Here is a 48,962-nt window from a genome sequence, read left to right as displayed (position 1 = left end):
GAGGTTGCAGCGGCGCTCGAACATGCCGTCTTCGTCCAGCACATAGGCGATACCGCCCGACATGCCGGCCGCGAAGTTGCGGCCCGTCTCGCCGAGCACGACGACAACGCCGCCCGTCATGTATTCGCAGCCATGATCGCCCGTGCCTTCGACAACGGCGACGGCGCCGGAGTTGCGGACGGCGAAACGCTCGCCGGCCACGCCGCGGAAATAGCATTCGCCGCCGATGGCGCCGTAAAGCACGGTATTGCCGACGATGATGCTCTTCTCCGGCACGATGCCGCTGACGGCAGGCGGATAGACGATCAGGCGACCGCCCGAAAGGCCCTTGCCGACATAGTCGTTGGCTTCGCCTTCAAGCTCCAGCGTGACGCCGGTGGCGACCCAGGCGCCGAAGCTCTGCCCCGCCGTGCCCTTGAACTTCACATGGATCGTTTCGTCGGGCAGGCCGATATGGCCGTAGTGCCGGGCGATCTCGCCCGACAGCATGGCGCCGGTGGTGCGGTCGGTATTGTGGATCGGAAGCTCGATCTGTACCGGCTTCTTCTCTTCGATCGCGCCCTTGGAGGCTTCGATGAGCTTGCGGTCGAGGATGTCGTGGATCTTGTGATCCTGCTCCTCGCATTTGAAGATGCTCACGCCCGCCGGTGCATCCGGCTTGTGGAAGAGCTTGCCGAAATCGAGGCCCTTCGCCTTCCAGTGGTCGACGACCTTGCGCTTGTCGAGCATCTGCATCTGCCCGATCATTTCGTTCACCGTGCGGAAGCCCATTTCGGCCATCAGCTCGCGAACTTCCTCGGCGACGAAGAAGAAGTAGTTGATGACGTGCTCGGGCGCACCGACGAAGCGCTTGCGCAGTTCCGGGTCCTGGGTGGCGACGCCGACAGGGCAGGTGTTCAGATGGCACTTGCGCATCATGATGCAGCCCGCCGCGATGAGCGGCGCGGTGGCGAAGCCGAACTCGTCCGCGCCCAGCAGCGCGCCGATGACGACATCGCGGCCGGTACGCAGGCCGCCATCGACCTGAACGGTGATGCGGCCGCGCAGGCGGTTCAGCACCAGCGTCTGATGGGTTTCGGCCAGGCCGATTTCCCAGGGGCTGCCCGCATGCTTGATGGAGGTGAGCGGTGAGGCGCCCGTGCCGCCGTCATAGCCGGAGATCGTCACATGGTCGGCACGCGCCTTGGAGACGCCCGCGGCCACCGTGCCGACACCGACCTCGGAGACGAGCTTCACGGAGATGAGCGCCTTGGAGTTGGTGTTCTTCAGGTCGTAGATCAGCTGGGCCAGATCTTCGATCGAATAGATGTCATGGTGCGGGGGCGGAGAGATGAGGCCCACGCCCGGCGTCGAATGGCGCACCTTGGCGATGACCGCGTCGACCTTGTGGCCGGGCAGCTGGCCGCCTTCGCCGGGCTTTGCGCCCTGCGCCATTTTGATCTGGATCATGTCGGAGTTGACGAGATATTCCGTCGTCACGCCGAAGCGGCCCGATGCGACCTGCTTGATCGAGGAGCGCATGCTGTCGCCATTGGCCATCGGCTTGAAGCGATCCGGCTCCTCGCCGCCTTCGCCCGTGTTGGACCGGCCGCCAAGCCGGTTCATGGCAATCGCCAGCGTCGTATGTGCCTCGCGGCTGATGGAGCCGTAGGACATGGCGCCGGTGGCGAAACGCTTCACGATCTCGGAAGCGGGCTCGACTTCTTCCAGCGGAACAGGCTTGCGGCCCACGTCCTCGGCCGTCTTGATGTCGAAGAGGCCGCGCATGGTGAGCAGGCGTTCGTTCTGCTCGTTGATGCTCTTGGCAAAGGCCTTGTACTGGTCCTGGCTGTTGCCGCGCACCGCATGCTGCAGGTCGCGCACGGATTCAGCCGTCCAGGCATGGTCTTCGCCGCGAATGCGCTGGGCATATTCGCCGCCGACATCGAGTGCGCTCTTCAGCACAGGCGCATCGGAATAGGCGAGGCGGTGCCGCGTGAACGTCTCACGGGCAATCTCGTCGATGCTGACGCCTTCGATCATGGAGACGGTGCCGGTGAAGTATTTGTCGCAGAACGAGGTGGCGAGGCCGACCGCGTCGAAAATCTGCGCGCCGCAATAGGACTGGTAGGTCGAGATGCCCATCTTGGACATGACCTTCAGAATGCCCTTGTCGATCGCCTTGATGTAGCGCTTCTCGGCTTCCTTCTGCGAGAGGCCCTCATCGAGGTTCGGCAGCAATTCATGCAGCGTCTCGAAGGCGAGATAGGGGTTGATCGCCTCGGCGCCGTAGCCGGCCAGGCAGCAGAAGTGATGCACTTCGCGCGCCTCGCCCGTTTCGACGACGATGCCGACCTTGGTGCGCAGGCCCTTGCGGATCAAATGGTGATGCACGGCGGATGTGGCGAGCAGCGCCGGAATGGCGATGCGCTCCGCCGAGATCAGGCGATCCGACAGGATGATGATGTTGTAGCCCTGATCGACGGCTTCTTCTGCGCGCTGGCAGAGCCGGTCGACCATTTCGGCCATGGCTTCCTCGTTGCGATCGACGGCGAAAGTCATGTCGAGCGTCTGGGTGCGGAAATGATTGTCCGCGACCTCGCCGATCATGCGGATCTTTTCCAGATCCTCATTGGTGAGGATGGGCTGGCGCACTTCCAGGCGCTTCACCGAGGACATGCCTTCCAGATCGAGCAGGTTCGGGCGCGGGCCGATGAAGGAGACCAGCGACATGACCAGTTCCTCGCGGATCGGGTCGATGGGCGGGTTCGTCACCTGCGCGAAGTTCTGCTTGAAATAGGTGTAGAGCAGCTTCGACTTGGAAGAGAGCGCGGAGATGGGCGTGTCCGTGCCCATCGAGCCGATCGCTTCCTGTCCGTCGGTCGCCATGGGCGACATCAGGAACTTCAGGTCTTCCTGCGTGTAGCCGAAGGCCTGCTGCGTATCGAGCACCGAGCCGTAGCGCGGCGTCTGCATGCGTGTGGACGGGGCGTGCATATCCTCAAGCTGGATCTGCGTTTCGTTCAGCCACTTCTGATAGGGATGAAGCGTCGCGAGGTCCGCCTTGATCTCGGTATCGGAACTGATGCGGCCCTGTTCAAGGTCGATCAGCAGCATCTTGCCGGGCTGCAGCCGCCACTTTTCGACAATCTTGTCTTCCGGTGCGGGGAGCACGCCCATTTCGGAGGCCATCATCACATCGCCATCGTCGGTGACGTAATAGCGGGCCGGACGCAGGCCGTTACGGTCCAGCGTCGCGCCGATCTGGCGGCCATCGGTGAAGGCGACCGCGGCGGGGCCGTCCCAGGGCTCCATGAGGGCTGCGTGATATTCGTAGAAGGCGCGGCGCTCTTCATCCATGAGCGGGTTGCCCGCCCAGGCTTCCGGGATGAGCATCATCATCGCATGGGCCAGCGAGTAGCCGCCCATGATGAGAAGTTCGAGCGCATTGTCGAAGCAGGCCGTATCCGACTGTTCCTGAACGGCAATCGGCCAGATCTTCTTGATGTCGTCGCCCAGAAGCTCCGATTCCATGGTGGCGTAGCGTGCCGCCATCCAGTTCACATTGCCGCGCTTCGTGTTGATCTCGCCATTGTGGCAGACCATGCGGAAGGGATGGGCAAGGCTCCAGGTCGGGAAGGTGTTGGTGGAGAAGCGCTGATGCACGAGGGCGAGCGCCGTCACCATGTCCGGATCGGTCAGGTCCTTGTAGTACTGGCCGACCTGGGCCGCGAGCAGCATGCCCTTGTAGACGATGGTCTGAGAGGAGAAGGAGGGAATATAGAGTTCCTCCGGCACATGGCCTTCCTGCTCCAGCAGCGTGTTGAAAATGCGCTTGCGGATGACGAAAAGCTTGCGCTCGAACGCGGCCTGATCGGCACAGTCGTCGGCGCGCTTCACGAAAACCTGCATGTGGCGGGGTTCGGTCGGGATGACCGACTCGCCAAGGTCGGAATTGTCCACCGGCACGTCGCGCCAGCCGAGAAGGGTCTGGCCTTCCTCGGCGACGATCCTGTTCACCAGTTCGACGATCTTCGCGCGTGCGTCGTCCGCCTTGGGCATGAAGAGCATGCCGACGCCGTAATGGCCTTCTTCCGGCAGCTCGATACCAAGCTTGCCGGCTTCCTTGCGGAAAAAGGCATCCGGCATCTGAATGAGAATGCCCGCGCCGTCGCCCGCCTTGGGGTCGGCGCCGACCGCGCCGCGATGCTCGAGATTTTCGAGGATACGCAGACCGTCTTCGATGATTTTGTGCGATTTCCGGTTGTGGATGTTCGCGATGAAGCCGATGCCGCAGGCATCATGCTCGTTCCGGGGGTCATAGAGGCCCTGCGCCGCCGGAAGGCCCGCAGCGTAAGCCATGGGCGCAGTGGCGGCGGAAGCTTTCAGCTTCGCCATGCTGGTCCGCGTCTGGCCGATGTCTGCCCGCATTTCCGTCATTTCTTTCCATCCCTAACCTAGGCCCGGGCCGTGCCGATCCGGACGGAATGTCTTTCCGTTGCCGGACCCCGAACCGGGTCGTCACCTACGCCACTTTCGTCTCTCGCCTCGTCCTTCCGGTTCTGACCGGAGGGCCGGGCATTCCGGCATGCCGGAACCCCGAGGGCGGGGGACGTCAGCGGATTACGCCTGATCGCAAGATCCCCGCGCGGTGGGCCCGCAAGCCCGTCATCTAGCACGCTCCACGACCCGGGCCAGCAGCCCGGGGGACAAATCTTAGGTCCCGTTATCCTGGCGCGTGCCCCGGCTGCAGTGCCGCGTAGCCGCTCAGCTTTCTGCAGGGTGCTCCTTTTGCCCGGAGCGGGGCCACCTGACAAGTCTCCCGGCGGCCCAAATTACGCTTGACCGGCCATCCGAAAGGACCCCGGGAAGCGGGGCTTCTCCGGGAGCGCGATACTGCCAGAACGGGGGCTTTTTAGCAAGAAAATATGACAGGATTACTGACCTATAAAATGACTTTTTGAATCAGGCGCTTAGCGGCTCCGGGCTTCATGTCCGGCAATCACGACCGTGTGAAAATGCGTGTCCGCGCGCGCCCTTCTTCGTGACAGCAGTTGATTTCACGGCCCGCGTTCCGGCGGGCATGCTCGATCCCGTTCCGGCAAGACAGCACATGCATGCCGCCGGGACGGATGGACAACATCCATTTGACCCAATCAGCGGAGATCCAACATGTCGAAGACCCTTTCCCGTTCCACGCTCGCCCGTTCCTCGCTGGCCATTGCCGGTGCGCTCACCGCCGCCATCAGCCTGTCCGCCGCCGCCCATGCCGACGATATGGGCAAGGGCGCGATGGAAAAATGCTACGGCGTCGCCATGGCCGGCCATAACGACTGCAAGGCCGGAGCGGGCACGACCTGCGCGGGCACGTCGACACTCGACTATCAGGGCAATGCCTGGAAGCTCGTGCCGGCCGGCACCTGCGCCAGCATCGAAACGCCCTATGGCAATGGCAGCCTCGACCCGAAGGACACACAGCTTCCCTCGTAAGTGTGTGTTTCAAGGGACCGGACGGAGATCATCATGACCATCCCCCCATCTCATGATGCACCGGCAAGTAGCGCCGGAAGCGGCCGGTCCCGTCTCGGCCGCCCGACCCCCGCCGCCTGCCCCCGGGCGGCCGGGGTCGGGCTCAAGGCCGATCACTATCGCGAAATCCTCGACACGCGGCCCGCCATCGGCTGGTTCGAGGTGCATGCCGAAAACTTCATGGGCGCGGGCGGGGCGCCGCATCGCTATCTGACCGCTATTCGAGAACATTATCCGCTGTCGCTGCACGGGGTCGGGCTGTCGCTCGGCTCGGCCGGGCCGCTCGACCGGGCGCATGCAAAGCGGTTGCGCGCGCTAGTGGACCGGTACGAGACCGGCCTTGTCTCCGAACATCTCGCCTGGTCGCGGCACGATGGCATCCATTTCAACGACCTTCTGCCTGTGCCACTGACAGAGGAAGCGCTCGACATCGTCGCGGAGCATGTCGAGGAGACCCAGGACATTCTCGGGCGGCGCATGCTGATCGAAAACCCGTCCACCTATGTCGCCACGCGTGACGAGATGAGCGAGACGGAATTTCTCGTCGCGCTGGCGCGGCGCACGGGATGCGGATTGCTGGTCGACGTCAACAATGTCTATGTCTCTTCGATGAACCACGGCCGGGACGCCGCCGCCTGGCTCGACGCCATTACCGCCGATCTGGTGGGCGAAATTCACCTGGCGGGCCATGCGGTGGAGATGGTGGAGGGCGAAGCGCTCCGGATCGACGATCATGGCAGCCGGGTATCGCCGGAAGTCTTCGAGCTCTGCGGCCGTTTCCTCGACCGGGTCGGGCCCGTCCCTACACTGATCGAATGGGACAGTGACGTGCCGCCGCTTAGCGTGCTGCTTGAGGAAGCATCGAAGGCGGACAAGCTGTTGCTTCGGGCTCAGGCACAAGCCGCCATGATGGGGCGTGCGCATGACTGACGCGCGCCCCTCACTGGCAGATTTTCAGGCGCGCTTTGCCGCATCACTGCGCAAGCCCGAAGACGGCTCGGCGCTTTCCCTGTTCTCGCCTTCCGAGCGCATACCGCTCGCGCGCCGTTTCGATGTTTACCGAAATAATGTGCATGCCAGTCTTGTCGATGCGCTTGCCGATATTTTCCCTGCCGTGGAACGTCTTGTTGGGCGTGACTTCTTCCGGGCGTCGGCGCGGCTCTTCCTTGCCGACAGCATGCCGTCGCTCGGCACGCTGATGGGTTTCGGCGACGGTTTTCCGGAATTTCTCGACCGGTTCGAGCCGGCCGCCAGGCTGCCTTATCTTGGCGATGTTGCGCGGCTGGAGCTTCTTTGGCTTGCTGCCTATCACGCGGGCGAGGCGCCGCCGGTCGATCCCGGCGCGTTGCAGGCCGGCGATGATCCGTCCGGGCTTTGCCTCCGTTTCCATCCTTCGGCGGCGTTGCTTTCTTCCAGCTGGCCCGTGTTTCAGATCTGGCGAAGCAATCGCGAGGATGCCGAGGTCATGCCCATCGACCTCGATACCGGCCCCGATTTTCTGATGGTGTTCCGGAGCGGGGGAGAGGTGCGCATCGCATCGCTCGATTTGGGCATGCATGCGTTTTGCGAAAAGTTCGCCGCGGGCGCGGCGCTGGGCGATGCCGCTGAGGCGGCGGCTGCCGTCGACACGGATTTCGATCTCGTCGCGGCGTTTCGTTTCATCCTGTCATCGGGCGCCTTCGCTGCGCCCTTATCCGAGCGAGGAGATACCTGCCATGTCCAACATCTCTGAGAGTGCCGCGTCGCGCGCCGCGATACCACGAGCGGCTGCGTTTGCCGGGCGGGCGAATGCGCTTTTGGCTAGCATCCCCGTTTCGCTCTACACGCTGATGATGAGGGTGGCGATCTTTCTGGTCTTTTTCCAGTCCGCCCGCACCAAGGTGGAGGGACTACTCACGATCAAGGAGAGCACTTTCTTCCTCTTTCAATATGAATATGCGCTGCCGCTTCTGCCGCCGCATCTCGCAGCCTATATGGCGACCTATTCGGAACATTTCTTTTCGCTTCTCATTCTGCTCGGGCTCGCCACGCGCTTTGCCGCACTACCTCTTCTCGGCATGACGCTCGTCATCCAGATCTTCGTCTACCCGGAAGCCTATACGGTGCATCTTTCCTGGGCGGTCATGCTCGTTGCCCTGGCGGCGCTGGGGGGCGGCAGGTTTTCGCTCGATCACCTTCTCTTTCGCCGGTGAGCCCGTTACGATCCGCCCGTTCAGGTGAAGAAGATGGCGGGATCGGAAATGGCGGCGATGGATTTTACCAGTGACAATGCGTCGGGCGTGGCGCCCGAAATCATGGCGGCGCTGACGGAAGCCAATCATGGCAGTGCCGCTTCCTATGGCGCCGACGATGTGACCGCGCGGCTTCAGATCGTCATGGCGGATCTGTTCGAACATGAGGTCGAGGTTTTTCCCGTCGCGACCGGCACGGCGGCGAATTCTCTGGCGCTGGCCTGCCTCACGCCGCCATGGGGCGCGGTTTTCGGTCACGAACACGCGCATGCCCATGTCGACGAATGCGGTGCGCCTGAATTCTTTTCCGACGGTGCCAAGTTCGTGCCGATTGCAGGCGAGAACGGAAAGCTCGAACCGGATGCCTTCAAGGCCGCATTTCGTCTTCTGCCGCTTGGCAATGTCCACAATGTACAGCCTTCGACGCTGACGCTGACGCAATCCACCGAATGCGGGACGCTCTATTCCGTCGATGAAATCCGGGCGCTTACGGATATTGCGCATTCGCGCGATATCGCGGTTCACATGGACGGCGCGCGCTTTGCCAATGCGGTTGCGGCGCTCGATGCGTCGCCGGCGGAGATCACATGGAAATCCGGGATCGATGTGATGTCGTTCGGCGCGACCAAGAACGGCGCCATGGGGGCCGAGGCCGTGATCTTTTTCGACAAGCATCTGGCACGCGATTTTGCGTTCCGGCGAAAGCGCGGCGGGCATCTCTTTTCGAAGATGCGTTTTCTTTCGGCCCAGCTCGAAGCCTATCTGAAAGACGGATTGTGGCTGCGCCTGGCCGCTCATGCCAATGCGATGGCGGGCGAGCTTGCCGAAGGGCTCGGTGCAATACCCGGCGTTGGCATTCATTTCCCCGTAGAGGCGAACGAGATTTTCGTCCGCATGCCGGTTTCCATGTCGAAAGGCCTCAAAGAGGCGGGCGCGCGCTTCCATCCCTGGCCGATGGTGGGGGACAATGACCGGGCGCGGACGGTAAGACTTGTCGCGTCATTCCAGACGGAAGCCGCCGCTGTCGCGGAATTCCTTGCTTATGCGCGCGCGACGGCGGGATGATTGTCAATCCGACACATGCGTTTTTAGGCTTTCTTAATGCTGACCCGCATATCGTCTTGGATCTCCGTATTGCATGCCTCTTTTCACTCAGATGCTCGAAAACGGAACCATGGCCTCATTCGACGAAAACGATTCGAGCGAATATGCGCGCCTGATCGCGAAAGCGGAGGCTGCCGTGGAAGCATTGCGCGACAGTTACAAGGACCAGTTCCGCAAGGATGTCGATCAGATGTTCCTGCTCTGGGCAAAGCTGGAAGACGGGGCGGACCGCCGGCAGGTCATGGATGAGATCTACGCCATTGCCCACAATGTGAAGGGGCAGGGCGGGTCCTTCGGCTATGATTTTGTGACGGCGCTCGGAGCGTCGCTATGCCGCTTCCTGCGGGCTACATCCGCCTATTCCGATGACGATCTGAAAATCGTTCGCGCGCATCTGGACGCGCTCTTGCTTGCCGCTTCGGACGATATGTCGGGCGATGGCGGGGGGAAAGGACGCGATATCCTGCGCGACCTCTCCCTGATGACGGGCTATCCGGTCGGCAGCGGTGCGACCGACGGCTGAGCTTTCCATAGCCTCTCTTCTTTGCGTTAGATCAAACCCATGCGGTTTTCCACAGATTGGGCGTGGCGCGGCCACTTGTCCGCTCGCGATATACGCCGTTCTGTGTTTCCATTCCCCTTGCGTTCGAGCATCTCTTCCCGGCTTGAATTCTGCCCCCCATATTCGTCGAGGTTCCCATGAGCATCCGAAACCTCCATCAAATGTTCGCGCCGAAATCCGTCGCGCTGATCGGAGCGAGCAATCGCGACGGCAGTATCGGCAAGGTCGTGCTGCGGAACCTGAGAAGCGCCGATTTCAAAGGGCCCATATGGGCGGTCAATCCGCAGGGCGGTGAGATCGGCGGGGAGGAGGCCTATAGGGATGTTGCCTCGCTGCCGGAGGCGCCCGACCTCGCCGTGATCGCGACGCCGCCTCACACCGTGCCGGGCATTATCGGCGAACTCGGAAAGAAGGGAACGCGCGCCGCCGTGGTCATCACGGCGGGCTTTGGCGAACTCGGCGAAGAAGGACGGGCGCTACAGCGCGAGATGCTGGATGCGGCTAAGCCCTATCTTCTGCGTATCGTCGGGCCGAACTGTCTTGGCATCCTGGCACCGGGAAACCAGCTCAACGCCTCCTTCACCCATCTGCCGCCGCTCGATGGCAATGTTGCCTTCGTCTCGCAATCGGGTGCCGTCGTCACCGCCGTCCTCGACTGGGCGACGAGCCGCAATATCGGATTTTCCCATATCGTTTCGCTGGGCGGCATGTCGGATGTGGATTTCGGCGACATGCTGGATTTTCTCGCGCATGACCCGAAGACGAAAAGCATTCTGCTTTATGTCGAGTCGGTGACCGATGCGCGCAAGTTCATGTCCGCAGGCCGGCAGGCCGCGCGCCTGAAGCCGGTCATGGTCATCAAGGCGGGCCGCCATGAAGAAGGCGCCAAGGCGGCGCGGTCGCATACCGGTGCGCTGGCCGGGTCCGACGCGGTCTATCACGCCGCTTTCCGCCGCGCGGGCATGTTGCGCGTGCAGGGCGTGGAAGACCTCTTCGATGCGGTGGAGACCCTTGCCATGCGTTCGGAGCGCAAGCCGCTCCTCGGCGACAGGCTTGCCATCCTTACCAATGGCGGCGGTGTCGGGGTGCTGGCGACCGATGATCTGATCGACGAGAGCGGGCATCTCGCTTCGCTGGCGCCGGAGACGATCGAGAGCCTCAACAAGGTGTTGCCGCCCACCTGGAGCCGGGGCAATCCGGTGGACATTATCGGCGATGCCGGTGCGCAGCGTTATGCGGATGCGATCGAAGGCCTGATGGGAGACCCGAATACCGATGCGCTTCTGGTGCTCAACTGTCCGACCGCCGTGGTGGACAATGTCGAAGCCGCGCGGGCGGTTGTCGATGCCGCTGCGAAGAGCCGCAAGCCGCTTTATACGAGCTGGCTTGGCGATCAGGGCGCGCGGGAGGCGCGACAGGTTTTTCTCAACAACAAGGTCGCGACCTATGACACGCCCGGTCAGGCGGTTCATTCCTTCATGCTGCAGGTTCGCTATGACCGTAACCAGCGGCTGCTGATGGAAATTCCGCCGGCGGGGCCTGCATGGCCGCAGCGCGATCTCGATGCGGCGCGTGCCATTATCGACAAGGCCGCCGGCGAGAAGCGCGAATGGCTGACGGAACCGGAAGCAAAGGCGCTTCTGAAGGCCTATGGCATTCCGGTCGTGGAAACGCTCACGGTGAGTTCCGTCGATGAAGCGGCGGCGTGCGCGGAGGAAATCGGCTATCCGGTGGCGCTGAAAATTCTTTCCCCCGAAATTACCCACAAGACCGATGTCGGCGGCGTCGCGCTCGATCTCGAAGACAAGGAAGCGGTGCTGCGGGCGGCGCGGCGCATGCTCGACCGCGTGGCGGAAGCCAGGCCAGATGCGAAGATCGACGGGTTTACCGTTCAGCGCATGGCGAGCCGTCCCAGTGCCTTCGAGCTCATCCTCGGCATGATCGACGCCGCGACCTTTGGCCCGGTGCTTCTTTTCGGGCAGGGCGGTACGGCGGTGGAAGTCGTGCGAGACCAGGCGATGGCGTTGCCGCCTCTCAATCGGGTGCTGGCAGAAGATCTGATCCGGCGCACGCGGGTCTCAAGGCTTCTCGATGGCTATCGCGGACGTCCCGGTGCCGATTTCGATGCGATTGCGGGCACTCTGATGGCGATCGGAGATCTCTCGGCGGATAATCCCGACATCGCGGAACTCGACATCAACCCTCTCTGGGCGGATGAGGAAGGCGTGCTGGCGCTGGATGCGCGTGTGCGCATCAAGGCGCCGCATGGCAAGGGCTCGTCGCGGTTTGCGATAAGGCCCTATCCCGGTGCGCTGGAAGGGGCGATTTCCGGGCGAGACGGCAGGATTTATCCGATGCGGCCTATCCGGCCCGAAGACGCGCCGCTGACGGACGACCTTCTGGCGCATACCGATCCGGAAGACATACGGCTGCGTTTCCTGTCGCCACTCAGAAAGCTTCCGCGCCAGTTGGCCGCGCGTCTGACGCAGATCGACTATGACCGGGAAATGGCCTTTGTGGTCTTTACCGACGAGACGCGCCAGCATCTTGCCGCGGTAGGCCGGCTTTCCGACGATCCCGACAGGGAGCGGACGGAATATGCGATCCTGGTGCGGACCGATCTTCACGGACATGGTCTCGGCTACGGGCTGATGCACAAGCTCATCGACTATGCGCGGGCTCGCGGTGTGAAGCAGATCTTCGGCCATGTGTTGCGCGAGAACAAGCCGATGCTCGATCTGTGTACCGAACTCGGCTTTACGCGCCATCAGCTGCCGGGCGAACCGAGCGTGTTCGAAATGCAGCTCGATCTCTGAGCATATGAAAAAAGGCGGGCCGTTTCCGGCCCGCCCCGTTTCATTCTCATTATGCGCGTTATGGCATCCGATCAGTCGGCGGCCGTCGCGTAGCTGCCTTCCAGCGATTTCGACCCCGCCGAGGCATTGGTGATCGCAATGCGGCGCGGCTTCATCTCTTCGGGAACCTGACGCTGCAATTCGACATGGAGGAGGCCGTTTTCGAGCTTCGCGCCCGTGACCTCCACATGATCGGCCAGCTGGAAGCGGCGCTCGAAGCTGCGCGCGGCGATACCCTGATGGAGGTAGTTCGTCTCGCCGTCCTGCTCGCTCTTCTGACCGTTGATGGTGAGCACGTTCTGCTTCACCTCGATCTCCAGATCGTCTTCGGCGAAGCCCGCCACCGCCATGCTGATGCGGTAATTATGCTCGTCCACCCGTTCGATATTGTAGGGCGGATAGGTAGAGGTCTGGGCCTCGCGGGTCGCATTGTCGAGAAGCGACTGAAGCTGGTCGAAGCCGACGCTGGCACGATAGAGAGGGGAAAAGTCGAAGTTTCTCATTTGAACACCCTTGGTTGAAGCGATGCATCCTTCGGGCCGCCCATCCGCCTTACGGCCGGCTGGGACCTCGGCCCGTTCCGGACCCGTTTTGGCGTCCGGTCCCTAATAGATGGGTGGTGTTTCAGGCTCTTCAAGTGAGGATATCCGCCGCTTTTGTCGCGGCCTGCGCGGGTGAACCCCGGCTGAACGGAAGGTCCACGATAGGTTCAGCGAGGTCCCGTCATTCTGTGTCTCAGCATTTGGTTTCCCCAGCTGACACAGGAGGCAGACATGACGAACATTCTTCTCAAGACCGCGGCGGCAGCCGGCATTCTGGGCGCGATGGCAATGGCCGCTCCGGCACAGGCCGGCAATGCGAATTTCGTGCTGACATTCGGCAGCCATCATGCCGGGCCGCAGATGACGGCCCAGACCATCGACTATCGCCGCGGATCCCCGGGATGGCGGGCACATAACGGGCGGGTGATGCCGCTCAACCGCGTGGTCCGCCTCGTCGAAAACCGCTCGGGCGGCACGGTGACCGATATTCGCCTCGCAAAGAACCAGCGCGTCTATCGTCTGGAAGGCGTCACGCGCCTCGGGATGATCGTGGACGCAAAGGTGGATGCGCGCACGGGCCGGATCCAGTCGATCGACTTCAAGAAGTTCCGCCCGCGCTACGATCCCAAGGGCATGGACATCAACCGTCTGCTCGCCAAGCTCAAGCGCAAGGGCTTTCACGGGTTCGATGTCGTCAGCCTGAAGGAGGAGCGTGGCGTCTATCGTGTGCGGGCGCTCAACAAGCGCGGCCGTCCGGTGGTCGTGCGGACCAGGGCGCATAACGGGCATATTCTCAATGTCCGCAGCGCCACCAACTACAACGGCCCGGCCTATAAGCGCGGCGGCCGCCATGGCTTCAACCATTGGCGAAAGGGCGTGGCCGCTCACGGCTACAGCCATTTCAGCAAGGCGACCGATTACGGCGACTATTACGAGGTGAATGCGCGCAACCGGCACGGCAAGCAGGTGCGTCTCGATATCTGCTCCTATACGGGCAAGGTCCTTCGGGTCCTCTGACAGATGACCGGCCTGCCGGATCGTTCCGGCGGGCCGGCCCCCGCCTTTTCCCGAAATCCCGGAAACCCTCCCCCGAAGCTGAACGCCGGATGAACGGCCATGCCAGCGCCCGTTCAGCGCGGATGGCCGATCATCGTTTCAACACCAGGGGGACGATCGAACGACAGAAGGAGCAGGAAGCATGAGAAAGGCATTCATTGTTGCCGGCCTCGCGGCCGGCATGGCGTTTTCAGTACCCCTGGCGGCGCAGGCTTCGGCAGGTGTGCTGGGCGTGAATATCAAGGCGAATACGGCTGCCAATGTGGAGACGGTCGACTACCGGCATGGCCCCAGAGAGGGTCGCCGCCATGATCGCGACTACCGCAAGCATCGCCGTCACGACAGATATGAGCGGCGTCACTATCGCCGCTATGACCGGTATGAACACCGCGAAAACAGGCGCGGCAGTTATTACCGTCCGGCGCCGAGGCGCGAATACCGGCCTTTCGCCCATTGGCGCCCGCGCTATGAGCGCCGGTACCGCCGTTGGGGCAAGCCGGTCTATTACGCGCATCATCGGCGCTGGGGTTCCGCCTATCGCGTTCGCGCCTATGACGATGCGCGCGACCGCGCCGTGATCCTGTGGATCAGTGCGATCACGGGCGCAATTCTCCTGTCCCAGTACTAACGGACACTCCCCGCTCATTTGAGACGCTGAGGGGCGAGTTGCGTGAGTGGGGACGACTGGGCTCCGGTGCGTATCGCCGGAGCCCTTTTTTACGGGCGCATCGTCGCGAGATAGGGCCCCTTCGCCGTTTCGCGGCGGGGCGCGGCCCAGTCCAGCCATTCGCAAAGCCGCGGGCGTGTCTCGCGCGGATCGATCAGCTCATGGACGGAAAAGCCTTCCGCGCGGGGAAAAGGCGATTGCCCCGCGGCGAGTTTTTCTTCCAGCTCCTGGCGCAAGGCTTCCGGGTCTTCGGCTTCGGCGATCTGGCGGGCGAAGGCGACGGCGACGCCGCCTTCCACGGGAAGGGCGCCGGTTGCTGCGCTCGGCCATGAGAGGACGAAACCCTCCGGCCCGAAATGCGCGGCGCCCGCCACGCCGAACACCTTGTGCACGATGACACTCGCCCAGGGAACGCGGCTCTGCATCACGGCGGCAATCGCCCCCGTGCCGTGGCGGATGGTGGCAGCCTGTTCGGAGGCGGAGCCGATCATGAAGCCCGGTTCGTCCACGAAGGAGAGGATGGGCAGGTTGAAGGTGTTGCACATATCGACGAAGCGGCGGAGCTTCTGCGCCGCCTGCGCGGTCATGGCGCCTGCGTAGAATTTGCAGTCATTGGCGATCACGCCCACGCTTTTGCCGTCGAGGCGCGCAAGCCCGGTGATGAGGGAGGGGCCGTATTTTTTCGTCATTTCGAAAAAGCTGCCCTTGTCCACCACGGCCTTGACGATCTTGCGCATGGCGAAGGGCTTGCGCCGTTCGCGCGGGACGATGTCGATGAGGCTTTCATCCATGCGGTCGGGGGTGTCTTCGGTCTCGATATCGGGGGGCAATTGCCAGACATTGTCCGGCAGGTAGGAAAGGAATTGCGCGATCTGCTTCAGCGCGTCCTCTTCGTCGCTCGCTACATTGTCGATGACGCCCGAGCGCGCATGGACTTCGGCGCCGCCCAACTCTTCCTTGGTCAGGTCTTCGCCAAGCGCGCGCGCGACGACCTTCGGCCCCGCGATCAACACCTGCGCGTTCTCGGTCATCACGGAGAAATGCGAGGCGACGAGGCGTGCGGCGGGCATGCCCGCGACCGGGCCGAGTGCCGCCGTCGCGACGGGCACTTCGCCCAGCACCTGCGTGATCGACCGGAAGCGCGGTGTGGAGAAAACGGGATCGCCCATGGGGCGTACGCCCTTCTTGCCGGATCCGGCGACACTGCCGCCGCCGCCTTCATGCAGGCGGATGAGCGGGACCTTGTAGGTAAGCGCCAGCTCTTCGGCATAGACGCTCTTGCGCAGGCCCGCGGGGTTGGGCGAGCCGCCCTTCATGGTGAAATCCTCGCCGCCGACGGCGACGCGCCGGCCGTTCACCTTGGCAAAGCCCAGAATGTAGTTGCCGGGTTCGAAACCGATGAGGTTCCCCTCCTCGTCGAAATGCGGCACGCCCGCGCCTTCGCCCATCTCCCGGAAGCTCTCATGGTCGGTCAGCTTCTCGATCCGTTCACGGATGGTCAGTCGGCCTTTTTCGTGCTGGCGCTCGATGGCTTCCTTGCCGCCCTGCTCGCGGGCCAGGGTGCGGCGTTTCCTGATTTCCTCGGCTTCCTTTTCCCAGCTCATGGCCTGCTGTATCCTCCGGCATGTTTCTGTTGTCGCCGACCCTAAAGGAATTCAGGGCTTGAGTTGAGTGTTTCCGGCTTCGTTCCAGGGCGTGACGAGGGAGAAGGGGTATTTTCGTGAACAAGCTGGCGGCTGCACCGCTTATCGAGATCGAGGGCTTTCGTGCGCCCGAGGGCGCCGACGCGCGCTGGCTGGAGGCGACGGACGGGGCGCGGCTGCGCGTCGTCACATGGACGCCGGAAGCGGCACATATCGAGAATTGCCGGGGGACGGTCTTTCTCTTTGGCGGGCGCACGGAGTTTGCCGAAAAATATTTCGAAGTGATCGGCGACCTCATCGCGCGCGGCTTTGCCGTCGCCACGATGGATTGGCGCGGGCAGGGGCTTTCAGCGCGCATGCTGGACGATCCGCGAAAAGGGCATATCGACGATTTCTCCACATTCGACTGCGACCTCGGGCTCTTCATGGCGGAAATTGCCCCCGCCTTCCCGAAGCCATGGATCGCGATGTCGCACAGCATGGGCGGCAATATTCTGCTGCGCGCCTGTCACGACCACGCCGACTGGTTCAGCGGGGCGGTTTTCTCCGCGCCCATGCTGGGCCTGCGGCTCGGGAATGCGCTGAATGCCTTTGCCGCGGCGATGCTGGCTTATGGCGGCAGCGCGCTTGGTTTTGCCGGACGTTACATTCCCGGTGGCGGACCGGCTGCGGCGGATGAAGAGGCGTTCGAGGATAATATCGTGACCTCCGATGAGCGGCACCACGCCATTCATCAGGCACTGGTGCGGGCGGACCCCGCGCTTGGGCTCGGCGCGGCGACTTTCGGCTGGGTGCGCGCGGCGATCCGCTCCATCGGGATGACGGAGAGAGCGGACTATCTGCGTGAGGTGCGTATCCCCGTTCTCATCGCCCAGGCGACGAAAGACCGGCTGATCGAGGGGAGCGCGCTTGAGCAGGCGGCGCAGCACATTCCCGATGCGGAGTTCGTCCGGGTGGAAGGCTCCGAGCATGAAATCCTGATGGAACGTGATGCCTTGCGGGCCGTCTTCTGGCAGGCCTTCGACCGGTTTGCCGATAAGGTGGCGCCGCGCGGTTAGCTCAGTCGGCTGCGGCGGGCTTCAATATCTCCAGTGCTGCCGCATGCAGTTCCGGTGTGGCGGCGGCAACCACCTGCCCACCGTTCTGCGGGTCCTTGCCGCTCCATGTCGTGACGATGCCGCCCGCATTCTCGACCACGGGAATGAGCGCCTGAATGTCATAGGGCTGGAGCGAGGATTCGACCACGAGGTCGAGCGTGCCCGCGGCGAGCAGGCAGTAGAAATAGCAGTCTCCGCCGAAACGGCGCAGGCGGACCTTCGAGGAAATTTCGCGGAAGGCGGCTTTCTCGGCATCGACGGTGAACATGCCGGGATCGGTATTGCCGAGCAACGCATTCTCTAGCCTGGTGCAGCCGCTCACCTTGAGAGGGAGCGCCTTTCCGGCGCGGATCAGTTCCGTGCCGCCGGGCCGCCCGATGAAACGTTCGCCGATATAGGGTTGGTCCATCAGGCCGATGACGGGTTTCGTGCCGTCATTGAGGCCGATCAGTGTCCCCCAGAGCGGAACGCCCGAAATGAAGGAGCGGGTGCCGTCCACCGGATCGAGGATCCAGGTGAGGTCGCTTGCGCCTTCATGATTGCCATGCTCTTCGCCGAGAATGGAATGATCCGGATAGCGCTCGAGAATGAGCTTGCGGATCGCCATTTCGGAATCGCGATCCGCCGCTGTCACGGGGTCGAAGTCGAAATTGCCGCGTTTGTTGTCCACGGCAAGGCCGGAGCGGAAATGCGGCAGGGTGACGGTGGCGGCGGTATCGGCAAGCTCCAGTGCGAAGCTTGCGAGTTCATCGATTTTCTGCGGATCGAGCATTCGGACCTCTGGACGGCGTTCGGCGCATATTGGTCGTGAAGGTGTCGCTAGTCCAGCCGGTAAACCCTTTTCGCCGTATCGTGGAAAAGGGCGGTCTTTTCGTCCTCCGAGAAATCCTTCGCGATCTTCTTGAAGGCGTTCCACAGCACGCCATAGGAGCAGGAGAGCTTGTCCACGGGGAAATTGCTCTCGAACATGCAGCGCATGGGGCCGAAGGCGTCGATGGTATAGAGATACCAGTCGCGCGTGGCGTCCACGAGGTCGTCGGAGGTCGGCGGCATCGGGCGCTTGTGCCAGCCGAAGCTGTTCACCGCCATGTTGATGCCGCCGAGCTTCGCCGCGACATTGGGGCAGGAGGCGAGTTCGTGGATGTCCTTTTTCCACTGCTCGAAGATTTCCGCGCGCTTGCCCTCATAGGGGCCGATGCCGAGCGGCCCGCCGAAATGATCGAGAATGATGGTCGTATTGGGAAAGGCGCGTGCGAGGTCCGTCAGTTCCGGAATTTGCGGGTGGAACAGCCAGGCATCGAAGGTCATCTCCTTCTGTTCCAGCCGGGCGAACCCCTTGCGGAAATCGTCATGGCTCAGAAGGCCTTTGGGCGGACGGGTATGCGCTTCACGAATTTCAGGACTGTCATCATGGGCGTTGGCGTGGCGAATGCCGCGAAAGCGTTCCGGTGCGCGCAGCATGTGCCATTCCAGCACCTCGTCCACCGCATCGCCGAGCGTGAGATCGGCAAAACCGACAATGCCCGCCGCGATGCGCGTTTCGCCGAAAACGCCGCTCGCCGATTTCGCAGCGATGCCGTTCACATACTCGGTTTCGCCGAGCGGGGCCATGGCGGGGGTGGCGGAGGCCTCATACATGGAGCCGCATTCGATGAAGACGGTGGCTCGGATGTTGTGGCCGCTCCCCGTGTCGGCAAGCAACTCATCCAGTTCGTAGCGCGAGTCCGGACGATCCCAGAGATGGTGATGGGGGTCGACGATGGGGCGTTCGGGCTCCAGCGCCTCTTCTTTTACCTGCGCGAGCCATTCCGGGTTACCTGCCATCGTTTCCTCCTCCGTTGCGAGCGGAGAAGACTGGCACCCGGAAGGTTGAGAGGCAATGAATCCGTCGCCTGTGTGACAGGGTCACACGGGCCGAAGCCGCGATATCGGACAACCTTGGGCCGGAATCGGTCCTTATCCGGCGCGCGCGTGCTTCTTGCGCTCGTTGGGATCGAGATAGCGCTTGCGCAGGCGGATCGATTCCGGGGTCACCTCCACCAGCTCGTCATCCTCGATATAGGCGATGGCCTGTTCGAGCGTGAGCGGACGGGGCGGGGTGAGGCGCACGGCCTCATCCTTCGAGGTGGTGCGGATATTGGTGAGCTGCTTGGCTTTCAGCGGGTTCACGATCAGGTCGTCGGAACGTGAGTTCTCGCCGATGACCATGCCCTCATAGACCTTTGCGCCCGGGGCGATGAAGAGTACGCCGCGCTCTTCCAGATACCAGAGCGCGTAGGGAACGGCCTCGCCCGTGCCATTGGCGACGAGCACGCCGTTGCGGCGGCCTTCGACTTCGCCACGATAAGGGCCGTATTCCTGGAAGACGCGGTTCATTACGCCGGTACCGCGCGTATCGGTGAGGAATTCGCCGTGATAGCCGATGAGGCCGCGCGAGGGGCAGTGGAAGATGATGCGTGTCTTGCCCGCGCCGGTGGGGCGCATGTCGATCATCTCGCCCTTCCTGAGCGAGACCTTTTCGATCACCGTGCCGGTGAACTCGTCATCTACATCGACGGTCACTTCCTCGATGGGCTCGAGGCGCTTGCCGTTCTCGTCCTCGCGATAGAGCACGCGGGGGCGGGAGATGCCGAGTTCGAATCCTTCGCGGCGCATGTTCTCGATCAGCACGCCGAGCTGCAATTCGCCGCGGCCCGCAACCTCGAAGGAATCCTTCGTTTCGCTGTCCGCCACGCGGATGGCGACATTGCTTTCGGCTTCCTTCATCAGCCGCTCGCGAATGACGCGGGACTGCACCTTCTTGCCTTCGCGACCGGCCAGCGGCGAGTCGTTGATGGAGACGGTGATGGAGAGTGTCGGCGGATCGATGGGAAGGGCGTGGATCGCCTCGGTCATGGCCGGATCGCCGATCGTGTCGGCGACGGTCGCTTCTTCAAGGCCCGCGACGGCGACGATGTCGCCGGCTTTCGCCTCGTCCACAGGGAGACGCTGGATCCCGCGGAAGGCGAGAACGCGCGTCAGGCGGCCCTTTTCGACTTCGGTGACATTGCCTTCCTTGTCGCGGCGCAGCGCATGGACGGGGCTGTTCGGCTTGGCCGTGCCCTTTTCGATGCGGCCCGTCAGGATGCGGCCGAGATAGGGATCGGCCTCGATGGTCGTCACCAGCATGGCGAAAGGCTCGTCCGCGGAGCCGTCCGTCAGCGCGCCGGGCGCGGGGAAATGATCGACGATCTTTTCAAAGAGCGGCTGGAGGCCCAGATCCTTCGCATCGGATGCGGCGAGATCTTCACATGCCCAACCTTCCTTGGCGGAAGCGAAGATGGTGGGGAAGTCGAGCTGCTCGTCATCGGCGCCCAGCGAGGCGAAGAGATCGAAAGCCTCGATATGCACTTCGTCGGGGCGGGCATCGCCACGGTCCACCTTGTTGACGACTACGATGGGCTTGAGGCCCAGCGAAAGCGCCTTGGAGGTCACGAATTTGGTCTGGGGCAGCGGGCCTTCGGCCGCGTCCACCAGCAGCACCACGCCGTCCACCATGGAGAGGATGCGTTCCACCTCGCCGCCGAAATCGGCATGGCCGGGCGTGTCGATGATGTTGATGCGGATTTCCTCGCCGGCATGGGCGCCGGTTTCGGGCTTCCAGGCGACGCTGGTGCATTTCGCGAGAATGGTGATGCCGCGCTCACGCTCGAGGTCGTTGGAATCCATCACCCGTTCCGCAACCTGCTGGTTATCGCGGAAGGTGCCGGACTGGCGGAGCAACTGGTCAACAAGCGTCGTCTTCCCATGGTCGACATGGGCGATGATCGCGATATTCCGGAGCGACATAAGGTCCTGCTGGTCTCTAAGGCATGATCTGGAAAAACCAATAGCGGAATCCGGCGAAGATCATGCGACTAAAAAAAACGGAGAGGCCTTGCCTGCTCCGGGGCGCGCGGGGTCGGGCCCGCCGGCGCGCCATTGGGTTGCCGCCTTATATATCGGGGGGGCGCTCTGCTACAAGCTCATAGGGGCCAAGTGAAGGAGAATCGACCGTGAAAGCGATGATTGCGCGCGAACTGGGCGGGCCGAAGGTGCTGAAAGCGGAGGAAATTGCCTCGCCGGAGCCGGGACCGGGGCAAATTCTCGTCCGGGTCAGGGCCTGCGGGGTCAATTTCGCGGACAGTCTCGTGCTCAAGGGCAAATATCAGGTCCAGCCTGACCTGCCTTTTGCCCCGGGCGCGGAGGTCGCGGGCACCGTGCTCAAGCTCGGCGAGGGCGTGAGCGGGCTCAAGGTCGGCCAGCGGGTGGCCGGCATGTGCGGCAATGGCGGCTATGCGGAAGAGGCCTTGATGCCGGCAAGCGGGGTGGTGCCCCTGCCGGTGGAAATGCCCGATGAGGTGGCAGCCGCCTTTCCCATCGCCTATGGCACCAGCCATCTCGCGCTGAAGCATCGCGGCCGGTTGAAAAAAGGCGAGACGCTGGTCGTCCATGGTGCGGCGGGCGGCGTTGGGCTTACCGCCGTCGAGATCGGCAAGGCGCTGGGCGCGCGGGTGATCGCCACGGCTTCCACGCCGGAAAAGCTCGAGATCGCGCGGAAACATGGCGCGGACGAGCTCGTCGATTCATCGACGGAGGATTTGCGCGAGCGCATCAAGGGGCTGACCGGCGGCAAGGGCGCCGATGTGATCTACGACCCGGTCGGCGGGGATGTGTTCGACGCCTCCCTCAGGGCCATCGCGTTCGAGGGGCGGCTCATCGTGATCGGTTTCGCAGGTGGGCGCGTGCCGCAGATCCCGGCCAATCATCTGATGGTCAAGAATGTCGATGCGATCGGGTTCAATTTCGGCGCCTATCTGGAAAAGGCCCCGGCGGTGACGCGCGAGGCCTTTTCGGAACTGGCGGGCTGGTATGTCGAAGGCCGCATCCGGCCTTACGTCTCCGACCGTTTCACGCTGGAGGAGACGCCCGCCGCGATTGCCCATGTGATGGAACGCAGGGCGCGCGGCAAGGCGGTCGTTCTCGTGCCGTGAGGGCTATTGTTTGCGGGCTTCGGTGGAGATCGTGATGTCGACTTCGTCGCTGATCATGGGCACATAGGCCGTCATGCCGAAATCGGAGCGCTTGATTGTCGCGGTGGCGTTGAAGCCCGCGGCCGTCACGCTCTTGTCCATCGGATAGGGGCCCGCGGCGAGCAGGGTGACATCGAGCGTCACCGGCTTCGTGACGCCGAGCATGGTGAGGTTGCCCGTTACTTTCGCCGTCTTGTCCCCGGTGCGCTCGACCTTCGTCGATTTGAAGGTGATGTCCGGATATTTCCCTACATCGAAAAAGTCGGGCCCGCGCAGGTGTTCGTCGCGCTTTTCATGATTGGTGTCGATGCTGGCGGTCTTGATGTCGATGTCGACGCTGCTCTTCTCGGGATTGTCCTGATCGAGGTCGAAGGTGCCGGCGACATTGTTGAAAGTGCCATAGGTGTCGGAAAAGCCGAGATGGTTCACTTTGAAGCCGACATGGGTATGGCTGGCGTCGATTGTATAGGGATCGGACAGCGCCGGGCTTGCGGTAGCGGCGGCGAGGAGGAAAGCGGCGAAGGCCGGTACGAACCATTTCATGAGGGAGCCTCTTGGTTAGGGGGCGACCCGTAGAAGATAGGGATGCAAGCCTAATTGCGAAAGTGTCGCAGGTGAAACAGTGTGTCCCAGAGAGCGCATTCCAGAGGGTGCGTCCCAATCCTGGTGTTCCAGGCCGGGTTTCTTCGGCGGGGCATCCGGGGCAGGTCTTCAGGCGGTTCCCTCGGAAGCGGCGTCGCAGTCTTCCGCGATCGCCTCTTCCAGCGCCAGATTGGTGATGAACTGGCGGGCGCAGGCCTCCCAGGAGAAGCCGAGCGCATAGTCGCGACAGCGTTCGCGCGGGGTGCCGAGCGCGGCGCGGCAGGCCACGGCAAGATCCTGGTCGAGACAGCCGACAGGGGCGGCGCCGATCACGTCGGCCGGGCCTTGCACCGGATAGGCGGCGACCGGCGTGCCGGAGGCCAGCGCCTCGATCAGTACGAGGCCGAATGTGTCCGTGCGGCTGGGGAAAACGAAACAATCCGCCGCCGCATAGGCCTCGGCGAGGTCGTCGCCGAAAAGCGCGCCGGTGAAGGTCGCTTCCGGATGGCGGCGTTTCAGCGTTTCGAGTAGCGGCCCGTCGCCCACGACCATTTTCGTGCCCGGCAGGTCGAGGGCGAGGAAGGCCTCGATATTCTTTTCCACCGCGACGCGGCCGACGTTGAGCCAGACAGGCCGCTCGATCCCCAGATAGTGCTCGCCATGGAGATCGGGTCTCACCTGATAGCGGTCGAGATCGACGCCGCGCGACCAGATGACAGGCGTGCCGAAGCCGCGCTCTTCCAGTTCGCGCTGAAGCGAGGGGGTCGCAACCATGAGGGCGGTCGCCGGACGGTGGAACCAGCGCAGGAAGCGATAGCCCCATGAAAGCGGCACGCCGGTGCGCGCGGTCAGATATTCGGCAAAGCGGGTGTGAAAAGAGGTCGAAAAGGGGATGCCCCGATTGACGCAGAAGCTGCGGGCCGCAAGGCCCAGCGGCCCTTCGGTCGCGATGTGGATCGCATTGGGGTTCGCCTCCTTGATGAGACGAACCACCTTGCGCCAGGGAAACACTGCCAGCCGGATTTCGGGATAGGTCGGCATCGGGATGGTGATGAAGTCATTGGGCGTGATCATCACCACGTCGTGGCCCATATCGGTCAGGCTTTCGCGCAATTGCTGGAGCGTGCGCACGACGCCGTTCACCTGCGGAGGGGCGGCGTCGCTGACGATGACGACTTTCAGTTTCTCGGAGAAGCGCCCGACGTCTCGGGGCAGGGGGCGCCCGCGAAGCCGGTTCAGAAGTTTGCGCGCGCGGCGCATTCTCTTCGGGCGCTGCGTGAGCGTGTTGACTGAAGCCATCAAGCCGCCGTCAGGACCGGACGCGTGCCGTTTTCGCCGTCGGCTTCGTCGCGTTCCCAGGAAAAATGTGTCCAGGTGATGAGCCGGAGCTGGCCTTCATCGTCCTCTGCGAGCGCGGTGCAGCTTTCCACCCAGTCGCCGTCATTGCAGTAGAGGACGCCGTCCATCTCGCGGATTTCGGCGTGGTGGATATGGCCGCATATCACGCCATCGACACCGCGTTCGCGCGCGGAGCGGGCCACTGCTTCCTCGTAGTTCGAGATGTATTCGACGGCGTTCTTGACCTTGTTCTTCAGATAGGAAGAGAGCGACCAGTAGGGCATGCCGAAGACGCGGCGGACTTCATGCAGCCAGTTGTTGAGCTGCAGTGCGATGTTGTAGGCATAGTCCCCGAGATGGGCGAGCCATTTGGCATAGCGCACCACGCTGTCGAACTGGTCGCCATGCAGGACGAGGAACTGGCGGCCGTCGGCGGTCTCGTGAATGGCTTCGCCGGTTACATCGACGCCGCCTAGATTGACGCCTGCATAGTCGCGCAAGGCCTCGTCATGATTGCCGGGCACATAGACGACATTGGCACCCTTGCGGGCCATGCGCAGGATTTCCTGAACAACGGCGTTGTGGCCCGCCGACCAGTACCAGGAGCGTTTCAGGCGCCATCCGTCGATGATGTCGCCGACGAGGTAAACGGTCTCGGCTTCGTTGTGACGCAGGAAGTCGAGCAAGAGATCCGCCTTGCAGCCCGGTGTGCCGAGATGGGTGTCGGAAATGAAGAGCGTGCGGTGGCGCGTGGGGTTCTTCGGGCGCGGACCGGTCAGCCTTTCGTCGAGATTGTTGCGGCGGGAGCGGGAACGTCCGGACCGTGGCGCCGCGGCGGGCGCGCTTTCTTCCGTGCCAGTGCGGGCATTGGCGACAGGGAGCGGTTCGTTCGACGTGCGGGTGGCCAAAGTGCCGAGGCTGTTGAAAGCCGTGTCCAGCAGGGTCATGTAACCATCTGTCTCACAGTTGCGCGACTTCGGCGGACTGTCGGCCTCGTTTCGGTTTCTGGCCTTGGTTCGCCTACGGATCAATCCGCTCGCTTATCGGGTCGTTACGCGATATAAGCGATTCGCCGGATCCGGTTGGCGGGATAATCCGTGTACGCGGATACGGTTAGATGACGAGTATGTGACGTTTTTACGACTTCGGTTTCGTTTGGGGAGGTCCGGTTTGGCGCTACGCCGTTCGGCTCATATTATCTTCAACCCGATGGCGGGCGCCCGCAAAAGGGACCTTCTGGAACGTGTCATCAAACGCCTCAACCAGGCGGGCGTCGAGATCACGCTGGACGAAACCAAAGGGCCGGGCCATGCGACGGAACTGGCGGCGGCCGCGTCGCGCCACGGTATCGCCGATGTGATCGTGGCCGCGGGCGGCGACGGCACGATCAATGAAGTCGCGCGGGGCCTTCTCGGACAAAGTACGCCGCTCGGTATCATTCCGCTGGGCACGGCAAACGTCCTTGCCATCGAACTGGGCCTCAGGATGCGCGAGGGGGACATCGCGGACATGCTTCTTTCCGGTCCCGCGCAGCTTATCGGCACCGGGCTCGTGGATGACCGCATTTTCCTTCTCATGGTCGGGATCGGCTTCGACGGCGAAGTCGTGCATGACATCGATGCGCGGATGAAGCGTGTCTTCGGCAAGGCCGCTTTCGTCTGGTCGGGGCTGAAGCTCTGGTTTGCCGGGCCGGGCCGCGAAATCGTGCTGCGCGTGGACGGGCAGGAAAAACGCTGCGCCTGGGCGGTGGTCAGCAATGCGCGTCATTTTGCCGGGCCCTTCGTGCTGGCGCCCGATGCGCATATCGAAGATCCCGGGCTCACTTTGACGCTCTTCAAATCCGGCAGCCGAATGGCCTTTGCCCGCTATTTCGCTGCGCTGGGGCTTGGCCGGGTGCACCGGCTCAAGGATGTCGAGATCATGCATCCGCGGCGGATCGAGGCCCTCTCGCCGGAAGGTTTGGCGGTGGAGGTGGACGGCGATGCGCGGGGCGCGCTTCCCCAGACCATTTCGATGGGCGTTCATTTCCTCCGGATGGTCGTGCCGTCGCGCTGAGGATCAGTCGGCGGCGGTTCCCGTGGAGATGCCCGAGCCCTGCAATCCGGCATGCTCGAATTTCGGGCGGTCGATCCCGTTCAGCGCATGGATCGAGTGAGGCGCCGACCAGCGCTCGTAATATTCCGCCAGCGACACGGACACACCGCTCGGCCCCATGATGCGGGCCTGCTCGCGGGTGAGCTTGCGCGGTTCGTCGCAGCCGCAGCTATGCGCGATCATGCAGACCTCATGCGATACGCGCTCGGCATAGCGGCGGACGCGCTCCGATTTGTCGGTCACGTCGAGGCCCCGTTGCAGCTTCTTCTTGTGGGTCGCGATGCCGGTGGGGCAGGTGTTCTTGTTGCACTGAAGGGACTGGATGCATCCCAGCGCGAACATGAAACCGCGCGCGGAAGTAACGAAATCAGCGCCGACGCAAAGCGCCCAGGCGACTTCCGCGGGGTTGATGAGCTTGCCACTGGCAATGACGCGGATGCGTTTCTTCAGGCCGTAGCGGGCGAGGATGTCGCAAAGCATGGGCAGGCTTTCCCAGATGGGCAGGCCCACATAATCGATCAGCGGCATGGGCGCCGCGCCCGTGCCGCCATCGGCGCTGTCCACGGTGATGAAGTCGGGGGCGCGCTCCACGCCGCGCCGCTGGATTTCCTCGCAGAACTCGTCCAGCCAGCCATAGGCGCCGATCACCATCTTGAAGCCGGTCGGCTTGCCGGTCACCTCGCGCACATGTTCCACCATGTCCAGCAGGTCGCCGATGGTGGAGATTTCCGGGTGGCGGTTGGGGCTGATCGAATCCTCGCCCTGGGGAATGCCGCGAATGGCCGAGACTTCGCGGGAGATCTTCTCCTTGGGCAGCATGCCGCCCTTGCCGGGCTTGGCGCCCTGGCTGAGTTTGATCTCGAACATCTTTACCTGATCGTGCGCGGCGATTTCTACGAGCCGGGTATCGCTGATCGCTCCGGCCTCATTGCGGCAACCATATTTGGCGGTGCCGATCTGGAAGACGATGTCGGCCCCGCCCTCCAGATGGTAGGGCGACAGGCCGCCTTCGCCAGTATTCATCCAGATGCCGGCCTTTTTTGCGCCTCGGGAGAGCGCGCGGATGGCGGGCTTGGAGATGGCGCCGAAGCTCATGCCGGAAATGTTGAAGATGGAGGCGGTCCGGTAGGGATGGCGGCAGAAGGGGCCGACCTCGGCAAAGGCGGTGTCGGCGGCGTTCTGGTCGAGCGTGGGGAAAGGCGTGTTGACGAAGTTGATGGTGCCGGCAGGTCTTATGTCGCGGCTTGAACCGAAGGCGACGGTGGTGTCGACGCCCTTCGCGGCACGGTAGACCCAGCTTCTCTGCGCCCGGTTGAAGGGCAGTTCCTCACGGTCCATCGCAAAGAAATATTGCCGGAAATATTCCCCCAGCGCTTCGAAGACATAGCGCAGGCGGCCGATCACCGGATAGTTGCGGCGGATGGCGTGGGTCGTCTGTGTGCGGTCGATGACATAGACCACGATGACGGCCAGAAAGGCGAGACCGACCGCGACGACGAAAAGCGCGGAAAGAAGATCGACCGTCTTCCAGATGAAATTGTCGTTATCGGCGAGCGATAGAAAGCCGCTCGCGAGATCGCCCAGGATGTTTCCCAGAACTTGCATAATCCGTTTCCCCTCCACGCCCCCCGCAATCGGGATGGCGGCCGTTCGTACCGGCGGCGCGCGCCCATGCGCACCGCATCATCCGGATCCGATCAGATCATGCCCGGATCACCGTTTCTTCACGACCGCGACGGAGAAGGCGGATACTGAACCGATTATTGAAGCGTGCCTGCGTCTGCGAGCCGTGTAGGAATTTCCTTGGCCTCGTGGCCCAGGATGGCGGGCGGCGGCGCTTCGGCCATCCTGTCATTCGCAAAGAGGCCTACGGGCAGTGAGAGCCGCAGGACCGTCGATGCGGGTGCGGAGAGTTCGACCCGGTCGTCGATATCCAGCACCGCGGGGGCGGGGTGGGTATCCTCCGCCGCCGTCGCAGCCGTGACGGCAGGTGCCGCTGCCTTCTGGACGGTGGCGACATCATGGGTCGACGAGGTGTAGAGCGCATCGGCAAGGCGCGCGCGCTCCTTTTTCCAGATACCGATCACCCGGCGGAAATAGGGGCGGTGGCGGCTGGGCTCACCGGAATGATAATGCGAAACGGCGTCGGGCCATGTGCCTAGCCTGCGATGCAGGCGAAGCAGGAAATCCGCTGCATAGGCCACATTGGTGGCCGGGTCGAAGGCGGCCTGCAGATTTTCGAAGGCATTGGGGTGATAGCGCAGGTTCACCTGCATGCAGCCCACATCGATGGAGCGGATCCCGTTTTTCAGCAGGTTCCGCGTAAAGCGGACGGCTTCGGCCTTGGTGTCGAAATAATAGGGCCGGCCCTGCGCGTTGATCGTCCAGGGCCAGGCGCGGCGGGTACGGGCCGCGCGGTTGTAGCGGCCGGATTCCGCCATGGCGACGGCGGCGACGATCGCACGGGGCAGGCCGTCGGCCAGTTCCCGGCGGATGGCCTCGCGTTCGCAGATATTCCATGGATCGCTGATGGCGCTGGTGGAAATCGGCACGTCGACGCCGCGCAGGCCCAGCGTCAATGAGCTGTCCGGCCCGGCAACGGCGCGTCCCGGCATGAACAGGGCGACGATCAGGCAGGCGGCGATTGCCGCGCCCGTCTTGCCCCTGTTGCGCCATGCCGTTGCTCTGGCGGCCCCGCTCGTTTTCATGCCTTAACCCTTTTGGCGGCGTGCCGAATACCGGAGATGTCCGGGGGCACGCCATCGTCAGCCCGTCCAGCCGACAGAATGACCGGCCAGGGTTAAGGAAGCTTTGAAGGCGGAATCGCCTGCGCATTCGGGAAATGGGCGAATTTTTTCTTTTTGCACTGCACCTATTTTTCGGCGCTTATAAGAAAGTCCTTTTAAACCAAGATGTTATTTTCTGTTTCCCGTACCCGGCGGGTTGAATTTTCTGCAAATCGGGCTTGCTTTGTGTGCAGTGCAATGTCATATTGTGCATCGCGGCATTGGTAGAGCGTAGCTCCCAAGGTCGCAGCCCTTCCTGGGCGTTTCCTCCCTAGACTTGGGCCCTGCTTCGGCAGGGCCCCTTTTTTTGTGCCGACCGTTTTGGCGGGGGCGGTCGGAGGGGGAGGTTTGGAAGCGATGCTCTCGTAAGGCCGGTCAGATCGGACCGACGCGGAGACGAGGGCCGAGGCCGCTCAGGTCGAGCGTGGCCATTTCGGCGGCAAAGCTCTTCATGTCGCGGCGCAGGCGCTGCAACCCCGCGCGGCGTTCCAGCTTTTCCTCGTTCATATAGAGCGCCCGGTTGATCTCGATCTGGAGCGCATGGAGGCCGTGCTGGGGCTGGCCGTAATGCTCGGTGTTGAAGCCGCCGGCATATGGGTTGTTTCTGGCCACCGAATAGCCGAGCCGGGACAGGGTCTTTTCGGCCTTCATGGCGATTTCGCGGGCGCAGGAGGTGCCATAGCGGTCGCCGAGCACGATGTCGGGCCGGTCGGCGCCTGTGTCGTCGTCGCCGGGCCCGCCCACGGAGGGCATGGAATGGCAGTCGATCAGCACCGCGCAGCCGAAGCGCCGACGCGCATCGTCCAGATGCTGACGTAGGGCGTCGTGGAAGGGCATGTAGAGCGCACGGATCCGCCGCTCTGCTTCCGCATAGCTCAGGGGCGCGCGATAGATCTCCGCTGCGTCGGAGACGACCCGCGCGATGGTGCCGAGCCCGCCAGCGACGCGGATCGAGCGCGTGTTCACATGCGGCGGCAAGGGGCCATCGAACATGGCCGGATCGAGTTCATAGGGCTCGCGATTCGCGTCCAGATAGGCGCGGGGAAAGCGGGCATGGACGAGCGGGGCGCCGAGATCCGGTACGTCGCCGAATATTTCCTCGACGAAACTGTCTTCGGAGCGGCGCAGCGCCAGCGGGTCGAGCTGCGAGGCCGCCACGAATTCGCGCGGATAGAGCCGGCCGCTATGGGGCGAGGAAAAGACGAAGGGCAGTGTCAGGCGCGCAGGCCGCTCCACGGCGAAGGGGCGGGCGTAAAGCTCGTCTCGCAGCTCGTCATCGCTTGCGACCCGGCCTTCGGCCAGCTCTTCCGCCGGATTTTCATCCGGATTTTTCGAGGATTTGTCGGTTGCGAGATCCATGAGCGGGGCGTGCGAGGTCGATTGACTGTGACTGCGAAGCGGGGGTCGGCAGCCTTTCGGCCTGTCGGCTCGCCTTGGCCTGCCCGCGAAAGCCAACCATAGCATGTGCACCGCAGGATGCGACCTCTAGAGAGTGCATGTTCATGAGCTGTTTACCGGCCGCTCCCTATTGTATGCTGATACCGGGTAAGGCTTTCCGTTGGGCAAATGGACAGCCGAAAGTCGGGATGGGGCCCTATGAGCAGATTGGCCCCTTTAATAAGGTGGGTTGGGCTGATGGCACGCATTCTCCTTGCGGAAGACGATGAATCCATGCGCCGCTTTCTTGCGCGGGCGCTGGAAAATGCCGGTCACGAGGTGGCCGCCTATGGCATGGGCGGCGAGGCGCATGATCGGCTCAAGGGCGATATCTTCGATATTCTGCTGACCGATATCGTGATGCCCGAAATGGATGGTATCGAGCTTGCCCGGCATGCCGCCGAGATCGATCCCACGCTCAAGATCATGTTCATCACCGGATTTGCCGCCGTGGCGCTCAGCTCCGACCAGCCGGCGCCGGATGAGGCGAAAGTGCTCTCCAAGCCGTTCCATCTGCGCGAACTCGTGGCGGAAGTCGACCGGATGATGGCCGCGGCCTGAGAGTTCTCGTTCGGAGACTTGTCAGAGCCTCAAATCCTAGATATACGAAGCGCCTCTCGACGGATCGGCGCGGAGATTGCCGAAAATCCGTCCCGCCAATGGCAATGGGCGTGTAGCTCAGCGGGAGAGCACTTCGTTGACATCGAAGGGGTCACAGGTTCAATCCCTGTCACGCCCACCATTGCCGCTCCTTTTCCTTCCCTAAACCACTGATCCGACCGGCGGACCGCGTTACATCATCCGGGCTCCAAGGTCGAACATGACCCAGAGCGAGCCGCCCACCATCAGAAAGAGGATGATGCCGGTGAAGGCCAGCATCACGATTTTCTCGTCGGTGACGGCGCGTAGATCGAGGTGGAGGAAGTAGATCATGTGGACTGCGATCTGAACCACCGCCAGCGCGGCGATTGCGAGCAGGGCGTGGGTCGGCGACAGCCAGCCCCCCGCCGTCAGCGCAAAGGGTACGACCGTCAGCAGCACTGCCAGCCCAAATCCCTTGAAATAGTCGTTCCGCATAGTGCGGGCGTGATCTGACATCGTGCTCATTGCAGGACTCCGGGAAGGTAGACGATGGAAAAGATGCCGATCCAGACGATGTCCAGAAAGTGCCAGAAGAGGCCGAGGCGCTTGAAGCGCGCCGCGAAGGCTTCTGTCGGCCCTGTCCGCATGAGCTGGGCGACGGCTGTGGCAATCCAGACAAGGCCCGCCGTCACGTGAGCGCCATGCGTGCCGACGAGCACGAAGAACGAGGACAGGTAGCCGGAACGCTGCGGCGAGGCGCCTTCGGCGATCAGTCCGATGAATTCGTGGATTTCCATGCCGAGGAAACCCGCGCCGAGCAGGAAGGAGATGCCGAGCCAGACGAGGATCGCATTCCGGCGCTTGTCTTCCAGCGCCACCGCGGCCATGCCGAAGGTGACGCTCGCCAGGAGCAGCAGAGCGGTTTCGATCGCTGCTGTCGGCAATTCCATGATGTCGGCGGCGCCGGGGCCGCCGGCGGTTGCGTGCCGCATCACGGCATAGGTGGCGAAGAGCAGCGAGAAGATGATCGCGTCGCTCATCAGATAGATCCAGAAGCCGAATTCGCGCTCCTCGAAGAGCATGGCTTCGTGACTGTGGGCCGTTTCGGTGTGCATTTTCAGTCTCCGATGGAATTCAGCAGGCCATGCGTCGAATGATCGCCGCGCTCATCTTCCAGGGGGCTCAGAAAGCCCAGCAGGGGGCCGCTGCCGCGGCTTTCAAGGGCGGCGATCTGGTCCGGAGTGATCGTGTATTCCTCCTCCGGTACGCTCCCCTTGACGATGGTGGCGGCGATGACGCCCGCAAAGGCGAGAATGGCGAGCCACCAGATGTTCCAGATCACGGCAAAGCCGAGCACGAAGGCCGCCCCGCCGATCAGAACACCGGTGGAGGTGTTGCACGGCATTTCAATCGGCGTGTAATGCGCCGGAGCGTCGTGCGAAATCCCGCGTTCCTTGCGCCAGGCGAGTTCCTCTCGGTCGTGGATTTCAGGCACGACGGCGAAGTTGTAGAGCGGCGCCGGCGAGGCATTCATCCATTCCAGCGTGCGCGCGTCCCACGGGTCGCCGGTCAGGTCGGCCAGTTCTTCGCGACGGCGGATGCTGACGACGAGCTGGATTGCCAGACACAGAATGCCGATGGCAATCAGCACCGCGCCGATCGCGGCGACGATGAGCCAGGGCTGCCAGGCGGGGTTCTGATAGTAGTCCATACGCCGGGGCATGCCCATGAAGCCAAGCACATAGAGCGGCATGAAGGCGACGTAGAAGCCCACGAACCAGAACCAGAAAGACGTCTTGCCCCACCACTCGTCGAGCCGGAAGCCGAACGCCTTGGGGAACCAGTACTGGTAACCCGCCAGAAGCCCGAACAGCGAGCCGGGGATCAGCATGTTGTGGAAATGCGCAACAAGGAACAGCGTGTTGTGCATCACATAGTCGACTGGCGGAATGGCGAGGAGTACGCCAGTCATGCCGCCGATGACGAAGGCGACCATGAACCCCAGCGTCCAGTGCATATGGGAGGTCAGGCGGATGCGCCCGCGATACATGGTCAGGAGCCAGTCGTAGATTTTTACGCCCGTCGGGACGGCGATCACCATGGTGGCGATGCCAAAAAAGCTGTTCACGTCAGCGCTTGAGCCCATGGTGAAGAAGTGGTGCAGCCAGACGGTGAAGGACAGAATGCCGATCACCATCGTCGCGTAGACAAGCGAGACGTAGCCGAAAAGCCTCTTGCTGGAGAAGGTCGCCACCAGTTCGGAAAAGATGCCGAAGGAGGGAAGGATTACGATGTAGACCTCCGGGTGGCCCCACAACCAGAAGAGGTTGATGTAGTTCATCGCATTGCCGCCGGCGTCCGCGGTGAAGAAATGCATGCCGAGGAACCTGTCGAAGCCGAGCAGGGCGGCCGCGACCGTGACGCCGGGAAACGCGAAGACCATGAGGATGGCGGTGATAAAAGCCGCCCAGGTGAAGAGCGGCATCTGCATCAGCGACATGCCGGGCGCGCGCCGCTTGATGATCGTGACGACGAAGTTCACGCCGGTAAGTGTCGAGCCGACGCCGCTCACGAGAACGGCCCATATCCAGTAGTCGGTTCCGGAACCGGGGCTTGTGGGCAGTTCAGAGAAGGGTGGGTAGGCCGTCCAGCCTGCCGTGGTGAAGCGGCCTATGACCAGCGAGGTGAGAACGAGCGCCGCGCCGGCGGCTGTAAGCCAGAAGCTCACGGAATTCAGGAACGGGAAAGAGACGTCCCGTGCGCCGATCTGCTGCGGCACGACAAAATTGATGATGCCGGTTAAAAACGGCATCGCCATGAAGATGATCATGATCGTGCCGTGAGCCGAGAACACCTGGTTGAAATGTTCCGGCGGCAGATAGCCATGGCCGTTCAAGGCGGTGGCCTGCTGCATGCGCATCATGAAGGCGTCTGAGAAACCGCGGAACAGCATGACGAAGGCGAGAACCACATACATGATTCCGATGCGCTTGTGGTCGACCGTCGTTAGCCATTCGTTCCAGATATAGCGCCATTTGCCGAACCATGTGATGAGCGCGGCAATAAACAAAACGCCAAGCAGCTCCATTGCCGCGCCGCTCATGGCGATCGGGCTGTAGAGTGGAAGGACGTGAAGGGTGAGTTTTCCGAGCATGGGAAATCGGTTCTTTCCTGGAGTTACTTGGATCGGCTGGAGACGATCATGCTTGCCGCCGAGTGTTCGCCCTTGACGATGCGGGCGAAGAGTTCGGGGTCGGCACTGGAAAAGTGCAGCGGATGCGGCATCGCCCCGGACTTGCTCAGCATTTGATATTTATGCGGCGTGAGCTGCAGCGGCGCCTTGCGGACCGTGTCGATCCAGTTCTTGAAGTTTTCGGCCGTCACGATACGGACAGGGAATTTCTGGTCCGGGAAACCCTTGCCGTCGAATAGCGAATTGCGGCCGGTATAGGTCTCGACAGGTCCCGGCTGGAAATTCAATCTCGTGCCCATGCCTGCCATCGCATAGATCTGGCTTGTAAGGCCCGGTACGAAGAAGGACGTCATCACATCCGTCGATGTGAGCCTCAGGCTGACCGGGCGATCGGTCGGCAAAACGAGTTCATTCACCGTCGCAAGGTGCTGTTGCGGATAGATGAAGAGCCATTTCCAGTCGATGGACACGGCCTGGACGACGACCGGCTTTCCTTCCGCCATTTGCGAGCGATAGGGGTCGAGCCTGTGCGTGTAGATCCAGACCAGAGAGCCGATCGCACACACGATAAGCGCCGGAACAAGCCAGATCACGACTTCTGCGCGATGCGAATGGTCCCAGTTCGGATCGTAGTCGGGTGCTTCACGCGATGCGCGGTAGCGCAGAGGAAGCCACACCGCCAGCACGAAAACCGGAATGACAACGATCAGCATGATGGCGACCGCGATGAAGAGCAGATCGCGCTCGGTGATCGCGTCAGGTCCGTGCGGAAAGATGACGGGATAATCCGAACTGCCGGTGCAGCCGGCGAGCGGCAATGCCATCGCCATAAAGGCGGTGAGCGCGCCCGCGCGGGAAAGATTGATGTTCAGGGGGAGGAGGTTTTTGACGACTCGATACAGGGAACGCATGGAAGATACTTCCGATAACTATCCTCCTTCCCTGATCGCTTTCTTGCATGCCATGGCGTGCTGCTTCAATGCGGCCGGCAGTGGAGTCCTCGCGTATGTAATGAAGCGGACATGCGATGCGGGGCAGTTTGCCTAAATCGAATGCAAGCGGCGCCGGGCGTTCGCTTTGTCGTTTCCATATGTCTTGCCAAAAACGATTGTGGCGCAAGGGGATATGGAGAAAGACGCTTTTGCACCGGGCGTGGTGATGCATCTTCTCCGTCGGCACTCTTGCGCGGATTTAATGTTTCGGAGAGGAAATTTTCCGGGCGTTCGGACGGCTTTGCGCGTGATCCCGGTCTCCGATTCCGGGGAATCGGTCAGAAATAGCGTGCAAGGCGGATTTGCAGGAAATCGTCGTCCTTGAGCGTGTAGTAGGGATCGCTCGCGGGCTGACCGGCGAAAAGGCGCGCTTCCACGCTGAGCCGGTAGTTCTGGCCGAGACGCTTTTCGAATTCCGCCGAAAAGAAGGTCGCCTGTGTGTCCATGTCGACCACGGCGCCCGTCAGCAGGCTGGTGTCGGCGATGTCGTTGGCGGTCCAGCGCACACCGGCAAAGATGTCGTTGGCGAAGGGGTTCTGCGGATTGGCGCCGCGTTCGTCCCAGATATATTCCGCGACGATGCCGAGGTCGGAGGGTGTGTCGAATATGCCGTAAAGCGTGTATTCGATGCCGCCGGTGCCCTGCAGGTAGCGGTCGTTCAGCTCCTTGCGCCATAGCCCCTCGAATTTATAGAGCCATGCGCCCTTGGTGGCCTGAATGTCTGTCGAGAGCTGGTCGATCTGAACGTAGTAGGGAATGAGGACGGGCGATCCGCCGCTGGTCAGTCCCGGTATCAGGATCGGGTTGCGGCCCGTGCCCCGGAAATAACCGAGACCCACGTCCCAGATATCGAATGTGTTGGAGTAGCGCGCCGCGAAATCGACATGATGCTGTTTCTGGCCGCTCTCGAATTTCGTCTGGCTTGTGTCGACCGGAATATCCGTCGCGGGGCGTCCGTTGGCGCCGGGGAAAAGGCGCTCGCGGAACCAGGGGAGCACGTAAAGGTCGACGGTGCCCCATTGCTGATAGGTGGACAGTGAGACGAGGGGCTGCCCAAGCTTCTCGCGCCCGCGGGCATCTTCCACCACGTCGGTCTGGTTGATGATGTCCACCAGATGGGCGGCTTCGGTAACGCCCCAGAAGACCTTGTCGACGCCTGCGCGGAATTCCCAGGCCCCGTCGATATAGGCGTATTTGAACGCGCGCAGATCGACATGGGTTCGTTTGTTGTCATGCATGTCGAGGCGCATGAACGGGGTGGCCACGAATGACTGGTCGCCATCGTCCCAGAAATATTTCGCGCTGACCTCGCCTGCGACCGACATGTTGGCGCGGGGCTGTTCGGGTTTCGATGCCTTTTGCAGAAAGAGCTGCAGTTCGGGCTCGACATAGCCGGTGAACTCGAACTCCCCGGCATGTGCCGGTCCGGCCGCGCATGCGAGCGCGATCGACGCCCATCCCACCAAGCTCTTTTTCATCTCACTCCCCCGCCTTGGATGATGGAGACGGCCCGGCGATATGCTGGATCGCCGGGCCGCTCTTTTGCTTGTTTACCGGGCGCGCTTCAGCGCCGCGGTGGAGAAGTCCGCTTCCGTCAGCCCTTCATGGAACTTGTAGTTCTTCCAGGTGAGGCGGGTGGCCTTCTTGTTGTTGTGGTTGACCATATAGAGGTCGTGCGCGCGCCAGAACTTGTCCTCGTAGAGACGATAGTCGGAAAAGGTCAGTGTCTTCAGTAGCGCGTCCTTGCGGTCGTAATAGTCGATCTTGCGCGGCTGATAGTCGGTCGTGTCGGTCCAGACGACCTGGCGCGTATAGCCGGAATGTTCATAGAGCGGCTTGCGCTCCACGACATGGCAGGTGAGATCGCCGCAGGGCTCGTCGCGCAGCCATTTGTAGGAATATTTGCCGACCTCGCTGGAGGAGAAATCCTCGAAGGCGAATTCCGAGCCGACAAAGGGACCGGATTTATTGACCGACGAGATGCGCTTCACGCGCTTTACAGCCGGGAGATAGAGCCACTGATCGTCCGGCTCGAGAATCTTCGCATGCGTGAGCAGCGCCGTGCCGTCCACGTCGCGCGGCTTGTTGAAGACGATCAGGCTCCAGTCGCCTTCCTCCGGGTCCGTCCGCTCCAGCGAATAGGAGCGCAGCTCGCGCGTGCTGGTGTCGCCATGCGCATTGGTCAGGACCATCTCCATATCCGCTTCGGCGTCGCCCCATCCCTTGTCGCGACTATCGGTCTCCTGCGCGATGGCAAGGCCGCGGGCCACGGGCTGGTCCGTGCCAGGCAGGCCGTCCGCCTGCGCGTGGGCGGTGGCGGCAAGCCCCATGAGCGGCAGTACGATAACGAACGCATGCGCGCTCTGGCGCAAGGCGGAACTGACGAATGGCATTTCTCTCTCCCTGATTTGTGTTCGGTGTCGGCGGTCGTTCAGACCCCGGCGGGCGATGCGGCTTCTCCCGGGACCTGAACCGGTACATGGCTTTTCGATTTCCGGTTCCTGTCGAGGGCGATCAGAAGGCCCGGCAGGAGCAGGAAGTCGATGATGAGTGCCACAGCAATGGTAAGTGCCACCATGATGCCCAGCATGGCGTTAATCTTGAACGGCGAGAATGCCAGAATGCCAAATCCCGCGACCAATACAAATCCCGAAACCCATAATGCAGTGCCAACCGTTGCAAAGGCGTAACGCACGCCCTCTTCGGCGGAATAGCCGAACTCGTCCCGGGCGCGTTTGTATTTCGACAGGAAGTGGACGGTGGCATCGACGATGAGACCGAGGGCGGTGGCGATGACGAAGGAGGACCACAAGCCCACTTCCGGACGGAACAGCGCCAGTATGCCGAAGGCGACGACGGGCGGCGCGATGTTGGTGACGAGGCTGATGAGGCCGAGCTTGAGATCCCTCAGCGCGAGCATGAGGCAGGCGGATATGAGGAGGAGGGCGAAAAGCGTGCCCACGGCCATGGCCCGGAAGTTCGACTCGCCGATGAAGGAGAACATGACCGACTGGCCCGCCGACTGGGAAATCATATAGGGCGGCAAATTGGCTTCCTGCCATGCCATGGCGCGTTCACGCAGATCTTCCATCTGGCTGGTGGAAATGTCGTGCAGGGTAAGCGTGAGTTTGCTCGCCGATTTGTCGACATTGAGCTGGTCGTTGAGGTCGAGCCCATAAGGGAGCGACATTTCATAGAGCAGCAGGAATTGCGCCGCGGCCTGGCGGTCGTCGGGGACGCGATACCAGTCTTCATTGTCGGCATGCATGCTCTTGTTCACGCGCTTGATGACATCGCTGAAGGTGGCGACATGCACGACTTCGGGCTGCGCGCGGAACCAGTCGGCAAAGGCTTCCAGATGTTTCAGATAGGCGGGATCGGAGACGCCGCCCGATTCCTGCGCGGGGATCGAATGGCTGATCTGGTAGATGCCGGTGAGATTGTCGGCGGCCCAGTCGGAGGCCACACGGAACTCCATCCGGTCGTCGAAATAGGTCACGAAACGATCGTCGAAGACGAAACGCGGCAGCAGCACCGCAAAGCCCACCGAGGTGAGCACGACGCCGCCCATCAGCACGCGATTGTGGCGAATGATGAAGTCGCCGAGATTTTCCATGACCCGGCTCTGATTGACGATGCTCGCCTTCGCCTTGAAGGGCAGGACGGCGACGAGTGCGGGCAGCAGCGTGACCGACAGCACCCAGGCAATTACGGCACCGGCGGCGGAGATGTTGCCGAGATCGCGGAAAGGCGGTGCGTCGGAGAAGTTGAGGCTGAGAAAACCGATCGCCGTCGTCATGCTCGTCAGGAAGACGGGCTGCCAGTTGACCCGCATGGCCTCGACGATCGCTTCGTTCCTCGTCATGCCGTGACGCATCTGCACCAGCATGGTGACGAGGATATGGATCGCATCGGCCACCGCGATGGTGAGGATGATGGTCGGCGCGCCGGAAGAGGGCGGCGTCAGCTTGACGCCCATCCAGCCCAGCACGAGGCCCATGGCGGCAAAGGCGGAGAAGAACACCACCGCCATGGTGACGAGCGTGCCGGAAAAGGAGCGCAGCAGCAGGTAAACCGTGACCGCCAGAATGAGATACATGGCGGGCGTCAGGGTCTGGAGGTCGCGCGTCGCCGCCTCGGAGAAGGCGTTGGAGAGCATGACCGAGCCCGTGAGTTCGAAGCGGATATCGGGATGCTGCGCGCGCATGTCGGCGAGAATTCCGCGTGCATGTTCGACGACGGAATTATTGGCGGCCACGTCGTCGCGCGGCATGTTCAGGCGGGCGACGATGGCCGTGGTGCGGCGGTCGTCCGAAATCAGGCGCTTTGCGGTGACGGGTTCGCTGGTGGCGATGTTCCCGACTTCCTTTGCGCTTTCCGCGGTCAGCGCAGCCGGATCGGGGACGAGATCGCGGACGATGAGATCGTCTTCGGACGCGCGGGTGTGCTGGTAATTGGTGATGCTGTCCACACGCACGGAGAAGGGTGTCTGCCAGGCGTCTTCCGTTATCTGTTTGACGATGGCGAGGACTTCCGGCGTGTCGACGGTGCCTTCGTCCGGTTGCAGGACCCAGAGCAGCGTATCGGGGCTGGAATAGGTGCGTTCAAGTTCTTCGAAGGCGAGAAGGTTGGGGTTCTCGTCGGTGAAGAAATAGCGGTAGTCATTGGAGAACTCGATGAATCGCCCGCCGCTGGCGAGGGCCAGGGCGGCGCCCGCGGAGAGAATGAGCACCAGCCAGCGCCACCGTACGACCCAGTTCAGATAGGTCACTACCCATTCGTTCATCAGCCCGTTCCTCTCCCCAGCGACGCCTCTCAGGCGCGCAGATGTTCCAGATAGTCGAAATAGCTATGGGCGCATTTCTCGGCGAGCGAGATGTCGCGCGTCGTTTTCAGCATGCCGGAGACGCCCTGATGGGTGGCGACGATATAGGCGGCTACCCCCTCCGCATCGACATCGGCGCGGACCGTGCCCGCGGCCTTGCCGCGCTCCAGCGCGTCGGCGATATGGCCGCGCCATTCGGCGAGTACGCCGGACAGGAAGAGCCGGAACTCTTCGTCGATGGGCGACATTTCCTGAGACAGATTGTTGATCGGGCAGCCGAGGCGGGGGTCGACACCCAGCTCGCCGTTGACGTGCCGCTCGATGATCCGGCGCAGCTCGGTCACGGGATCATCCGTCCCGGCCAGCGGCTGATACCAGTTGTGATCGAGGAACCGGTGGAAGGCGTCGCCCAGCGCGGCGAGGCCGAGCGCGTGCTTGTCGGTGAAGTGGTGGTAGAGCGCGCCCTTGGTGCAGCCGGAGACTTCCAGAATGTCGCTCAGCGACGCGGCGCGGAAACCCTTCAGGTAGATTTCGAGAAAGGCCGCCTCCAGCAGCGCCTGGCGCGTTCGCTCGGCGCGTGAGGCGGGGCGCTCCCGCTTCAGATAGGGCGGGAATTCCGGCAGAGGGATATGGGGGGGGTCGTGCGACATGGGACCTGACAATATAAAAACCGACCGGTTGGTATGTTTCTATATTGTCAGATCGGCCCGCCGAAACAAGAGGCAATTTCGTATTATTTCAGGTGAGGGGGCTCGTCGGGTCGCGGGTAGAGCGCGCTATCGCCCCGGCGCAGGATGAGGGGGGCGAGCAGGAAGACGAAGAAGGCCCCGAGCCATGAGCCGATCAGGATATCGCTCGGGAAATGGTTGAGCAGCACGACGCGGGAGACCGCGGTCAAGGCGCCGACCGTCAGAAAGAGCTTCCAGTGGCGCGGGAAGGCGATCATCAGCGTCGCCATGAAGACGAAGATCGTCTGCGAGTGACCGGAGGGGAAGCTGTCGAGGCGGTGGGTCACGGTGAAGGGTGCAAATCCGTAGAAACCATCGCGGAAGAAGTCGCTGGGACGGTGACGGCTCGCCGCGAATTTCACCAGATGCAGCACGATGGCCGAACTCGCCATGGCGGCCAGCATCAGCGCGCAAAAGCGCCAGATCTTTTCAAGCTTCTTGCGGGTGGATTGATAGGCAGCCAGGCGCTTGCCACGCGGAATGAAGAGAAAGGCGAGCGCGGCGGCAACGATATAGACCGTGCCGTCGCCCAGATCGGTCACGGCCTGCCAGAAATAATGCATGTTGGGCGTGACGACGCGCTGCATCGTTTTCGACACGGCGAGGTCGATATGGGGCATCAGACCGATGGCGAGAGCGAGCAGCGGCGCCAGTCCCGACCACATCATGCGCCGGAGGCGGTGAAGTGGCGTCGGTCCCGCTGCCGCCGCCGTTGCGATCTCCACCAGTTCGGCGGGTGCGAACCGGCGGATATCCGTTTGTGTCGCCTCGGCCATGTCTGACTTTGTCATGTCGCTTATTCGGCGGATTTGTAGAGGGTCAGGGTCAGGGGATCGCCATTCGTATAGTCGAAGCCGTTCCACTGGCGGATCCGTTCAAGGCGCAGGTTACGCGCCTTCGCTTGGTCGAGGAATGCTTCCTTCTGCTGCCCCGTGACGAGCGCGTAGGCGTCGGGCGTATCCGCCAGATAGTCGGCTGCGGTCATGCCCGGCACCAGCATGGTATCGGTTCCGTTCAGGAAGATGAGGCTCGGTTCGTTGAAGCCCGCCGAGGCGAGCGGCGGGCGCTCGTCATGGGGCGGGATCGCCGCTGCGACTTCGCGGGCGACCCACAGCTTGTCGAGAGAGGGGGCAACCGCCGACCCGAGCCAGGGCACGAAAAGCGCCATCATGAGGGCGAGCACGGCAAGGGCCGGCTCGAACTGCCGCCGGAAAGCAAACCAGACGGCGGGCAGGATACCGCCCAGCACGATGAGTGCGAGGACGATGCCGCGCCAGTCCACGCCCGGCCCGTATTCGGTCAGGGCGAAAAGCGCACCGCCGGCAATCGCCAGTCCGACGACGAGCCAGAAGGCCAGATGCAGCCAGAACAGCGCCCGGCCCCAACCGGGCAGGCGGGGCGGCAGGCCGTTTGCCGCGAAGAAGCCGCCGAGTAGCGCCAGCGCCGGATAGGCGGGCAGCACGTAATGCGGCAGCTTGGTCGGCACCGCCTCGAACATGATCCAGGTGGGCAGCGCCCAGCAGATGAGGAATTGCACCGCCGGTTCGCGGCGATAGTGCCAGGCGGTGACGATGCCGGGAATGATGATCAGCGACATCGGCCAGGATGCGGCGAAGAGGCTCAGCAGATAGGTGCCGGGCGGCGCGCCATGGCTTTCCTGTCCGCCGATCAGCTTGGGCAGCAGATCTTGCTGCGCGGCATTGGCGATGAAGGAGAAGGCGCCGGAATGCCAGAGCGCAAGCGGCCAGGGGGCGACGATGAGGATGAGGAGCGGGACGCCCCAAAGCGGCTTCAGCCGCCGGAACCAGCTCCCATCCTTGCGCAGGACCCCCCAGGCGACGGCGGTAAAGCCCAATACGGCCGGGCCTATCGGTCCCTTGGTGAGGATGGAAAGGCCGAGCCCGCCCCAGAAAAAGAGCCCGGGCGCCGGGCCCATTTCCGAGGATTCGCCCTTTTGCGGTCCGAGGCCTGCGAGGGTCAGGCCGTACATGCCTGCGAGGATGGTCGCGAGCAGCACCGCGTCGGTCTGGGCGATATGCGATTGCCCGACCATGAGCATGGCGCCGCCCAGGAGCAGGCCGCCCATCAGGCCGGTTCGCCTGTCAAAGAGCCGGGTGCCGATCAGGAAGGTCAGCAGGACCGAGGCCATGCCACCCAGAACCGAAGGCAGACGGTAGGGCCAGATTTCATTGGCGCCCGCATCGGAGAAGGCGGCGACAGAGGCGGCCTGTACCCAGTAGATGAAGACGGGCTTTTTCGCGCGCGGCTCGTCCTGGAAATAGGGGACCATGTAGTCCCCGGTTTCCAGCATCTGCTTGGTGGCCTGGGCAAAGCGCGACTCATCGCGGTCCATGGGCGGCAGGCCCGCAAGGCCCGGCAGGAAAACGAGGGCGCAGAAGGCGATGAGAATCGCATAGGGACGCCAGCCCGTGACCGCTTTTTCCAGAAACGACTGGAGCAGGGGGCCTGCCTCGCGCGCTGCCGGGTTCTGGGATCGTTCGGTCATGCGGTTAACCCTGCTTTCGGAAAATCATGGCGGCGTTTCTTTTCCCCCGGCAGTGTTCGGGGCGGTGGTTTTGGGGGCACTGTCTCGCGCGAGAGCGCATTTTTGACAAGAGAGTTTTGGATTATCTTGCAATCTGCCATATGACAGGCTCGCCTTGCAGGAAAGCGGGGCGGGATGCGCGATGGACCATCAGGGGGCCCTTCGAAGTGTTGACGGACTATAGCGGAATTTCCCGGCTGAGGGCGGCCCAAAGGCGCCTGAGCCGGATCGGTGGAAGCGAGGGGCTCCTATGACGGGCGAAAATTTCGAGCTGAGCGTCGTTGTGCCGGTGCTCAACGAGGAGGGCAATATCGACCCTCTTCTGGCCGAGCTGGAGGCGGTAAGGGCCTCTCTGGACGTGCCGTGTGAGTATGTGTTCGTGAATGACGGCAGCACGGATACGACGCTGGACAAGCTTCGCGCTGCGATGCGGACCATGCCACATCTTCAGGTGTTCAGTCATGGAAAGCCCTGCGGCAAGTCCGAGGCCCTGCTGACATGCGTTCGAAAAGCGCGGGGCCGGCTCGTCGTGATGATCGACGGTGACCTGCAGAACGATCCGGCGGACATCCCGCGGCTTTATCAGGTTTATATCGACGCAGAAAAAAGCGGCCGGAATATCGGCATCGTCGAAGGGCAGCGCACCAAGCGGAAGGATCCCTTCCCGCGCAATCTGGTGTCGCGCATCGCCAATAATGTCCGTGGCGCGATCCTCAACGATACGACCAGGGATGCCGGATGCGGTTTCAAGGTTTTGAGCCGCGATCTTTTTCTGGCGCTGCCCTTTTTTACGGGCCTGCATCGTTTTATGCCTGCGCTGGTGAAGCGCGAGGGCTTCGAGATCGTGCTGGCGCCGGTCAATCACCGTCCGCGCGTCTCCGGCGTTGCCAAATACAATACGTGGAACCGGCTCTGGGTCGGTATCGGCGATCTCGCCGCCGTGTGGTGGCTTCTGAAACGGCGCCACGACCCTCACGGCGTGACGCATAACCTGTCGGATGGGAAGGATGAGCCATGTTCACCTCTGTAATGACGTGGCTTTCTCAGGCAAGTATCTGGGTCTTTGTCGGTTTTCTGGGGCAGGCGCTGTTTTCCGCCCGCTTCCTGCTGCAATGGCTGGCGAGCGAAAAGGCCAAGCGGTCCATCGTGCCGGTGGCCTTCTGGTATTTCTCGATCAGCGGCGGCGCGACATTGTTTGCCTATGCGCTGTGGCGCGAAGACCCGGTCTTCATCCTGGGACAGGGCGCGGGCCTGTTGATTTACGGGCGCAATCTTTACCTGATCTACAAGGAAAGAGCCGCCGGGCGGCATGCCTCTATCGACCCCGAGCAGAACGGCGACGACGTCACCGCCTGAACCCCCTCTTTGCGTAGGGGCATCGTCGTATAAAGCGGCAAATTGCCATTTTCCTTTCGGCTAAAATGACCTATGTCAAAGCGGAGGGGAGAGGGCTCGGACTGCGCGCCCATCCGTAAGCTAAAACGAATGGGAGGCGGGACACCGACCTCCAAAAACAGAGGTCGGAATATGACTTCCTCCAGCGAGACACCGCGCAAAAAAGCGGCGGCGGGCCTGCTTGGCCGTCCGGCGCTGATCGCTATTGCGATTGCCGCCATTCTGCTTGTGGGGTTTGCATGGATGGCCTTTCAGCGCATGGGCGGTCAGGGCCAGGGATGGTCTTCCCCGCCGCCGGCCGTCGAAACGGTGATCGCCGGTATAGAGCCGGTGCAGGCTGAAGTTTCGGCTATCGGTACGCTCGAAGCCGACCAGTCCATCGTCGTGACGCCGGAAATCTCCGGGATTGTGACCAGCATCGATTTCGAGGACGGGCAACGCCTCGAACAGGGCGATCTCATCGTCACGCTGAACGATGAAGACCTGAAAGCGCGCCTGCAGCAGGCCGAAGCGCAGCTCACGCTGTCCCAGGCGAATTTCGAGCGCGCCCGCAAACTGGTGAGCCGCGGGTCGGGGACGAAGCGGTCGCGGGACGAGGCGCTCAATGCGCTGAAATCCGCCGAAGCGCAGCGCGCGCTGGCACAGGCCGCGCTCGACAAGGGCACGATCCGGGCTGCCTTCTCGGGCATTGTGGGGCTGAGGCAGGTGAGTCTCGGTCAGTATGTGACGCCCGGCCAGCCGATTGCGACGCTCGCCGATGTGGACAATCTCAGAATCGATTTCCGTGTCTCCGAAATCTATCTCACCGAGGTCGAGAAAGGGCAGACCGTCGACATCACATTCGATGCGCTGCCCGGCGAGACCTTTCGCGGCACTGTGAGCGCCATCGATCCGGTGATCGATGTCGAGGGGCGCGCGATCAAGGTACGCGCGTTGCTTGCGAACAACGAAGGGCGTTTGCGGCCGGGCCTGTTCGGCCGCGTGAAGATCGTGACGCAGACGCGCGACTCCATCGTCGTGCCGGAGCAGGCCATCATCTCCACGGCGGGCTCGGATGCGACGGGCTCCAAGGCGGTCTTCGTGGTGAGTGAAGACGGTAAAGCCCATATGCGTCCCGTGGAACTCGGCGTGCGTCAGCCCGGCAAGGTGGAAATCCGCTCCGGCGTCAAGGAAGGCGAACGGGTGATTACGGCGGGTCAGATGAAGGTTCGCGACGGGGCGCCGGTTCAGCCCATCGAACTCAAAAAGAAAGCCTCCGAAAGCGAGGCCCCCACAGACGGGGCCGCGCAGTAGGAGCCGCATATGCATATTTCCGAACTCTTTATCCGCCGACCTGTCTTCGCGACGGTTGTTGCGCTCATCCTCATTCTCGTCGGTTTCGTCTCCTATGAGCGGCTGACGGTGCGCGAATATCCGGCAATCGACGAGCCGGTGGTGACCGTGACGACTTCCTATCGCGGCGCCAGCGCCTCGGTGATCGAACGCGAGGTGACGCAGCCGCTCGAAGAGGCGATGGCGGGGATCGAGGGGATCGAAATCCTGACGTCGTCCAGCCGGCCCGAAAGCAGCCAGGTGACGGCGCGCTTCACGCTGTCGACGGATCCGGATGTTGCGGCAAGCGATGTGCGCGACCGCGTCGGGCGCGCGCGCGGACAGCTTCCCGACGATGTGGACGAGCCGATCATCGCCAAGGTCGAGGCCGATGCGAGCCCGATCATGTATATCGCCTTCGCCTCGTCGCGCATGTCGGGCATGGATATTACCGACTATCTCGACCGTATCGTGAAGAACCAGCTGCAGAACCAGCCGGGCGTTGCGCAGGTGTCGATCTTCGGCGAGCGGCTCTACTCGATGCGCGTCTGGGTGGACCGGCAGCGCCTCGCCGCCTACGGGCTGACGGTGCAGGATGTCGAGAACGCGATCCGCAACCAGAATGCGGAAATTCCCTCCGGCCGTATCGAAAGCACCAAGCGGGAATTCACGGTCCTGTCCAAGACCGCGCTCGAAACGCCGGACGAATTCTCGAAGATCGTGGTGAAGGACAGCGGCGGTTTCCAGGTGACGCTCGGCCAGGTGGCAAAGGTCGAGATTGCGCCGGCCGACGAGCGCCGCGCGGCGACCTATAACGGCAAGACCTCGATTTCCGTGGGCATCGTGAAGCAGGCAACGGCCAACCCGCTGGAAGTGGCGGCCGCGGTCCGTGCCAAGCTGAAGCAGATGGAGCCGACGCTGCCGGTGGGGATGGCCTATTCCATCGGCTATGACACGTCCATCTTCATCGAAGAATCGATCAAGTCGGTCTATGAGACGATTATCGAGGCGGTGATCCTCGTCGTGCTGGTGATTTTCGTCTTCCTGCGGACGGTACGCGCCTCGTTCATCCCGGTTGTGACGATCCCGATTTCGCTGATCGGTACGTTCGGCATGATGCTGCTCTTCGGATTCAGTATCAACACGCTGACGCTGCTTGCCATGGTGCTTGCCATCGGCCTTGTGGTGGATGACGCGATCGTGGTGCTGGAAAATATTTTCCGGCATATCGAGGAAGGGTTGTCGCCGGTTCAGGCGGCGATCAAGGGCTCGCGCGAAATCGCCTTTGCGATCATTGCCATGACGCTGACGCTCGCCGCCGTTTACGCGCCGGTGGCCTTTGCCGAAGGGCGGACAGGGCGTCTGTTCCTCGAATTTGCGCTGACGCTGGCTGGCGCCGTCGTCGTGTCGGGTGCGATGGCGCTGACGCTGACGCCGATGATGTGTTCGAAGCTCTTGCGGCGCGATACGGGCGGCGGACGGTTCGACAAGCTGCTGGGCGGCTGGCTCGACCGTCTCGACAGCGCCTATAAGAACGCGCTCGAAAAAGCGCTGGGCCGCAAGACGCTTATCGTCGTTGCCGCCGTTCTCGTGGGTCTTTCCTGTGTGGGGCTTTTCAAGCTGCTCAATCAGGAACTCGCGCCGACGGAAGATCGCGGCATCCTGCTCATTGCCGGTCGCGCGCCTGAGGGCGCGACGCTCGACTACACGCTGCATTATACCAAGCAGATCGAGAATATCGTTTCCCAGGTGCCCGAAGTGAAGGGGTATCTGGTGGTGGCAGGCTTTCCCGAAATCACCAATCTCATTTCCTTCTCGCGCCTAAGCCACTGGAGCGAGCGCGACCGCTCGCAGCAGGAGATCGTCAATTCCATCCAGCCCAAGCTGATGGAAATACCGGGCATTCTCGCCTTCGGTATCAATCCGCCGTCGCTCGGCCAGAGCGGGCGGTCGCAGCCCATCCAGTTCGTGCTGCAGACCTCCGGCACCTATGACGATCTGGCCAATGACATGAACAAGTTCATGGAAAAGCTGCGCGCCAATCCCGGCTTCATCAATGCCGATACGGATCTGAAACTCGACAAGCCGCAGCTCGACATCAAGGTGAACCGCGAAAAGGTGGTGGATGCGGGCATCGACGTGTCGACCGTCGGGCGCACGCTGGAAACGCTTCTGGGCGGGCGCAAGGTCACGCGCTTTGAGCGCAACGGCAAACAGTTCGACGTCATCGTGCAGGTGGCCGACGAGGACCGGCGCACGCCGCAGGATATTTCCGACATCTATGTGCGCGGCAAGGACAACGAGATGGTGCAGTTGTCCAACCTGATCGATGTGAAGGAGACGGTGGCGCCCGCTTCGCTCAATCGCTTCAACCAGCTTCGCGCGGCGACGATTTCATCCAATCTCGCACCGGGTTATTCCATGGGCGAGGCGCTGAACTTCCTGGAGAAGACGGCGGCGGAAGTCCTGCCCAAGAACGCGCAAACCGATCTCAACGGTCCGTTGCGCGAGTTCACGAAGTCCTCCGGCACGCTGGCCGTTACCTTCGTGCTGGCGCTGATGTTCATTTATCTCGTGCTGGCCGCCCAGTTTGAAAGTTTCATCGAGCCGACGATCATTCTCGTCTCGGTGCCGTTGTCGCTGGCCGGTGCGCTGCTTCTCATGTTCGTCGCCAATATTGTGACGGGGACGAATCTCACGCTCAATATCTACAGTCAGGTGGGCCTTATCACGCTGATCGGCCTCATTACCAAGCATGGCATTCTGATCGTGGAGTTCTCCAACCAGCTGCGTGAGCAGGACCGGAATGTGCGCGATGCGGTGGTGGAAGCGGCGGGG

Annotated in this window: 39 protein-coding genes and 1 tRNA gene; 18 read left to right on the top strand and 22 right to left on the bottom strand. The window is 62.5% G+C overall.

All coding sequences use genetic code 11. The features are described from left to right. Window positions 1-4,377: glutamate synthase large subunit (gene gltB, locus CMI59_RS03090; protein ID WP_293324602.1), on the bottom strand; the 4,377-nt coding region annotated here is incomplete at its 3' end. 774 nt (window positions 4,378-5,151) lie between these two features. Between gltB and CMI59_RS03085 the strand changes: the two genes are divergently transcribed. From CMI59_RS03085 to CMI59_RS03055, 7 genes are all read left to right on the top strand, one after another. Further along, entirely contained in the window at window positions 5,152-5,469 is a 318-nt protein-coding gene (locus CMI59_RS03085; RefSeq protein ID WP_293324598.1) for a DUF2282 domain-containing protein, read from the top strand. Between the two features lie 33 nt (window positions 5,470-5,502). Further along, window positions 5,503-6,438 (top strand): DUF692 domain-containing protein, encoded by a 936-nt coding sequence (locus CMI59_RS03080; protein ID WP_293324596.1) that lies wholly within the window; start codon window positions 5,503-5,505, stop codon window positions 6,436-6,438. Next, window positions 6,431-7,240 carry a DNA-binding domain-containing protein gene (locus CMI59_RS03075; protein WP_293324593.1) on the top strand — a complete coding sequence of 270 codons (810 nt, stop codon included), beginning with the start codon at window positions 6,431-6,433 and terminating at the stop codon, window positions 7,238-7,240. Before CMI59_RS03080 ends, CMI59_RS03075 begins: the two co-directional genes overlap by 8 nt. Further along, window positions 7,224-7,700, top strand: a complete 477-nt coding sequence (locus CMI59_RS03070; RefSeq protein WP_293324591.1) for a DoxX family protein — start codon at window positions 7,224-7,226, stop codon at window positions 7,698-7,700. The genes CMI59_RS03075 and CMI59_RS03070 overlap by 17 nt, the downstream gene beginning before the upstream one ends. Window positions 7,701-7,733: 33 nt before the next feature. Beyond that, window positions 7,734-8,804, top strand: a complete 1,071-nt coding sequence (locus tag CMI59_RS03065; RefSeq protein ID WP_293324587.1) for a low specificity L-threonine aldolase — start codon at window positions 7,734-7,736, stop codon at window positions 8,802-8,804. Between the two features lie 109 nt (window positions 8,805-8,913). Next, window positions 8,914-9,366, top strand: a complete 453-nt coding sequence (locus CMI59_RS03060) for an Hpt domain-containing protein (RefSeq protein WP_293324585.1) — start codon at window positions 8,914-8,916, stop codon at window positions 9,364-9,366. Between the two features lie 176 nt (window positions 9,367-9,542). Continuing rightward, window positions 9,543-12,221 carry a bifunctional acetate--CoA ligase family protein/GNAT family N-acetyltransferase gene (locus tag CMI59_RS03055; RefSeq protein WP_293324582.1) on the top strand — a complete coding sequence of 893 codons (2,679 nt, stop codon included), beginning with the start codon at window positions 9,543-9,545 and terminating at the stop codon, window positions 12,219-12,221. 71 nt (window positions 12,222-12,292) lie between these two features. Here CMI59_RS03055 and CMI59_RS03050 read toward each other — a convergent pair whose 3' ends face one another. Then, complete coding sequence (locus CMI59_RS03050; protein WP_293324580.1) at window positions 12,293-12,763, bottom strand: Hsp20 family protein; 471 nt, start codon at window positions 12,761-12,763, stop codon at window positions 12,293-12,295. A 270-nt stretch (window positions 12,764-13,033) separates the two neighbouring features. Between CMI59_RS03050 and CMI59_RS03045 the strand changes: the two genes are divergently transcribed. Continuing rightward, window positions 13,034-13,819, top strand: coding sequence for a hypothetical protein (locus tag CMI59_RS03045; protein WP_293324578.1), 786 nt, complete (start codon window positions 13,034-13,036; stop codon window positions 13,817-13,819). Window positions 13,820-14,000: 181 nt separating this feature from the next. Next, window positions 14,001-14,486 carry a hypothetical protein gene (locus CMI59_RS03040; RefSeq protein WP_293324576.1) on the top strand — a complete coding sequence of 162 codons (486 nt, stop codon included), beginning with the start codon at window positions 14,001-14,003 and terminating at the stop codon, window positions 14,484-14,486. An 89-nt stretch (window positions 14,487-14,575) separates the two neighbouring features. Here the strand turns inward: CMI59_RS03040 and CMI59_RS03035 are convergent, their stop codons facing one another. Next, window positions 14,576-16,129: a carboxyl transferase domain-containing protein gene (locus CMI59_RS03035; RefSeq protein ID WP_293324573.1), complete on the bottom strand. Its 1,554-nt coding sequence runs from the start codon at window positions 16,127-16,129 to the stop codon at window positions 14,576-14,578. Window positions 16,130-16,245: 116 nt separating this feature from the next. Between CMI59_RS03035 and CMI59_RS03030 the strand changes: the two genes are divergently transcribed. After that, window positions 16,246-17,226: an alpha/beta hydrolase gene (locus CMI59_RS03030; RefSeq protein WP_293324571.1), complete on the top strand. Its 981-nt coding sequence runs from the start codon at window positions 16,246-16,248 to the stop codon at window positions 17,224-17,226. Window position 17,227: 1 nt separating this feature from the next. Here CMI59_RS03030 and hisN read toward each other — a convergent pair whose 3' ends face one another. From hisN to typA, 3 genes are all read right to left on the bottom strand, one after another. Next, a complete protein-coding gene (gene hisN, locus CMI59_RS03025) occupies window positions 17,228-18,037 on the bottom strand; it encodes a histidinol-phosphatase (protein ID WP_293324568.1) in 810 nt (269 codons plus the stop codon). A 47-nt stretch (window positions 18,038-18,084) separates the two neighbouring features. Further along, window positions 18,085-19,089: an amidohydrolase family protein gene (locus CMI59_RS03020; RefSeq protein ID WP_293324566.1), complete on the bottom strand. Its 1,005-nt coding sequence runs from the start codon at window positions 19,087-19,089 to the stop codon at window positions 18,085-18,087. Window positions 19,090-19,221: 132 nt separating this feature from the next. Beyond that, a complete protein-coding gene (gene typA / locus CMI59_RS03015; protein WP_293324565.1) occupies window positions 19,222-21,093 on the bottom strand; it encodes a translational GTPase TypA in 1,872 nt (623 codons plus the stop codon). A 206-nt stretch (window positions 21,094-21,299) separates the two neighbouring features. Between typA and CMI59_RS03010 the strand changes: the two genes are divergently transcribed. Further along, window positions 21,300-22,277: an NADPH:quinone oxidoreductase family protein gene (locus CMI59_RS03010; protein WP_363102359.1), complete on the top strand. Its 978-nt coding sequence runs from the start codon at window positions 21,300-21,302 to the stop codon at window positions 22,275-22,277. A 3-nt stretch (window positions 22,278-22,280) separates the two neighbouring features. On the opposite strand, the gene CMI59_RS03005 is transcribed toward CMI59_RS03010, so the two are convergent. The 3 genes from CMI59_RS03005 to CMI59_RS02995 form a co-directional block, all read right to left on the bottom strand. Further along, the gene (locus CMI59_RS03005; RefSeq protein WP_293324563.1) at window positions 22,281-22,859 is read right to left on the bottom strand and encodes a YceI family protein; all 579 of its coding nucleotides are present in this window, start codon (window positions 22,857-22,859) and stop codon (window positions 22,281-22,283) included. A gap of 168 nt (window positions 22,860-23,027) precedes the next feature. Further along, entirely contained in the window at window positions 23,028-24,197 is a 1,170-nt protein-coding gene (locus CMI59_RS03000; RefSeq protein WP_293324562.1) for a glycosyltransferase family 1 protein, read from the bottom strand. Then, a complete protein-coding gene (locus CMI59_RS02995) occupies window positions 24,197-25,183 on the bottom strand; it encodes a UDP-2,3-diacylglucosamine diphosphatase (protein ID WP_293324559.1) in 987 nt (328 codons plus the stop codon). Before CMI59_RS02995 ends, CMI59_RS03000 begins: the two co-directional genes overlap by 1 nt. A 223-nt stretch (window positions 25,184-25,406) precedes the next feature. Here CMI59_RS02995 and CMI59_RS02990 point away from each other — a divergent pair, with 223 nt between their 5' ends. Next, complete coding sequence (locus CMI59_RS02990) at window positions 25,407-26,291, top strand: diacylglycerol kinase family protein (RefSeq protein WP_293324557.1); 885 nt, start codon at window positions 25,407-25,409, stop codon at window positions 26,289-26,291. Window positions 26,292-26,294: 3 nt separating this feature from the next. On the opposite strand, the gene CMI59_RS02985 is transcribed toward CMI59_RS02990, so the two are convergent. The 3 genes from CMI59_RS02985 to CMI59_RS02975 form a co-directional block, all read right to left on the bottom strand. Next, entirely contained in the window at window positions 26,295-27,935 is a 1,641-nt protein-coding gene (locus CMI59_RS02985) for an FMN-binding glutamate synthase family protein (RefSeq protein ID WP_293324554.1), read from the bottom strand. A 155-nt stretch (window positions 27,936-28,090) separates the two neighbouring features. Continuing rightward, entirely contained in the window at window positions 28,091-29,038 is a 948-nt protein-coding gene (locus CMI59_RS02980) for a transglycosylase SLT domain-containing protein (protein WP_293324551.1), read from the bottom strand. Between the two features lie 453 nt (window positions 29,039-29,491). After that, the gene (locus CMI59_RS02975) at window positions 29,492-30,475 is read right to left on the bottom strand and encodes an N-formylglutamate amidohydrolase (RefSeq protein ID WP_293324549.1); all 984 of its coding nucleotides are present in this window, start codon (window positions 30,473-30,475) and stop codon (window positions 29,492-29,494) included. 276 nt (window positions 30,476-30,751) lie between these two features. Between CMI59_RS02975 and cpdR the strand changes: the two genes are divergently transcribed. Together cpdR and CMI59_RS02965 are read left to right on the top strand one after the other, a co-directional pair. Further along, a complete protein-coding gene (gene cpdR / locus CMI59_RS02970) occupies window positions 30,752-31,114 on the top strand; it encodes a cell cycle two-component system response regulator CpdR (protein WP_293324547.1) in 363 nt (120 codons plus the stop codon). A gap of 106 nt (window positions 31,115-31,220) precedes the next feature. Further along, a tRNA-Val gene (locus CMI59_RS02965) sits at window positions 31,221-31,295 on the top strand. Between the two features lie 50 nt (window positions 31,296-31,345). On the opposite strand, the gene cyoD is transcribed toward CMI59_RS02965, so the two are convergent. The 10 genes from cyoD to CMI59_RS02915 form a co-directional block, all read right to left on the bottom strand. Continuing rightward, window positions 31,346-31,660, bottom strand: a complete 315-nt coding sequence (gene cyoD / locus CMI59_RS02960) for a cytochrome o ubiquinol oxidase subunit IV (protein ID WP_293324545.1) — start codon at window positions 31,658-31,660, stop codon at window positions 31,346-31,348. Beyond that, window positions 31,657-32,250, bottom strand: coding sequence for a cytochrome o ubiquinol oxidase subunit III (gene cyoC, locus CMI59_RS02955; protein WP_293324542.1), 594 nt, complete (start codon window positions 32,248-32,250; stop codon window positions 31,657-31,659). Before cyoC ends, cyoD begins: the two co-directional genes overlap by 4 nt. Window positions 32,251-32,252: 2 nt before the next feature. Then, entirely contained in the window at window positions 32,253-34,289 is a 2,037-nt protein-coding gene (locus CMI59_RS02950; protein WP_293324539.1) for a cbb3-type cytochrome c oxidase subunit I, read from the bottom strand. A 23-nt stretch (window positions 34,290-34,312) separates the two neighbouring features. Next, complete coding sequence (locus tag CMI59_RS02945) at window positions 34,313-35,239, bottom strand: cytochrome ubiquinol oxidase subunit II (RefSeq protein ID WP_293324536.1); 927 nt, start codon at window positions 35,237-35,239, stop codon at window positions 34,313-34,315. Between the two features lie 359 nt (window positions 35,240-35,598). After that, window positions 35,599-36,798 carry a hypothetical protein gene (locus tag CMI59_RS02940; protein WP_293324533.1) on the bottom strand — a complete coding sequence of 400 codons (1,200 nt, stop codon included), beginning with the start codon at window positions 36,796-36,798 and terminating at the stop codon, window positions 35,599-35,601. Window positions 36,799-36,870: 72 nt separating this feature from the next. Beyond that, window positions 36,871-37,713: an outer membrane lipoprotein-sorting protein gene (locus tag CMI59_RS02935; protein WP_293324530.1), complete on the bottom strand. Its 843-nt coding sequence runs from the start codon at window positions 37,711-37,713 to the stop codon at window positions 36,871-36,873. Between the two features lie 38 nt (window positions 37,714-37,751). After that, entirely contained in the window at window positions 37,752-40,106 is a 2,355-nt protein-coding gene (locus CMI59_RS02930) for an MMPL family transporter (protein ID WP_293324527.1), read from the bottom strand. 29 nt (window positions 40,107-40,135) lie between these two features. Next, complete coding sequence (locus CMI59_RS02925; RefSeq protein WP_293324525.1) at window positions 40,136-40,795, bottom strand: TetR/AcrR family transcriptional regulator; 660 nt, start codon at window positions 40,793-40,795, stop codon at window positions 40,136-40,138. An 83-nt stretch (window positions 40,796-40,878) separates the two neighbouring features. Further along, a complete protein-coding gene (locus tag CMI59_RS02920; protein WP_293324522.1) occupies window positions 40,879-41,664 on the bottom strand; it encodes a phosphatase PAP2 family protein in 786 nt (261 codons plus the stop codon). Window positions 41,665-41,669: 5 nt separating this feature from the next. Next, on the bottom strand, window positions 41,670-43,379 hold the full coding sequence (locus tag CMI59_RS02915; protein ID WP_293324520.1) for a glycosyltransferase family 39 protein: 1,710 nt from the start codon (window positions 43,377-43,379) through the stop codon (window positions 41,670-41,672). Between the two features lie 289 nt (window positions 43,380-43,668). Between CMI59_RS02915 and CMI59_RS02910 the strand changes: the two genes are divergently transcribed. The 4 genes from CMI59_RS02910 to CMI59_RS02895 all read left to right on the top strand — a co-directional run. Further along, window positions 43,669-44,448, top strand: a complete 780-nt coding sequence (locus tag CMI59_RS02910) for a glycosyltransferase family 2 protein (protein WP_293324517.1) — start codon at window positions 43,669-43,671, stop codon at window positions 44,446-44,448. Further along, window positions 44,433-44,774, top strand: coding sequence for a lipid-A-disaccharide synthase N-terminal domain-containing protein (locus tag CMI59_RS02905; protein WP_293324514.1), 342 nt, complete (start codon window positions 44,433-44,435; stop codon window positions 44,772-44,774). The genes CMI59_RS02910 and CMI59_RS02905 overlap by 16 nt, the downstream gene beginning before the upstream one ends. 171 nt (window positions 44,775-44,945) lie before the next feature. Then, the gene (locus CMI59_RS02900; RefSeq protein ID WP_293324512.1) at window positions 44,946-46,106 is read left to right on the top strand and encodes an efflux RND transporter periplasmic adaptor subunit; all 1,161 of its coding nucleotides are present in this window, start codon (window positions 44,946-44,948) and stop codon (window positions 46,104-46,106) included. 9 nt (window positions 46,107-46,115) lie between these two features. Next, the coding region (locus tag CMI59_RS02895) for an efflux RND transporter permease subunit (RefSeq protein WP_293324509.1) at window positions 46,116-48,962 on the top strand (2,847 nt) is incomplete at its 3' end.

It is taken from the genome of Parvibaculum sp., assembly GCF_002684405.1.
Lineage (GTDB): Bacteria > Pseudomonadota > Alphaproteobacteria > Parvibaculales > Parvibaculaceae > Parvibaculum.
Note: the sequence above shows the minus strand (reverse complement) of the source record. Positions and strands in the feature narration are given on the sequence as shown.

Excerpts from the sequence above, each read along its gene's own strand:
- CMI59_RS03085 (WP_293324598.1), top strand. The coding sequence starts at position 5,152 with ATGTCGAAGACCCTTTCCCGTTCCACGCTCGCCCGTTCCTCGCTGGCC.
- CMI59_RS03080 (WP_293324596.1), top strand. The coding sequence starts at position 5,503 with ATGACCATCCCCCCATCTCATGATGCACCGGCAAGTAGCGCCGGAAGC.
- CMI59_RS03075 (WP_293324593.1), top strand. The coding sequence starts at position 6,431 with ATGACTGACGCGCGCCCCTCACTGGCAGATTTTCAGGCGCGCTTTGCC.
- CMI59_RS03070 (WP_293324591.1), top strand. The coding sequence starts at position 7,224 with ATGTCCAACATCTCTGAGAGTGCCGCGTCGCGCGCCGCGATACCACGA.
- CMI59_RS03065 (WP_293324587.1), top strand. The coding sequence starts at position 7,734 with ATGGCGGGATCGGAAATGGCGGCGATGGATTTTACCAGTGACAATGCG.
- CMI59_RS03060 (WP_293324585.1), top strand. The coding sequence starts at position 8,914 with ATGGCCTCATTCGACGAAAACGATTCGAGCGAATATGCGCGCCTGATC.
- CMI59_RS03055 (WP_293324582.1), top strand. The coding sequence starts at position 9,543 with ATGAGCATCCGAAACCTCCATCAAATGTTCGCGCCGAAATCCGTCGCG.
- CMI59_RS03050 (WP_293324580.1), bottom strand. The coding sequence starts at position 12,763 with ATGAGAAACTTCGACTTTTCCCCTCTCTATCGTGCCAGCGTCGGCTTC.
- CMI59_RS03045 (WP_293324578.1), top strand. The coding sequence starts at position 13,034 with ATGACGAACATTCTTCTCAAGACCGCGGCGGCAGCCGGCATTCTGGGC.
- CMI59_RS03040 (WP_293324576.1), top strand. The coding sequence starts at position 14,001 with ATGAGAAAGGCATTCATTGTTGCCGGCCTCGCGGCCGGCATGGCGTTT.
- CMI59_RS03035 (WP_293324573.1), bottom strand. The coding sequence starts at position 16,129 with ATGAGCTGGGAAAAGGAAGCCGAGGAAATCAGGAAACGCCGCACCCTG.
- hisN (WP_293324568.1), bottom strand. The coding sequence starts at position 18,037 with ATGCTCGATCCGCAGAAAATCGATGAACTCGCAAGCTTCGCACTGGAG.
- CMI59_RS03020 (WP_293324566.1), bottom strand. The coding sequence starts at position 19,089 with ATGGCAGGTAACCCGGAATGGCTCGCGCAGGTAAAAGAAGAGGCGCTG.
- typA (WP_293324565.1), bottom strand. The coding sequence starts at position 21,093 with ATGTCGCTCCGGAATATCGCGATCATCGCCCATGTCGACCATGGGAAG.
- CMI59_RS03005 (WP_293324563.1), bottom strand. The coding sequence starts at position 22,859 with ATGAAATGGTTCGTACCGGCCTTCGCCGCTTTCCTCCTCGCCGCCGCT.
- CMI59_RS03000 (WP_293324562.1), bottom strand. The coding sequence starts at position 24,197 with ATGGCTTCAGTCAACACGCTCACGCAGCGCCCGAAGAGAATGCGCCGC.
- CMI59_RS02995 (WP_293324559.1), bottom strand. The coding sequence starts at position 25,183 with ATGACCCTGCTGGACACGGCTTTCAACAGCCTCGGCACTTTGGCCACC.
- CMI59_RS02985 (WP_293324554.1), bottom strand. The coding sequence starts at position 27,935 with ATGCAAGTTCTGGGAAACATCCTGGGCGATCTCGCGAGCGGCTTTCTA.
- CMI59_RS02980 (WP_293324551.1), bottom strand. The coding sequence starts at position 29,038 with ATGAAAACGAGCGGGGCCGCCAGAGCAACGGCATGGCGCAACAGGGGC.
- CMI59_RS02975 (WP_293324549.1), bottom strand. The coding sequence starts at position 30,475 with ATGGATCTCGCAACCGACAAATCCTCGAAAAATCCGGATGAAAATCCG.
- cpdR (WP_293324547.1), top strand. The coding sequence starts at position 30,752 with ATGGCACGCATTCTCCTTGCGGAAGACGATGAATCCATGCGCCGCTTT.
- cyoD (WP_293324545.1), bottom strand. The coding sequence starts at position 31,660 with ATGAGCACGATGTCAGATCACGCCCGCACTATGCGGAACGACTATTTC.
- cyoC (WP_293324542.1), bottom strand. The coding sequence starts at position 32,250 with ATGCACACCGAAACGGCCCACAGTCACGAAGCCATGCTCTTCGAGGAG.
- CMI59_RS02950 (WP_293324539.1), bottom strand. The coding sequence starts at position 34,289 with ATGCTCGGAAAACTCACCCTTCACGTCCTTCCACTCTACAGCCCGATC.
- CMI59_RS02945 (WP_293324536.1), bottom strand. The coding sequence starts at position 35,239 with ATGCGTTCCCTGTATCGAGTCGTCAAAAACCTCCTCCCCCTGAACATC.
- CMI59_RS02940 (WP_293324533.1), bottom strand. The coding sequence starts at position 36,798 with ATGAAAAAGAGCTTGGTGGGATGGGCGTCGATCGCGCTCGCATGCGCG.
- CMI59_RS02935 (WP_293324530.1), bottom strand. The coding sequence starts at position 37,713 with ATGCCATTCGTCAGTTCCGCCTTGCGCCAGAGCGCGCATGCGTTCGTT.
- CMI59_RS02930 (WP_293324527.1), bottom strand. The coding sequence starts at position 40,106 with ATGAACGAATGGGTAGTGACCTATCTGAACTGGGTCGTACGGTGGCGC.
- CMI59_RS02925 (WP_293324525.1), bottom strand. The coding sequence starts at position 40,795 with ATGTCGCACGACCCCCCCCATATCCCTCTGCCGGAATTCCCGCCCTAT.
- CMI59_RS02920 (WP_293324522.1), bottom strand. The coding sequence starts at position 41,664 with ATGACAAAGTCAGACATGGCCGAGGCGACACAAACGGATATCCGCCGG.
- CMI59_RS02915 (WP_293324520.1), bottom strand. The coding sequence starts at position 43,379 with ATGACCGAACGATCCCAGAACCCGGCAGCGCGCGAGGCAGGCCCCCTG.
- CMI59_RS02910 (WP_293324517.1), top strand. The coding sequence starts at position 43,669 with ATGACGGGCGAAAATTTCGAGCTGAGCGTCGTTGTGCCGGTGCTCAAC.
- CMI59_RS02905 (WP_293324514.1), top strand. The coding sequence starts at position 44,433 with ATGTTCACCTCTGTAATGACGTGGCTTTCTCAGGCAAGTATCTGGGTC.
- CMI59_RS02900 (WP_293324512.1), top strand. The coding sequence starts at position 44,946 with ATGACTTCCTCCAGCGAGACACCGCGCAAAAAAGCGGCGGCGGGCCTG.